We start from the raw sequence: 54,619 nt of genomic DNA, 5'->3' as shown, positions 1-54,619 counted from the left end.
CTGCCCTACCTCGGACGCGTCGGCTACACCCTCAAGGCCCCCGCGCGCTTCGGCACGTTCGCCTGGTACGGGCGTGGCCCTGTCGAGAACTACGCCGACCGCAAGGACGGCACGCGCATGGGCGTCTGGTCGTCCACGGTCGAGGAGCAATACGTCCCTTACTACCGTCCCCAGGACCACGGCAACCACGACGACGTTCGCTGGGCGGTGCTGACCGACGGTCGCGCCGGGCTCCTGGTCGGCGGTGACGTCGAGGCCGGCGTCACCCCGTACGACGACCTGGACCGCGCGCTGTACCCCTTCGCCCGCGTCCGCAACCCGGGCTGGAACACTCTGCACATCGACCACGCCGTCACAGGCGTCGGCGACACACCCAACCCCGTCCGCCCCGAGTACCAGGTCCGCCCTGACGTCACCTACAGCTACACGACCCTGCTGCGTCCGCTCACCGCGGACGAGGTGGACACCCAGCGTTTTCGACGATGACCGTGTGTAATGACGGAGGCCCTCAGTATGGTTCCCGAAGAAGGGGCGACCAGCGAACCGGATGAGACACGAAGGAGTCCCATGAGCGCAGAGCCGGTGGAGCCTCCCCTGCTGCCGGGCCAGGTCCGCCGCGTCCCGCGCACGATCAAGGGCATCAGCGACTGGCTGCCCGAGGAGCAGCGCGTCCGATTCCTCAGCGAGGTGATGGGGGCCGAGCTCGGCACCGACCTTCAGAACCTGCTGTCCGGCTGGTACGCGGAGGCCATGTTCGGTCAGCTACCCGATCGGGAGGAGCGCCGCGCCAGGGCGGTCGAGGAGATGAGGAACGGCAGGAAGGTCTCCCTGGAGGACATCAAGGCGGGGCGAGGGTTCCGAAAAGGCGAGGAGTGAACGCTCCCAAGAGGGGCTGGACGGTCTTCTGCTCGGAAGTGGCGGGGGAGGTGCTCCACTCCTTGCCGAAGCCGATCGAAAGCCGGCTGACCGACTACTTGTGCGAACTGGCCCGGCTCGGAGGCGCCCTGGTCGACTCGGGGGCGTCGCCCCCGGGGAAGCCCCTCGACGCGGTCGGAATCGAATACACCGTTTCCGTCGATGATGTCGACGCCTGCATCGAGTACATGGTGATCGCGGACATCAAGGAGTTCTACATCGCCGATATCGTCTGGGCGGGCTGAGCGAGGGCCAAGGGCTGTGGGCTAAGGGGTCAGCGGGGCACTCAACGTCCAGCCCCTCGCCAGCAGATCATCGGTCGCCCGCGCGGCCGCCGCCAGCCGCTGTTCGTGGGGGCCGGTGACGACGATGTGCGGCAGACTCCGCCGTTCGAGTTCTTCCTGGAAGCGCTCCGCCATCCACGATCTGATCGACTCGCCGTCGCGAAGGCCGTCCTGCTCGAACGGGACGCCCTCCGGGGAGCAGAGGATCCACAGGTGATGCGGCACGCGGTCGTGGACGGCCTCCACGTCCGGGGCGGGGGAACCGAGATAGCGCTCCTGCCAGAGCACGGTCGCGAACGCGTCCGTGTCGCACACCAGCAGCGGTGAGCCGGACCGGGCGGCGGCGTCCTCCAGGACCGCGTGGCGTTCGGCGATGCGGGTGAACTCCGCGGGCTCCCAGGTCAGGTCATCGAGCCACAGCGAAGGGTCACCGGTGGCGCGGCGGGCGGCGGCGAGCTTCTCCTCGGTGAAGGTGCGGCCGTACTCGGGAACCCACCGCGTCGTGGCCCAGACCCCACCCTTCTCGGCATAGTGCACGGCGTACGCCCGCAGGGCGACGTAGACCACCTGCAACCCGGAGTCGGCGTAGAGCCCGCCGTCCAGGAACACCAGGCCGAGCAGGATCACGAGCGGAACCGCGGTCCGGGACGATCCGGTCGCCACGTGGGAGTGGCTCGCCCCGCCCGTCCGGGCGTACCTGGCCCGGCGCGTCGTGGTGGTCGGCGCCGAGTCCACCGGCACGACGACGCTGGCGCGCGCACTGGCATGCGGCCGCCGGTGCGGGGCCCGGCCGGCGGTCCCGCACATCGCGGCGCCACGCCAGCAGGCCGAGCACGCACAGGGTCAGGAAGATGACGTACAAGGCGCTCGTGAGCTTCAGGTCCTTGTACCAGTAGAGCGGGATGTAGACCAGGTCGGCGGTGATCCACAGCCACCACGACTCCAGCAGTTTGCGCGACTGGCCGTAGGTCGCCAGGTGGTGGATCTGGCTGTACGGCGGGGACGGCCGCGACCGGCTGCCGGTCAGGAGCACCACGCCGCCGGAGTGGGCCTGGCTGATCGCGGCCGGGGCCGCGGGCACCGGGCTGCTGACCTGGGTGTTGTCGTCCTGGACCGACTCCACCGTGCCGTTCTGGGACGCGCTGACCACCGCGCTGTCGCTCATGTTGGCGATCCCGATCGGCCAGTTCAGGATGTTCTGCCGGACGACCAGCCACACGTTCACCGCGCCCGTCGCGAAGCCGAGCAACTCGGCCCACGTGGTGGGGACGCCGCCGAGGTGGAAGGCGGGCTCCAGCAGCAGACCCAGCGGAACGTTCACCGACATGACGGCCATGGTCACACATTGTCGAACGCGGCGGCGGGCGAGCACGCCGGCGCGCTGAAGTGCCGCGCGGTGGCTTGACGAATGAGTGAGTGCTCACTCAGAATGGTGAGTGTCCACTCAGTGAAGACGTCATCGCATGGGAGATCGTCATGTACGCAGAACTCAACGGCACGGTCGTCGTCGTCACGGGCGGCTCGCGCGGGATCGGCGCCGACACCGCGCGCGAGTTCGCCGGAGAAGGCGCCAAGGTCGCCGTCATCGGACGCGACGAGGCGGCCCTCGCGCAGGTCGCCAAGGAGATCGGCGGGATCGGTGTGCGGGCCGACGTCACCGATCTCGCCGCGATCGAGGAGGCGCGCCGGCGGGTCGAGGACGAGCTCGGGCCCGCCGGTGTCCTGTGCGCCTTCGCCGGCGGCGGCATCGCCCGTCCGGGGCCGACCGCGGCCATGAGCGAGCAGGAGTGGCGGTCGGTCCTCGACGGCAATCTCACCGCGACGTTCCTGACCCTGAAGAGCTTCCTGCCCGGCATGCAGGAACGCCGGGCCGGGGCGATCATCACGATGTCGTCCTCGGCGGGGCGACTGCCGACGAACCTGCCGGGCGGCGGCGGCCGGGAGATGGGCAACCGGTGGGGCGCCCCGGTCGCCTACGAGGCCGCGAAGGCGGGCGTCCAGGCGCTCACCCGGCACGCCGCGGCCGAGGTCGGCCGGGACGGCGTCCGGGTCAACTGCGTCGCCCCCGCGACGATCCGCACCGAGCGCACGGCCCGGTTCATGCCACCGGAGGTGCAGGACGCCGTCGCCGCCTCCCACCCGCTCGGCAGGCTGGGGGAGACGAGCGACGTCGCCGGAACCGCGCTCTTCCTGGCCTCCGAGCGGGCGGCCTGGCTGACCGGCCTCACGATCGACGTCGCCGGAGGCCGGGTCATGCTCTAGGTGTACCTGGCCATGCTCTAGGCGACGATGAGCAGGGGGTTCTGGAGCAGCTCGGCCAGCCGCGCCAGGAACCGCGCGGCGGTGGCGCCGTCGCAGGCGCGATGGTCGACCGAGAGGGTCACCGCCATGCGCTTGCCCGGTACGACCTGCCCGTCGCGGACGACCGGCTCGTCCCGGACGGCGCCGACGGCGAGGATCGCGGCCTCCGGCGGGTTGATCACCGCGGCGAACGAGCCGACGCCGAACATGCCGAGGTTGCTGACGCTGAACGTCCCACCGCTCATCTCCCGCGCGGACAGCCTGCCCTCCCGCGCCCTGCCCGCCAGCTCGCGCGTCTCCTGGCCGATCTGCGAGACGCTCTTGCCGTCGGCGTCCCGGACGACCGGGACGACCAGGCCGTCCTCGACCGCCACCGCGACACCGATATGGACGCGCTTGTGGAAGAGCAGGTTCTCCTCGGTGTAGGAGACGTTCACCGCCGGATGCTCGCGCAGCGCGGTCGCCACGGCCTTCACCACCAGGTCGTTCACGCTGACCTTGGACGGGGCGAGCGCCGCGTTGAGGGTGGCGCGGAAGTCCAGCAGCGCGTCGGCGTCCACCTCGCGGTTGAGGTAGAAGTGCGGGGCCTCGCGCTTGCTCTCGATGAGGCGGCGCGCCGCCACCTTCCGGAAGCGGTTCAGGGGGACGGCCTCGACGTCCGGGTCGTCCACAGGCGCCCTGGCGGGCGACGTGGGCGACGTGGGCGATGTGGGCGGCACGGTCGGTGCGGCGGCTGCCAGGGCAGGCGCCGGGGCCCCGGCGCGGATCGCCGCTTCGATGTCGACGCGGATGATGCGTCCGCCCGGTCCCGTGCCGTTCAGCGTGGCCAGGTCGATGCCGTGGTCGCGGGCCAGGCGCCGTGCCAGCGGAGACGAGGGCGGACGGGAGGTGGCGTTGCGGGGCGCGGGGAGCGCGGCCGCCGGGGACGGCACGGCCGGGGCCTTGACCTCGGTGGCCTGCGCGGCGGGCGGTGGAGCCGGGGCGGCGGCCGGGACCGGAGCGGGGGCGACCGTGGACGTGGCCACCGGCGCCGTGGTCGCCGGGGCCTTCGCGCCGACGGGGGTGACCACCGCGATGGGGGCGCCGATCGCGGCGGACTCGCCCTCACCCACCAGGATCTTCTCCAGCACGCCGGCCTCGTACGCCTCGTACTCCATGACCGCCTTGTCGGTCTCGATGTCGACGATCACGTCGCCCACCGCGACCTCGTCTCCCGGCTGCTTCTGCCAGGAGCTGATGACGCCCTCCTCCATCGTGTCGGAGAGCCGGGGCATGAGGATGTCGGTCATCGGGCGTTCTCCAGGACCAGACGGCCGGTTGCGCGAAGCGTGTCGCGGACGGCGGTGAGCAGCGATTCGGCGGACGGCAGTGCCGCCGTCTCCAGGGACTTGGCGTAGGGGAGGGGGACCTCGGCCATCGCGACCCGCCGGACGGGCGCGTCCAGCCAGTCGAAGGCGCCCTCCTGGATGGTGGCGGCGATCTCGGCGCCGATGCCGTAGGTCAGCCAGTCGTCCTCGGCGACCACGGCGCAGCCGGTCCGGCGGACGGAGTCCACGACGGTCCGCCGGTCGAGGGGGCGCAGGCTGCGCAGGTCCACGACCTCGGCGGAGATCCCCTCACCGGCGAGGGTGTCGGCGACCTCGGCGGCGACGCGGGCCATGCGGGAGTAGCCGATGATCGTGATGTCGGTGCCCGGGCGGGTGACGGCGGCACGGCCGATCTCGGCGGGCTCGATGGCGTCGATCTCGGCGGGCAGGTCGCCCTTGCTGTTGTAGAGGGCGAGGTTCTCCAGGAACAGCACCGGGTCGTCGTCGCGGATGGCGGCCTTCAGCATCGCGGACGCCTCGGCGGGCGTGCTCGGTGCGATGACCTTCAGCCCGGGGATGAAGGAGTAGAACAGCTCGACGTTCTGCGAGTGCGTGGCGCCGAGCTGCTGGCCGCCGCCGCCCGGCGTGCGGATCACCATCGGGACGCTCGCCTGGCCGCCGAACATCCCGTAGATCTTCGCGGCGTGGTTGACGATCTGGTCCAGCGCCAGCAGCGAGAAGTTGATCGTCATGATCTCCACGACCGGGCGGAGGCCGAGCATGGCCGCGCCGATCGCGGCGCCGACGAAACCCTCCTCGGCGATCGGGGTGTCGCGGACGCGGCGCGGCCCGAACTCCTTCAGCAGACCCTCTGTGATCTTGTAGGAACCCTCGAAGAGCCCGATTTCCTCGCCCATCAGGAAGACGTTCTCGTCCCGCAGCATCTCCGAGCGGAGCGTGTCCCGGAGGGCCTGGCGGTAGGTGACGGTTGCCATGGACGGCTCCTCAGGAACGGAAGACGGGGTCGGCGGGCAGGCGGCGCAGCTCACCCGGGACGGGGGTGGCGTAGGTGTAGTCGAACAGGGTGGACACCTCGGGCGCGGGACTCTCGTCGGCGAACGCGGCGGCGGCGTCCACCTCGGCCGTGACCTCGGCGTCCAGCCGGTCGCGGTCGTCGTGGGACAGGATCTTGGCGTCCGCCAGCTCCAGCGCCATGCGGGCGAGGGGATCGGCCGCCTTGAGGGCCTCCTTCTCCTTCTTGGACCGGTAGCGGGCCGGATCGACGACCGAGTGGCCCTTGAGGCGCGGGCTGACCGTCTCCAGCAGGTACGGCCTGCTCTCGGTGCGGGCGCGCTCGACGGCGATCCGCGCGGCGTCCCGGACGGCGACCACGTCGGTGCCGTCCGCCCGGACGCTCTCCATCCGGTACGCGGCGCCGCGCCGGTACAGTTCCGGTTCGGCCGCGGACTGCTCGACCGTGGTACCCATGCCGAGCCCGTTGTTGATCACGACGAAGACGACGGGCAGGTCCCACAGGGCGGCGATGTTGAGCGACTCGTGGAACGCGCCGATGGCGGTCGTCCCGTCGCCCATGTGGCACATCACGACCTCGTCGCCGCCCTTGTAGGAGACGGCGAGCGCGGCTCCGGTGGCGAGCGGGAGCTGCCCGCCGACGATGCCGTAGCCACCGAGCAGCCGTGCCTCGGCGTCGAACAGGTGCATCGACCCGCCCCAGCCCTTCGACACGCCGGTGGAGCGGCCGTACAACTCGGCCATGACCCGGTCCGCGCCGATGCCCTTGGCGAGGGCGTATCCGTGCTCCCGGTAGTTGGTGAACAGGTAGTCGGTGGGACGCAGCGCGGCCATCAGCCCGACGACCGTCGCCTCCTCACCGAGGTTGAGATGGCAGTAGCCGCCGATCTTGGCCTCGGTGTAGGCGCGCGCCGCGCGCTCCTCGAAGCGGCGGATCAGCAGCATCTGCCGGTAGTAACCGACCAGCTCCGCGGCATCGGCCGCGGGGACGGCCGCGCTGGGCCGCGTCGTCCTCGCGCCGCGCGCCCTGCGGGGGGCTTGCGCGGGAGCCGGAGCGGTCATGCCCGCCGACCGGGTGGTCTCAGCCATCGGCGACCTTCCTCTGTCCGGGGGAACGCCATAGGATCACCACGACGTTCACCGATCATCATTGATCAATGATCGATCATATTCTACCCGTCAAGGTTCACTTACCGTCCCGCCGTCTACTATCTACTCCGTGAACTCGCCGCTCCCTGCACAGCTGCTCCGCACCGGACTCGCCGACCAGATCCGTGAGTTCATCGTGGACGGCATCAGCTCGGGGCGGTGGGAGCCGGGGGAGCGCCTCGTCGAGCGGCGGATCGCCACGGAGCTGGGCGTGAGCCAGGGGCCCGTCCGGGAGGCGCTGCGGCAGTTGGAGGCGCAGCGGCTGATCGAGACACTGCCGAACCGGGGCGCCCGCGTCCGCGCGTTCACCGAGCAGGACCTGGCGGAGATCTTCCCCGTCCGCGCCGGGCTGGAGCGGACGGCCGCGGAGCTGGCGCTGCCGCGCCTGGCCGATCGCCTGGACGCGCTGGAGGAGCACAACCGCCGGCTGGGCGAGGCCGCGCGGGACGGTGACCTGCACGAGCAGATGCGGCTGAGCATCGTCTTCCACCGCGAGATCGTCGAGACGGCCGGCAACCGGCTGTTGGTGTCGGTCTGGGAGAGCCTCGGGATCGAGCTGTGGACGACCCTGTCCCTCCGCCTGCACCACACGGAGATCTACTCCAAGTCGGTCGAGCACGCCGAGCTGATCGAGGCGTTCCGGCGCCGCGATCCGCAGGCGCCGCGGCTGCTCCACGACCACGTCATGAACTACGCCCCGTGAACGTGGTCAGCTCGCCTCGCGGTAGGCCGTGGTGAGCTGCGCCTCGGCGTCGTCGAGGTAGGCGCGCAGTTCGCGCTCGGCGTCCTGGACGGCGCCCGCCGCGAGCAGATCGTAGATGCGCCGGTTGCGGGCAAGGTACGGCTCGTGGAACTCGCGGGGCGATCCCATCTCGTGGAAGACCAGCCGCATCTCGGCCAGCAGGTGCCGCGTCATCTCATCCACCCGTGGGCTGCCGACGAGCGCGGCGAGCGCCTGGTGGAAGCGGATGTCGGCGGTGCCCACGCCGGGCCAGTCGCCGGCGGCGGCGGCGCGTTCACCCTCGCCGACGGCCGCGCCCGCCCGCGCGATCGCCTCACGGCCGGCGGACGGAGCGCACCGCACGCCCTCGCATTCCAGGATCCGCCGCACCCGGTAGAGGTCGGCGAGCCCGTCGGCGGTGACGCGGCGGACGAACACCCCGCGGTTGAACTCGTGGACGAGCAGCCGCTCCTGGACGAGCAGCCGGAACGCCTCGCGCATCGTGTTGCGCGACACCTTCACGGCGCGGCAGAGGTCCTCCTCGGGAAGCCGCTCGCCGGGGACGAGCCGTCCGTGGGTGATCTGATCGCGGAGCAGGTCGGCGACGCGGGCCGCCGTGCTCGACCGGTCGAGACCGTGCCGGGCCGCCGCGATGTCGTCGAGCCACGACTCCTGCGCGGGCATGACCTGCCTTCCCTCCGGTCCGGACGAGTGTCACGCAAGCGTATCGCCACCGTACCGAGAATCAATCAACAGGGGGATTGATGGATTGTTGAACAATATCTACGCTGGCGGAAAGCAGACTCCCCCGGAGGGGCAGCTATGACCGACCGGACCGTCCTCGATACGTCCCCGCCTCCCGCCACCGCCGCCTCGCGCCGCGCCGCTCTCACCGGCGCCATGTTCCTGATGGCCACCAGCGCCATTGGCCCCGGGTTCATCACCCAGACCACGGTGTTCACCGCCCAACTCGGCGCGGCCTTCGCCTTCGCGATCGTGGTGTCGGTGCTGGTGGACATCGCGATCCAGCTCAACGTGTGGCGCATCGTCGGGGTGTCCGGACGGCGGGCCCAGGATCTCGGCAACAGCGTCGTTCCCGGTGGCGGCTACGCCCTCGCCGCGCTGGACCTCTTCGGCGGCCTGGTGTTCAACATCGGCAATGTCGCCGGGACGGCCCTCGGGCTGAACGCGCTCCTCGGCCTGGACGTCAAGATCGGCGGTGCGCTGTCCGCGCTCGTCGCCATCGCGATCTTCCTCAGCAGGCGCGCGGGCGTGGCGATGGACCGGATCGTCGTGGTGCTCGGCGCCGTGATGATCCTCATGACCCTGTACGTGGCGATCGTGTCCGGGCCGCCGCTCGGCGACGCGCTCCGCCAGAGCGTCGCCCCCGGCGAGGTCGACTTCCTGGTGATCACCACGCTCATCGGCGGGACGGTCGGCGGCTACATCACCTACGCCGGCGCGCACCGGATGATCGAGTCCGGGGTCACCGGGCCCGGCAGCATCCACGAGATCAACCGCAGCGCCGTCACCGGCATCCTCGTCACCGGCCTGATGCGGGTGCTGCTGTTCCTCGCCGTACTCGGCGTCGTCGCCGGCGGCGTGCGGCTGGCCGCGGACAACCCCGCGCCCTCGGCGTTCGAGCACGCGTCGGGCGAGGCCGGGCTGCGCGTCTTCGGCCTGGTCATGTGGTCGGCCGCGATCACTTCGGTGATCGGCGCGTCCTACACCTCCGTGTCGTTCCTGGTCTCGTTCGCGCCCTGGATCGACCGCAACCGCAACCGCCTGGTCGTCGCCTTCATCGCGGTGTCCACGGTGATCTACCTCGCCATCGGCGCGACTCCCACGAAGCTGCTCGTCCTCGCGGGCGCGCTGAACGGGCTGATCCTGCCCTTCGGCCTCGCCGTCCTGTTGTGGGCGGCGGGCCGCCGCCGCGACCTGCTCGGCGGCTACCGGTATCCGGTGTGGCTGCTCGGTCTCGGTGTCGCCGCCTGGCTCCTGTCCCTCTACCTGGGCTGGAACGCGCTGTCCGGCCTGGACGACCTCTGGAAGTAGGCGATCGGGATGCGGCTTTCCGCGACTGGGAACACGGCGATCATCGTCGAGTGTCCGGCGCTCGCTGCGGCCTGGGAGGCCTGGGCGGTCTCGTCCGTGGGGAACCAAGGGGTGCGGACCGGACGTTATGGAGACGGGGCCGCTGGCGACTGTCCACGACCTCGGGCGTCCGGGGAACGCGGCGTCTGGCGTGGGGGTGTCAGGCGCCGCGGTCCCGGACACAAGATGCGCTGCGCCCCGCCGACCGGCGCTCGGCGACCGGTTTTCGTGCCGGCCTCGCCATCCGGCCAGTTCCCTCGCGGCGTCCCCCTTCCCCCGGACGCTTCTGCCCGATCTCTCGCTGCCGCCCGTCCGGCTCGTCCTGCATCGCTTCCCGGTGGTGCGGGCTCGTTCCGGCGACTGCCCGTGCCCGACCTCGGAGAGGAGCGATCATGACCAATCCCATCGACCCGGGTGCCCTGTCCCCGGACCAGGCCCGCGCGCTGTTCCGTGCCGGCCTGCGCGTCCCCACCGCGGGCTGGTGCGCCGGCTGGACGCAGGCCAACCTCATCGCCGTCCCCCGCGAGCAGGCGTACGACCTGCTGCTGTTCGCGCAGCGCAACCCCAAGCCCTGCCCCGTCCTGGACGTCACCGAGCCCGGCGCGACGTCGGCCTCGCTGTTCGCCGGCGACCTGCGCACCGACCTGCCCGGCTACGTCGTCTACGAGCACGGCGAACCGGTCGCCGAGGTCACCGACGTCACCGACCGGTGGCGCGACGACCTGGTCTGCTTTCTCATCGGCTGCAGCTTCACCTTCGAGGACGCGCTCCGCGAGGCCGGCGTGCCCGTCCGCCACATCGAGCAGGGCGTCAACGTCCCGATGTACCGGACGAGCCGGACATGCCGCCGAGCGGGTGGTTTCGGTGGCCCGCTCGTCGTCTCCATGCGCCCCGTCCCCGCCGCGCAGGTCGCGGACGCGGTCCGGATCACCTCGCGGTACCCGTCCGTCCACGGCGCCCCCGTCCACGTCGGCGACCCCGTCGAACTCGGCATCACCGACCTCGGCGCCCCCGACTTCGGTGACCCGGTCGAGGTCCGCGTGGACGAGATCCCCGTTTTCTGGGCCTGCGGCGTCACCCCGCAGGCGGCGGTCATGGCGTCCCGTCCGAAACTCGCCATCGGGCACGCCCCGGGCCACATGGCCGTCACCGACGCCCGCGACACCCGCTACATCGTGCCCTGAGGGAGCCTCGCCGCGCAGCGGAGGTGATGGCTGACGTCGCCGGTGAGGTCCAGGTAGATCCGCCGCTCGGTGAAGCGCCAGCGGCCGTCGCGGCGGGCGAACCGGTCGTGGTAGCGGCCGCAGGCGATCGGCTGCAAGGTCAGGCCCGGCACCGCCTGCAGGACGGTGTAGGACGCGCGTGACGCGGCCGTACCCGCGACCTCGTCCACCTCGATGTGGAGGTTGGTGGTGACGTGCCTGGTCCGCAGGGTGCCGTCGGCGTGGACGATCACCGTGGCCCGGAACATGTCCGCGATGGCGTCCCCGCCCCACCAGGTGGCGTTGCTGCCGATGAAGGCGGCGTCCGCGAACAGGTCCCGGATGCCGTCGAAGTCGGCGCCGTCCACGAGCTCGGCGTACCTCGCGATCAGGTTCGCGATGGCCTGCTGGCTCGGTGGTTCGGTGGACATGGTCGCCTCCTGGGCCCGGGGGAAGTCCTCCGCCCATGACAGCACCCTCCCCCTGGTGCTGGGAATCCAGTCCCACAGAGTGGAACCGATAGTCTCGGCATTTCTTGCTGTTTGCCGTATTTATGTTATCGGGTGGGAATGGAACGGCGCACCTGGGGGAGTTGGTATTGTCACTCCGGTCGCCCAGAGGAGAACACCATGCTCGCCTTCGGAATGGCGTTGGTGCTTGCGATATCCGGTGCTATTTCCCGAATCGCCCCACATTCACAAATACTCGTGGAATACGAGCGGACGGGTGGTTTCGCGGGCGTCGACGTCCGGGTGACCGTGGACGAGTCGGGAACGGTCGTGCTCCGGACGGGCCGCTTCGCGCTCACCCCGGCCGAACTCCGCGACCTGCGCGGTGACCTGCACCTGATCACCACGCACAGTTCATCGAGGGCCGGATGCGACATCGCCGACCATTTCACCTACATGCTCGCTCATCACGCTCATCGTGCGACCCGCTGCCTGCTGCCGTCCGACTGGCGACCCGCGGTCACGCGCCTGGACGGACTGGCCGCGCGGGGTGGCGATAGGACGGGCTAGCCCTCGTTCACCCCTGTCTGGGCCGTGATGTCCGCCAGGCGCGTCGTCCCGAGCTCACATCAGCGAGTCTCGGCTTCCCACCACAGTGCGGTGTCCGGTGGCAGTTCGGCGCATCCGCCGTTCACCCGGTAGGGGCCGCTCGCCAGCAGCGGAGTGCCGTGCAAGGGGACGCGGACGGTGCGCGCACCCATGTTCACCGCGCACGTGAGGGTCCGGCCCTCGGGCGCCTCCCGGACGAAGAACAGCGTGCCGGGCGGGCCGACCAGCCAGCGCAGCGGGCCGTCGCCGAGCGCGGGATGCCCGCGGCGGACGCGCAGCGCCTCGCGGTACAGGACGAGCATCGAGTCCGGGTCGGCGGACTGTGCCGCGACGGTGAGGTCGCGCCAGTTCGGCGGCATCGGCAGCCAGGAGGCGGCGCCGGTACCGAAGCCGAACGGGGGCTCCTCGCCCTCCCACGGCAGCGGGACGCGGCAGCCGTCACGGCCCGAGCTGGCGCCCCGCGCGCGCTGCGGGTCCTGGAGGAACTCCTCCGGCAGGTCGAGCACCTCGGGCAGGCCCAGTTCCTCGCCCTGGTAGACGTACGCGGAGCCCGGGAGCGCGAGGGTCAGCAATGTCGCGGCGCGGGCCCGCCGCAGTCCCGTCCCGCCGCCGCCGTACCGGGTGACATGCCGCTTGACGTCGTGGTTGGACAGTACCCAGGTCGCGGGCGCGCCGACAGCCTCGGCGGTGCGGAGCGACTCCTCGATCACCTCCCGCATACCAGGCGCCGCCCACGGCGCGGTCAGGTAGTGGAAGTTGAACGCCTGGTGCAGCTCGTCCGGACGGGTGTAGAGGGCGAGCCGCTCGGGCGTCGGCGCCCACGCCTCGGCGACGGCGATCCGGTCGCCGGGGTAGGAGTCGAGCACCCGCCGCCACTCCCGGTGGACGTCGTGGACGGCATCCTGGTCGAAATAGGGCAGAACGGCTGTCCCGAGCATGTCGACCTGGTTCGCGTGGCCGACGTCGGGCAGGCCGGGTGCCTTGGCCATGCCGTGTGCGACGTCCACCCGGAAGCCGTCCACGCCGAGGTCGAGCCAGAACCTGAGGATGCTCGCGAACTCGGTGCGGACCTCGGGGTTCTCCCAGTTCAGGTCCGGCTGCTCGGAGGCGAACAGGTGCAGGTACCACTGACCGTCGGGCAGCCGCGTCCAGGCGGGGCCGCCGAACACCGATTCCCAGTCGTTCGGCGGGCGCGACCCGTCCGGGCCCTGGCCGTCCCGGAAGATGTAGCGGGCGCGTTCCGGCGAGCCGGGTGCGGACGCGAGGGCGGCCAGGAACCAGGCGTGCCGGTCGGAGGTGTGGTTCGGGACGACGTCCACGATGATCCGCAGGCCGTGGGCGTGCGCGTCGGCGATCAGGCCGCGGGCGTCGGCGAGCGTGCCGAACAGCGGGTCCACGTCGCGGTAGTCGGCGACGTCGTACCCGAAGTCGGCCATCGGGGAGACGTAGAACGGGGTCAACCACAGCGCGTCCACGCCGAGACCGGCCAGGTAGGGGAGCCGGGACCGGACGCCGGGCAGGTCGCCGACGCCGTCCCCGCCCGAGTCCGCGAAGCTGCGGACGTACACCTGGTAGATGACCGCGTCGCGCCACCAGGAGGTGGCGTCCCCGGCCGGCGTGCCGGCGGGGACGGCGAGGCTGTTCTGCGTCATGAACATCCTTCTGGTCGGGGGCTGTCAGGGACTATTTCACCCCGCCGGCGGTACGTCCGGCGACGATACGGCGCTGGAACACCGACACGACGGCGACCAGCTGTTGATCATTGTGTGGGGGCGCATCACGGCGCGGTCAGTGGTCCGAGCTCGCCCTGAAGGCCGGACAAAGCACGATCGACGGGAATCCTCCCGGTCACGGCGTCGTGTACCGAGCCCTGGATCGCGGCCGTCACGTCCCCGTACCTCGCCGCGGCCGGACGCGGCCGGGCGGACTGGATCGCCGCCCTGAGCACCGGCAGGTACGGGAACCTCCGCACCATCTCCGGGTCGTCGTACAGCGCGGCGAGGGTCGGGGCCTGCGAGGTGGCGAGCAGGGCGGCGCGCTGTGCCGCCTCGCCGGTGAGGTAGCGGATGAAGTCCAGCGAGGTCAGCTTGTTCCTGGCGAAGGCGGAGATCCCCAGGTCGTGGCCGCCGAGGCCCGCGACGCCGGGGCCGTCCGGGCCGGGCAGCGGCGCGACCGCGAACCTGCCCGCCACCTCGGACGAGCCGTCGTCCTTCTCCGCGAGCGTGTACTGGTAGGCCCACTGCCGCTGGAACAGCAACCGGCCGGACTGGAAGTGGCGGCGACCGCCCTCGGTGTCGAGCGTGTCGGCGGCCTTCGGCATCCGCCCGTCCTTGCGCGCGTCGACGAGGAACCCCAGGCCCCGCCTGGCGGCCGGGGTGTTCAGCGCGGGTCTCCCATCCGGCCCGAGGATGGCCCCACCGGCGCTGCCGATGGCCTCGACCGCGCTGACCGTGCCGCTCTCGGACCTGTCGACCCCGGTGAGGTAGCAGTCGACGCCCCTGCCCTCGGGGATCTTCCGCACCCTGTCGCAGGCGGCCCACATCTCGGCGTAGGTCCTCGGTGGCGCGGAAATCCCGGCCTTCTCCAGCAGATCCTTGCGGTAGTACAGCATCCCGGCGTCGGACGCGGACGGCACCGCGTACAGCCTCCCGCGATACCGCCCGGTCGCGATCGTCGCGGGCAGCATCGTGGACAGGTCAAGCCGCGCCCCCTTCAGGGCGGGCGACCCTTGGGAACCTCCGGGGGCGCCGGGTGGGGGAACCGTGGGGAGCGGGGCCAGCCACCGGTTCGCCGCGAACTCCGCCGTCCACGCAACGTCGAGGTTGAGGACGGAGTAGGCGTCGGACCTGTTCGTCGCGTTCTGGATCATCTGCCGGCGCTGGTCCGCGGGCTCATCCGGCAGTTCGATGACGCGGACCTTCTCGTCCTGATGGCCCTCGTTCCAGGTGTCGATCTGTTTGTGCAGGGAGCCGGAGCGGTCCTTGCCGGTCACGAACGTGATCGGCCCGCGGCCCTTGAGGCCGGCGGCCTCGGCGCGGGATGACCCGTCACCGTCACCGTCGCAGGCGGAGAGTGTGAGCGCGGCACAGGTGACGATTCCCGCGAGGACGCCGTAGGTGCGCCGCATGTGTCCTCCTTCGCGTGCCGGTGCGTCCCGTCGTCCCGCCGTTTCCGGGACGGGGTGGCTGGACCGGGACGCTAGCAACGACCTCCACGCTCGTGAACTCCTTGCTGAAATCTTCAGAAACTCCATGCTCAATCCGTAATCCCTTGCAGGCACCCCACCATCCTGGCGGTCGCGGACGGCGCCCGCGCGTGGCCCCGCCGGCCCCGGCGCGCCCGCACGCGGATTGAAGATCGTCGTTGGCGTGAACCTTCCGCGGGTCTCCCTGCGTGTCACCTGGTAACACAGCGAATCCGATTCATTCAATCTCTGAATGATTCATAGATAGAGTGATTTCGGACGCAACCGTGCGGCGGTCCGCCCCGTACCAAGGGTGATTGCCGAGCCGAGGAAGGGGAACGATGCGCGACCAGGGCATCGATCACGACGACATGGCGGAGGCCGACCTGAGGACCCGGCGCGGCGTCTTCCGTGCCGTCGCGTTCCGGGACCCGGTCGACGGGCACGAGCACATGGCCCTCGTCCGGGGGGACGTCGGGGAACGTGAGGACGTGCTCGTCCGGATGCACTCCGAGTGCATGACCGGCGACATCTTCGGGGCGACACGCTGCGAGTGCGGGGACCAGCTCGGCGCCGCGCTGGACGCCGTCGCGCGGGAGGGGGCGGGGGTGCTGGTGTACCTGCGCGGGCATGAGGGGCGGGGGATCGGGCTGGTCGCGAAGGTCCGCACCCACGTCCTGCAGGACGACCAGGGACTGGACACCGTCGACTCCGCCACCGCGATCGGGCTGCCCGTGGACGTGCGCGACTACGGGCCGGCCGCGCGGGTGCTGCGGTATCTCGGGGTCCGGTCGGTGCGGCTGATGTCGAACAACCCCGACAAGGTACGCGCACTGGAGTCGTACGGGATCGCCGTCTCGGCGCGAGTCCCGCTGCTGGTCCCGGTCAGCGACGACAACATCCGGTACCTGACCGCCAAGCGCGACCGGCTGGGCCACGACCTGCCCCAGCTCGACTCGCTGACCGCGGGTGAGGTGCGCGGATGACACGCGGGCAGGAGCTTGGAGCCGCCGTCGCGGCGCAGCTCGTCCTGCTCGCGGCGCTCCGGCCCGGGCCGGTGGGCTGGGCGGCCGGAGCCGCCTACGCGGCAGGCTCGTGGAGCGTTCTGATGTCGGCCTTCCGGGGCCGGCGGAGGCTCGGGCCGGCCGATCACGTGACCCTCGTCCGGGTCGTCCTGGCCGGCGGCGTGACGGCGCTGGTGGCCGGCCACCTGACGCGCGGCGGCGGATCCGTCGCGGTCCTGGTCGGCATCGCCGCGGTGGCGCTCGTCCTGGACGGGGTGGACGGCCGCGTCGCCCGCCGCACCGGAACGGCGTCGGAGCTCGGCGCGCGGTTCGACATGGAGGTCGACGCGTTCCTGATCCTGGTGCTGTCGGTGCAGGTCGCCGCCTCCGCCGGGCCATGGGTGCTGGCGATCGGGGCGATGCGGTACGTGTTCGCCGCCGCGTCGTGGGCGGCGCCGTGGCTGCGGGCCGCCCTGCCGCCGAGCCTGGCGCGCAAGGCCGTCGCGGTGGTCCAGGGGGTCGTGCTCGTCGTGGCCGCGGCCGGGATCGTCCCGCATGCGGAGCTGATCGTGGCGGCGGCGCTCGCGCTGCTCGCGTGGTCGTTCGGACGGGACGTCCTGTGGCTGTCCGCACGGCGGCACACGGTAAGGCCCGGCACGGGGCCGGGCATCCGGCGCGGAAGGAGGGCCCATGGAGCGCGACGCCCTCGCGTTCTGGATCCGGTCGCCAGGTGACGGGGAGATCCGCGCGGAAACGCTGCCCGAACCCGGCCCGGACGACGTCCTCGTCAGGACGGTCTGCTCCGGCGTGAGCCGCGGCACCGAGGCGCTCGTCTTCCGCGGCGGCGTGCCCGAGAGCCAGCACGAGCTGATGCGCGCGCCCTTCCAGGACGGGGAGTTCCCCGGGCCGGTCAAGTACGGGTACCTGAACGTGGGCGTCGTCGAACACGGACCGGCCGCGCTGCTCGGCCGGGCGGTGTTCTGCCTCTACCCGCACCAGACGCGGTACGTCGTCCGGGCGGCGTCGGTCACCCCCATCCCGGCGGACGTGCCGCCCGAACGCGCCGTCCTCGCCGGCACGGTCGAGACCGCGGTGAACGCGCTCTGGGACGCGGCGCCGCTGGTCGGCGACCGGATCGCGGTCGTCGGCGCCGGGATGGTCGGGTGCGCGGTCGCCGGGGTCCTCGCCGGCCTGCCCGGGGCGTCGGTCCAGCTCGTCGACACCGACCCGTCCCGCGCCGCCGTCGCGGCGGCGCTCGGCGTCGGATTCGCCGCCCCGCAGGACGCCACGGCCGGCTGCGACCTGGTGATCCACGCCAGCGCCACCGAGGAGGGCCTCACCCGCGCGCTGGAACTGCTCGCGCCCGAAGGTGAGGTCGTCGAGCTGAGCTGGTACGGGGACCGCGGCATCGGCGTCCGGCTCGGGGAGTTCTTCCATTCGCGCCGGCTGACGATCCGCAGCAGCCAGGTCGGCGCGATCCCCCTCCGACGGGGGCGCCGGAGCTTCGCCGACCGGCTCGCGCTGGCACTGCGGCTGCTCGCCGCCCCCGCGTTCGACGCGCTGATCACCGGGGAGAGTCCCTTCGCGGAGCTGCCGGAGGTCATGCCCAGGCTGGCGGACGGCGCGCTGCCCGCCCTCTGCCACCGGATCGTCTACCCCTGATCACCCACAGCCAGATCGTCCAGCCAGGAGGTCCTCGCTTGTTCGGCATCACCGTCCGCGGCCACGTCATGATCGCGCACAGCTTCCGGGGGGAGGTGTTCGGGCCCGCACAGCGGCTGCACGGCGCCACCTACGTCGTGGACGCGACGTTCCGCCGCGCCGAGCTCGACGCGGACAACATCGTCGTCGACATCGGCCTGGCCACCGGCGAGCTGGGCGATGTCCTCGCCGCGCTGAACTACCGCAACCTGGACGACGAGCCCGAGTTCGCCGGGGTCAACACCTCGACGGAGTTCCTCGCCAAGGTCATCGCCGACCGGCTCGCCGACCGGGTCCGCGCGGGCGCCCTCGGCAAGAACGCGCGCGGGCTGTCCGGGATCACCGTCACGCTGCACGAGTCCCACATCGCCTGGGCGAGCTACGAGTGCACGCTGTGAGCCACGACGGCGCCGCGACCACGGTCGCCGCGAACGAGATCTCCGTCGTCGTCCCCGGCGACGTGGACGACGCGACCGCCCCGAGTGGCGGCAACGTCTACGACCGGCAGCTGTGCCGGAGCCTCGCGTCGGCCGGGCGGCCCGTCCGCGAACTGGCGGTACCGGGCACCTGGCCCCGGCCGGCCGCGCGGGACCGCGCCGCGCTCGACCACGCCCTCGCCGGGCTGCCCGAGGGGGCCGTCGTGCTGCTCGACGGTCTCGTCGCATGCGGGGTCCCCGGCGTCGTCGTCCCCCACGCGGACCGGCTGCGGCTCGCGATCCTCGTCCACCTCCCGCTGGCGGACGAGACGGGGCTGCCCGACCACGTCGCCGCCGACCTCGACGCGCGGGAGCGCGCCGTCCTGCGGGCCGCCGCCGCGGTCGTCGCGACGAGCCCGTGGGCGCGCCGCCGCCTCGTCGACCACCACGGGCTGCACCCCGGCCGCGTCCACGCCGTCCCGCCGGGCACCGAGCCGGCGCCGCTCGCGCCCGGCACCGACGGGGCGACCCGGCTGCTGTGCGTGGCGTCGCTGACCCCCCGCAAGGGCCACGACCTGCTCGTCGAGGCTCTCGCCGCCGTCGCGCACCTGCCCTGGAACTGCGAGTTCACCGGCCCCCTCGACCGCGACCCCGGCCACGTCATGCGGCTGCGCCGGCTGATCGGGCGGCACCGTCTCGGCGACCGCGTCCGCCTGACCGGCCCGAAGGGCGGCCCGCGGCTCGCCGCCGCGTACGCCGCCGCCGACCTCACCGTCCTGCCGTCCCGCGCCGAGACCTACGGCATGGTGGTGACGGAGGCGCTCGCGCGCGGCGTGCCCGTTTTGGCCACGGCGGTGGACGGCGTCCCCGAGACCCTCGGGCACGCGTCCGGCGCCGTACCGGGCCTGCTCGTCCCGCCGGACGACCCGGGCGCGCTCGCCGCCGCGCTCCGGCACTGGCTCGTCGAACCCGAACTGCGGTCGCGGCTGCGCACCACCGCGCGGCTCCGGCGCGGCACCCTGCGCGGCTGGGACGACACGTCCCACCGCATGGCCGCCGTCCTGGACGGGCTCCGCCGGGAGGGCCGATGAGCGGATACACCCCGTCCTGGCTGGCCCTGCGCGAACCCGCCGACGCCGGCGCCCGCGCCGCCGAGCTGCTCGACCCGCTCCGTGCCGCCCTCCCGCCCGGACCCCTGCTCCTGTGGGATGTCGGCTGCGGCACCGGTTCCCTCGCGCGCTGGCTCGCCCCCCGCCTGCCCGGCCCGCAGCACTGGATCCTGTACGACAGCGACCCGGCGCTGCTCGCGGAGGCGAGCGTCTCCGCGCCGCACGAGACACGCCAGGGCAGGATCGCCGACCTGAGCGCCGCCGACCTCGCCGGCGCGTCCCTCGTCGCCGCGTCCGCGCTGCTGGACATCCTCACCCCCGCCGAGCTGGACGGCTTCGCCGCCGCGATCACCGGCGCCGGCGTCCCCGCGCTGCTGACCCTGTCCGTCGTGGGACGCGTCCGGCTGACCCCGTCCGACCCGCTCGACGCCGAGATCGGCGCCGCGTTCAACGACCACCAGCGGCGCGACGGCCTCCTCGGCCCCGACGCCGTCGCCGCCGCCGCCGAGGCCCTCGGACGACGCGGCGCCGCGTTGCGCACCCGTCCCAGCCCGTGGAAGCTCGGCCCCGCACGCGGGGAACTCGCGGCCGCATGGCTGCGCGGCTGGGTCGCCGCCGCCGTCGAGCAACGCCCCGACCTGGGCCCGGCCGCCGCCGGCTACCTGCGCCGCCGCCTCGCCGCCGGACTGCACGTCGAAGTCCACCACGCCGACCTGCTCGCGATACCGGGGGAGACACCGATATGGGGGAACACACCGACATTCGGAAACCTGTCATGACGCGCAGGCTCTGGCCATGGCTGCGCCTACTCGGCGGGCTCGGCCTCCTCGCCACGCTCCTGTGGTGGCACAGCACGGCCGCGTTCGTCGACGCGCTGCACGCGATCGACGGTCCCTCCATCGCGATCGCCCTGGGCATCGGCCTGGCGACGACCGTGCTCAGCGCCGCCCGCTGGTGCACGATCGCCCGCCGCCTCGGCCTCCGGCTCCCGCTCGGCAAGGCCGTCGCCGACTACTACCGCTCGCAGTTCCTCAACGCCGTGCTGCCCGCCGGCATCCTCGGCGACGTGCACCGCGCGGTCAGCCACGGGCACCGCTCCGGGGACGTGGCACGCGGCGTCCGCGCCGTCGTCCTGGAGAGGGCCGCAGGCCAGGCCGTCCTGCTGGCCGCCGGGCTGGTGGTCGTGCTGACCCGCCCGTCCCTGCTGTCCGCGCTGGCCCCGGCGCTGATCCCGGCGACGGTCGTGCTGAGCCTGCTGGCCGGGGTCTTCGTGCTCGTCCGCCGGTCCTTCGACGTCCGCCCGGTCCTGGACGCCTGGCCGTCCGTCACCGCCCTGTCCGCGGGGGCGCTCACCGGGCACGTGACCCTCTTCCTCGTCGCGGCCCGCGTCGCCGGCGCGACCGCCCCCCTGCTCGACCTCGTCCCGCTCGTCCTGCTCGCGCTGCTGGTCATGGCTCTGCCGGTGAACGTCGGCGGCTGGGGCCCCCGCGAAGCCGTCCTCGCCCTGGCGTTCGGCGCCGCGGGATTCGGCTCGGCCCAGGGCCTCACCGTCGCCGTCGTGTACGGGGTGCTCACCTTCATCGCCAGCCTTCCCGGCGCCGCGACACTACTGCTGAAGGACCGCCAGGCAGCCCCCGAACGCCCGGACGAGACTCGCCAGGACGTCCTCGCCCTTGCCGGCCGAAGCCAGTGACGGCCGGCCCACCACACCCGACTCGGTGTAGGGCCCCATCCCCACCGTGAGCAGATGCCGCCGGTCATCGGCCAGATGGTCGGCACCGGCATACCCCTCATGCACCAGTTCCGGACGGGCGTGCAGCAGGATCGACGTCTCCAGTTCCCCGGCGTGCATGTCGCTGAACGCCGGCGTCTCGATGCCCGCCGCGTCCCGCGCCGTGTCCCAGTCCTCCAGCGCGGGGAAGAGCGCCATGGTCCCGCCCGCCTCCTGGACGACGTTCCCCAGCACGTAGTTGCCCCCGTGCCCGTTCACCAGCACCAGCTTCGGCACCCCGGCCCGGCGCAGCGACCCGGCGACGTCCCGCACCACAGCGCTCAGCGTCGCCGCCGAGATGCTCACCGTCCCCGGCCAGTCGGCGTGCTCCTGCGAGCACGAGATCGTCACGGGCGGGAGCAGCCGTACCGGATACGACCGCGCGATCCGCTCCGCGATCGTGCACGCGATCACCGTGTCCGTCGCCAGCGGCAGGAACGGCCCGTGCTGCTCGTGACTCCCGACCGGCAGCACCGCCACGGGAACGTCCGGCTCCTCGCCACTGGTGTGCAGGGGAATCATGCAGCCATTTCACCACGAGCATGGCCCCCGCCAGCAGGCCCGCGGCCACCAGGCCATCCGTCCAGTAGTGGTTCGCCGTGACCACGACCACCAGCACCGTGACCGGTGCGTGCAGCGCGACCACCCACCGCCACCGGCTCCTCGACACCCGCACCACCGCGATGGCCACCAACAGCGCCCACCCGATGTGCAGCGACGGCATGGCCGCGTACTGGTTCGCGATCCCGTCCGCGGCCGCCGGATATGCCGACGGCCCCACCGTCAGCATCGTGTCCACGGCCCCGATCCCGGCCAGCCTCGGCGGCGCCAGCGGGAACAGCATGTGCACCGCCAGCCCCGCGGCCGTCAGCACCACCAGCTCGTTCCGCACCCGCCGGTACGAGCTCCGGTGCCGCACGTACAACCAGATCAGCAGCGCCGCCGTCCCCGGGAAGTGCACCGCCACGTAGTACACGTTCGCGAGGTAGGCCGTATGGTCCCATTCCAGCGCCCAATGCTGGAGCGACACCTCACTCGGCAGCCACGACCGCTCGAACCCCCACAACCACTGAGCGTTCGTTAGGGCCTCCCCGGGCCCGTGCTCCACGAGCGTCCGCCCCCACTTGTAGAACGCGAACAGCCCCAGCAGCAGCGCCACCTCCGTCACCAACGGCCGCGCCGCGCGCACCGTCCACCCCCCGCGAACGCGGATCACACCGTCAGCCATACCGTCCTCCGAGCCAGGTCGTCCTCGTAGCAACAACCCTGCCGCCCGAAGTCCTCCCGAACACTGGGCCCAACCACCCCCTCCCCGGAGCCCACCCCCAAGATCAAAGGTGGAGCTAACCCCACCCCCGGGACCGGCGAAGGTGATCAGCGATCGGTCAGGACCGGCCGGACGTCCTGCGGCGAAGCAGGCGGTGCAGAACGGGGGCGAGGACGAGGGCGGCGGCCGCGCAGGCGACGGGGGGCCAGGTTCGGCGGCGGCGGGCCGGAGGTTCTGGCGGGGGAGCGGGTGCGCGCCGGTACTCCTCGTCCAGAATCTGGTGGAAACGCTGAGCCCGCTTGTTGCCCGAGGTGTTCATACGGACCTGGCGAGCCTCGTCCCAGTAGGCCCGTCCAGGGCGGGCGCTGAACATCTCGTGCGCGATGGCCCGCAGGCGGATCTCGGGGAGCGCTTTCGTCTCGAAGGACATCTGCCACTCGGACACGATCATGTTGATGTACATGAGCTGCCGTCGCGCCTTGCGGTCCCCACCCGGCGGCACCGGACCCCACGCCTCGTCCAGGTCGGGGTCGTCCATGGCCATCTTGAGTAACTCGGCCACCGCGATGCGCCGAGCCTCCTCACGTGCGATCTTCGTGTCGCGCGCCTGGAAGATGAGCGTGGCGGCGATGCCGATCAATGCCAGGGCGGCCAGGAGAGCGGACGCCGCACCGTAGGTCTGGCCGATGAAGCTCAGGCGTTCCCACCGCGTGGTGGATCCGCCGAATGCGCGCAGAGCCCAGGGGGAGGCGCCGATGAGGCCGATGACCACGACCGTGGCGAGGGTGAGCGTGACCGTTCTCACCCTGTTCTGGGTCGTGCGAACCGAGGACATCTACGAACGATAGATCACACCGCCGGTGCGGGGAGCGGGGCCACTTCCCGTCCGAAGAAGTCGAGCAAGGGTTCGCCCCTATCGAAGAGGCGGGATATCTCGGATGAGGCGGTATGAATCACCTGCGGGTCACCGATGCTCCGGGCACCACAGGGCGTCCAATCCCCGGAATACTGAACCTCGTAGAGGACCCGCCTGCCGATGACCACGAGCTCGGGCAGTCGATCGTGAATCTCAAGGTCGGCCACCTCATCGGAGTGAAGGACGCTCACCTCGAAACCCTCCTCGGCGAGCATCCGCAATGCGTACAGTTCCCACTGGACATAGGGGGTCAACGGGCGCTCGACCACGCGGACGCGGCGGATCCTCAACCCCTGACGCCGGTTATGCCTCGCTTCAGTACGAACGGCATCGCGGTCCTCTTCCAACAGGTCGAGCGAACGCCGCCAGTCGCCGTCGACGAACGCCTGCCAGCTGGGGTCGTTCAACTCCTGGAAGACCTGGGAGCGTTCGAGCTTCCAGATCACGCCCCGCAGATCCTTGGTCTGCCTGGCGAAGTCCTCGTGGTAGGCGGCGTGGTCGAGCGTGACCCCCGGCAGCGCCGAGATCCGGTCAAGCATCGGGGATGTCCGGTTTGGCGGCCGAAAGCAACCGCCCAGAAATGATCACGAGCCGTTCGTCGGTGCCGATCCTGACCCCCGGCGGAAGCCGGTCGCCGTACGCGCTGGTCGCGTCACGGCCTATGACGGCGATATCTCCGTTGTCCAGTTCCCAGATCTCGGGACAGTCCTGCGTGGTGCGGCTGTCGCCCACCTCGGCGGCCGTCTTGCCTAATCTCCGATGAAATCCCGCGCCATGATCGGCTTCCCATGGTCTGGTCATGATGTCACTCACTTCCAGTCGCCGGTCCTTGCCGAAATATTCCCACCGGATCCCCGATGCGGCAAGCGCTGCCCTAATCGTCCGATCTAGTGGTAATTGATGGCGTAGAGGGTGAATTTGGGGCCGTATGGCAGGCGCCTGGGGGCTCACCAGCCGAACTTCGAGCAGGTCAAGCCCGTCATGCGGGCGCACTTGATCGGTTCTCCGGACAGCTCGGAAGGCCAGATCGAATCCACCGCACTGGGCGAGTCCTGTTTCGGCCACTTCTGGGAAGCGGACCAGGTCTAGCAAGGACAGGAATTTTGCTCGATTTTGACCTAGTGAAAGTTCTGCCTGCTCGACAGCGAAGTGCCGGGAAGAGGAGAGATGTCCCCTCTATTTTCGGGTGGCATCTAATTGGGTGATGGATGCGTCCCGAGGTTCCTGACGGGCTGTGCTGCTTGTCAGGGGGTGGTGTCGATGGTTTCTGGGGCGAGGGTGTGTGAGAGGACCATGGTGGCGCAGCCGGTGAGGCCGGCGGTCTCGCCCAGGCGGCTTGTCTCTATGCGGAGGTTGCGGGTGGCGAGGGCCGTGGAGCGCTGGTAGACGACCTCGCGCAGGCCGGCGATGAGGGGGGTGTCGGCGTCGGCGAGGTCGCCGCCGAGGACGACGACGGCGGGGTTGAGGAGGTTGACCGCGGTGGCGACGACCTCGCCGATGCGGCGGCCGGCGTCGCGGAGGAGGGCGACGGTGGGGGCGTCCCCGGAGCGGGCGAGGGCGGCGAGGGCGGACAGGTCGGCGGCGGGGGAGCGGGCGAGGAGCGCCGAGCCGCCCGCGACGGCCTCGACGCAGTCGACGTTGCCGCAGCGGCAGACGAGGCCGCCGCCGTCGGGGACCGGGACGTGGCCGATCTCGCCGGCGGCGCCGAAGGCACCGCGCTGGATACGGCCGCCGGCGATCACGCCGGCGCCGACGCCGGTGGACACCTTGACGAACAGCAGGTCGTCGACGCCGGGGTGGGCCTGGTGCTCGCCGAGGGCGGCGGCGTTGACCTCGTTGTCGAGGTAGGTGGGGACGCCGAAGCGGTCGCGGATCGGGGGAGCGACGTCGGCGCCGTGCCAGTGCCCGGGGGCGTGTTCGACGGCGTCGGGGACGGCGAGCCCCGCGCCGCGGACGGTGCCGGGGTCGATGCCCGAGGACGACAGGAGGTCGGCCCAGCGGTCGAGGAGGCGGGGGAGCGTCTGGGCGGGAGAGCCCTCGGGCGGGGGGCCGTCGGCGCGGGCGAGGATCGTCCCGGCGAGGTCGCAGACGGCGAGCTGGCCGCGGGACTGGCCCAGGTTCGCGACGAGGACGGCACCGCCGGCGGCGTTGAACGTCAGCCGGGCCGGGGGGCGTCCGCCGGTGGACGGGCCGTCCGCGCGTTCCATCACCAGGCCGCGAGTGATGAGGTCGGCGACGCGGGTGGCGACGGCGGGGCGGGACAGGCCGGTGATGCGGCCGAGATCGGCGCGGGTGGCGACGCCGTCCTCGCGGATCAGGCGGAGCACGTCCCCGGTCGTGCTGGGGCGGGAGGCGCGAGGCATCTGACCAGTCAAGCATGGGCTTGATAGACGCGTCCAGTTGGTGTAAGTGAGGGGGTTTTGTAAGCTTAAATTCATAAGTAGGGTTGTATGGGTGACTTATGTCTCGGTAGTTTTGTGAGCTGGTGTCCCCCTGGTCTGGAGCGTTCGAATGGCTGTGCATCCCGTGCTGGAACGCGTCACCCGGCGCGTCGTCGAGCGGAGCGCCGGGCGGCGCGGCGCGTATCTGGGGCGTATCCGGGAAGCCAGGACGCAGGGTCCGGTCCGGAGCGGGATGGGGTGCGCGAACCTGGCGCACGGGTTCGCGGCGTGCGGCGTCCAGGACAAGCTGTGGCTGCGCGGGAACGCCACGCCGAACATCGCGATCGTGTCGGCCTACAACGACATGCTGTCCGCGCACCAGCCGCTGAAGGACTACCCGGACCTGATCAAGGCCGCGATCCGCGCGGCGGGTGGCACGGCGCAGTTCGCCGGGGGCGTGCCCGCGATGTGCGACGGGATCACCCAGGGCCGGGCGGGCATGGAGCTGTCGCTGTTCAGCCGGGACGTGATCGCGATGGCCACGGCGGTGGCGCTGTCGCACGAGATGTTCGACGGCGCGCTGATGCTCGGGGTGTGCGACAAGATCGTCCCGGGGCTGGTGATCGGGGCGCTGTCGTTCGGGCACCTGCCGGTGATCCTGGTGCCGGCGGGGCCGATGGCGTCGGGCCTGCCGAACGGGGAGAAGGCGAAGGTCCGCAAACGGTTCGCGGCCGGGGAGATCGGGCGGGACGCGCTGCTCGCCGCCGAGGCCGCGTCCTACCACTCGCCCGGCACCTGCACCTTCTACGGGACGGCCAACTCCAACCAGCTGCTCATGGAGGTCATGGGCCTGCACCTGCCGGGCGCGAGCTTCGTCCCGCCCGGTACCAGGCTGCGGGACGCGCTCACCGAGGCCGCCGCGCGCCGGGTCCTGAAGCTGACCGATCTGGCCGAGGAGTACACGCCGATCGGCGAGCTGCTGGACGAGCGGGCGTTCGTCAACGGGGTCGTCGCGCTGCTGGCCACGGGCGGGTCCACCAACCACACGCTGCACCTGGTCGCGATGGCCTCGGCGGCGGGCATCGAGCTGACCTGGGATGATTTCGACGAGCTGTCCAAGGTCACGCCGCTGCTGACCCGGCTCTACCCGAACGGGACCGCGGACGTGAACCACTTCCACGCCGCGGGCGGCACGGCGTTCCTCATCGGCGCGCTGCTCGACGCGGGGCTCCTGCACGAGGATGCGAGGACGGTCGGCGGCGACACCCTCGCCACCTACCGCCGTGCCCCGGAGCTGGGCTCCGACGGTAGGGCCGTGTGGCGGGACGTGCCGCCGGAGTCCGGCGATCTCGGCGTCCTGCGCCCGGTGGACGAGCCGTTCGACACCCACGGCGGGCTGCACACGGTGCGCGGCAACCTGGGGCGCGCGGTGGTGAAAGTGTCGGCGGTGCGGTCCGAGCACCGGACGATCGAGGCGCCGGCCCGCGTGTTCGAGACGCAGGAGGCGCTCCAGGAGGCGTTCGCCGCCGGGGAGCTCGACCGGGATGTGGTCGCCGTCGTCCGCTACCAGGGACCGCGCGCGAACGGGATGCCGGAGCTGCACCGGCTCACCCCGCCGCTGTCGGTGCTCCAGGACCGGGGGCACCGTGTCGCGCTGGTCACCGACGGGCGGATGTCGGGCGCGTCGGGCGCGGTGCCCGCCGCGATCCACGTGTCCCCGGAGGCGGCGGCCGGCGGGGCGCTGGCGCGGGTGCGGGACGGCGACGTGGTCCGGCTCGACGCCGACAAGGGCCTGCTTGAGGTGCTCGTCCCGGACGAGGAGTTCGCCGCGCGGGAGCCCGAGGGAGCGGCGCCGGTGGAGTGGGCGGGGACCGGCCGGGAGCTGTTCGAGTCGTTCCGGAGTGCGGTGGGACCGGCGGAGCGCGGCGCGGGCGTCTTCGCGTGAGCGGCCCCTGGCTCGTCGCCGATGTCGGCGGCACCAACGCCCGGTTCGCGCTCGTGGACGGCCCGGGCGGCGAACCGTTCCGGGTGGGGTCGCTGCCCACCCGTGACCATGCGGGGCTGGCGGACGCGGCGGCGGCCTACCTGGAACGGCACGCACCCGGCGTCCGCCCGTCCGCTGCCTGCCTGGCGGTGGCCGGGCCTGTCGCGGGCGGGACGTTCCGGCTGACCAACGCGGACTGGCCGGTGGACACGCCGGAGGCCGTCCGGGCGCGCCTCGGCATCCCGCGCCTGGAGATCCTCAACGACTTCGAGGCGCTCGCGCTGTCCCTGCCGCGGCTGCGTCCCGCCGACCTCGTCCCGATCGGGGGCCCTCGGCCCGGCGCGCTCGGCGCGCCGATGGCGGTGGTCGGGCCGGGGACGGGCCTCGGCGTCGCGGGGCTCGTCCCGGTCGGCGGCGGGTGGGTGCCGGTGCCCGGTGAGGGCGGGCAGGTCGACGTGCCGGCCGCGACCGGCCGTGAGATCGAGGTCATGAAGCTGCTGCGCGCCGAGCGTGGCGCCGCGACGGCCGAGTACCTGCTGTCGGGGGACGGTCTGGCCCGCATTCACCGCTACCTCGCGGAGATCGACGATGTCGAGTCGGGCCCGCTGGGCGCCGCGGAGATTTGCGCGCGCCCGGGTGACCCGCGCTGCCGGGAGGCGCTGCACATGTTCTGCGCGCTGCTCGGCTCGCTCGCCGGGAACGTGGCGTTGACGCTGGGTGCGCGCGGGGGCGTCTATCTTGGCGGCGGGATCCTGCCGCGCATGGCCGACGTGCTGCGGGAGAGCACGTTCCGCAGCCGCTTCGAGGCGAAGCCGCCCGTCGAGGACTACCTGCGGCCCATCCCGACCGCGCTGATCGTCCATCCCGGCCCGGCTCTGGCCGGCGCCACGGCCCGGCTGGCGCAGAGCCCGCGCGGCGCCGAGGGGCGACCAGCACAGACCGTCACCCCGGCTCCCGCCGGGTCCTAGCGACAGGCACCGTCCGGGTGCTGTGAGAAGGATGTGCCCGCATGACCATCGACGTGACCGACGACAACCTCCTGGACCTCGCACCCGTCATCCCCGTCGTGGTCCTGGACGACGCGGACGCCGCCGTTCCGCTGGCGCGCGCGCTCGTCGACGGTGGCCTGCCGGCCATCGAGGTGACGCTGCGCACGCCCGCCGCGCTGGAGGCGATCACGCTGATCGCCGCCGAGGTCCCGGACGCCGTCGTCGGCGCGGGGACGGTCCTGCGCCCCGAGGACGCCGAGCGGTCCGCCGCCGCCGGGGCGCGCTTCCTCGTCAGCCCGGGCCTCACGTCCCGGCTCCAGGCGGCGATGGTCGCGACCGGCGTGCCGTTCCTGCCCGGCGTCGCCACGGCGTCGGAGGTGATCGCGTTGCTGGAGGACGGGATCACGGCGATGAAGTTCTTTCCCGCCGAAGCCGCGGGCGGCAGGGCCTACCTGAAGTCCCTCGCAGGGCCGCTGCCGCAGGCCCGGTTCTGCCCGACCGGCGGTATCGCGCTCGGCAACGCCGCCGACTACCTTGCGCTTCCCAACGTCGGCTGTGTCGGCGGGTCATGGCTCACGCCGGGAGATGCCCTCCGCGCCGGGGACTGGGAGCGGGTCCGCGGCCTCGCCGTCGAGGCCGCGGCACTGCGCCGCTGAGGCGTCCCGGGCCGTTCACGCGGGTGCGTGGCAGCGTGCGCAGGGGCCGGCGGAGATCGGCTTGCCGCCGCCGCGCGGGACGAGGTCCATCCGCAGCCGCCCGCAGGCGCAGCGGCTCCAGACGACGACGCCGTCGCTGGTCAGATGCCGGGACAGGGTCCTGCTCTGCTGTGTCATACCAGTAGTCTGCCTGTGCCGAACGTTGCCGTCTATTTCACGTTTCTATATCTGATCGTGCAGAATGAATACATGATTGATCTGCGGCGGCTGCACATGCTCCGGCTCGTCCACCAGTACGGGACGGTCACGGCCGCCGCGGAGGCGCTGCACCTCACCCCGTCCGCGGTGTCGCACCAGCTGCGCGAGCTGGCGCGGGAGCTGAAGGTGCCGCTGCTGGAGCCGCAGGGCCGCAGGGTGCGGCTCACCCCGGCCGCCCACCTGCTGATCGAGCACGCCGACGCGCTGCTGGCACGCTGGGAGGAGGCCCTCACCGACCTGGAGTCGCATCGCGCCGGCGCCGTCGGCCCGCTGCGCATGTGCGGGTTCACGACGGCGGTCGGCGGGCTGATCGCGCCGGCCGCCGGGGCCCTGCTCCGCGGCGACCCGGAGCTCACGGTCGAGATCCGCGAGTGCGACACCGACGTGGCCATGGGGCTGCTCGCCGCGGGGGAGACCGACCTCGCCGTCATCGAGCCCACCGCGGACGCGCCGCCGCCCGGCGACCCCCGGTTCGACCGGGAGCCGCTGCTGGTGGAGGCCCTCGACCTCATCGTCCCCGCCGCACACCCGCTGACGCGGCGGCCCGGGGTCCGGCTGGAGGACGCCGCGTCCGAGAACTGGATCAGCGTCCAGCCCGATGTGTGCGCCCACCACCAGCAGGTCATGACCTACTGCGCCGCCGCGGGGTTCACGCCCCGCATCGCACACAGGGCCACCACCTGGTCGGTGATCTGGGCGCTGGTCGCCAACGGCCTCGGCGTGTCCCTGGTGCCCCGGCTGGCGGACGGACCGTCCGACCAGCCGGTCGTCCGGGTGCCGCTGACCGGCGACGCCGTCCCGAAGCGGCGCGTCCTGACCTGCGTGCGCCGGGGGAGCCGGGACAGCCCGCTGATCGCCCGCGCCCTGGCCGCCCTCCAGGACGCCATTCCGCCCCGATGCGATCGCCTCCCGCAGGAGGCGGCCGCGTAGCGGCCCCGTCAGCCGGTGGCGATGGCCTGGAGGACGTCCAGGCGGGCGGCGCGGGCCGCGGGCCAGACCGCGGCGACGACGCCGATCGCCGCGGCCGCGGCCACGCACAGCGCGAGGAGGCCGTAGGGGACGGCGAGCACCTCCATGCCCGCGTCCCCATCGGCGATGGCGCGCTGCAGGACGACGCCGAGGACGGTCCCCGTGCCCACCCCGAGCACCGCGCCGAACAGCGACACCACCACGGCCTCGCAGCGGATCATCCGGCGGATCTGGCGGCGTTGCATCCCGACCGCGCGGAGCAGGCCGATCTCCCGCGTCCGCTCGGTGACCGCCAGCGCGAGGGTGTTGACGATCCCGAGCGCCGCCACCAGCACCGACAGCACCAGCAGGCCCAGCACCAGTGTGAAGAACCGGTCGATGTCCCCGGCGGCGTCGTCCTTGACCTGTGCGCGGTCCTTGAGCACCAGGTTGGGCCAGGGGGCGAGGGCCGCCTCCAGTGACGCGCGGTGGGCGTCCCCCGCCGACACCTCGATCCGCCCGATCGGCGCGTCCGGGTCGCGGACGCGGTACCCCGCCCAGTCGATGATCATCGTGGGTGCGGACGGGGTGAGGGACGGGCGGTCGGCGTAGACGCCGGCGATCCGGAACGTCCGCCTCGTCCCGTCCTGGTACTCGCCGGGGACCGTCCGGCCGACCGTCCAGCCGCGCGCTTCGGCGACGCTGCGACCGACGAGCAGCTCATCCCCGTGGACGGATGCCGTGCCCTGTCGCAGCGGGAGGCGGAAATGGGCGAGCAGTTCGCCGGGGGTCCCGGCCGTGGCGGCGCGGACGGTGCCGTCCAGCCGGAACCGGGCGGTCCGGATCGGGATCGCTGAGCGGACGCCCGGCACGGCGGCCACCGCCTCCGCCGCGCCGGCGCTGACCGGGGTGATCTGGCTGCGCCCCGTCACCTGGTAGTCGGCGGTCAGCGCGGCGTCGAGCTGCCGGTCCACCGAGGACGCCAGCGACTGGACGATGATCGACACGGTCGTGATGAGCGCCAGCCCGATCGTCAGCGCGGACGCCGTCGCCGCGGTCTGCCGGGGCTCGCGCAGCGCGTTGCGCGCGCCCATCCGTCCCGCGCTCCCGCCGAACCGCGCGAAGGGACGGCCGAGGAGACCGACGACGGGACGGCTCAGCGCCGGCGACATCAGCACGACTCCGACGAACAGGACGGCGGTGCCGGCGCCCGCGAGCCGCAGCCCGGCGTTCCCGTCGCCCGCGAGGCCGGCCGCGGCAAGGCCCGTCCCGGCCGCCAGGGCGAGGCAGCCGCCGAGCACCCGCCCACGTAGCGGACGAGGCGGCGCCGTCCCTTCGCGCAGCGCCGCGACCGGCGGGATCCGTGCCGCGCGGCGAGCCGGGACGACCGCGGCGGCCAGCGTGACCAGCGTCCCCACCGCGTAGGCGGCGACGACGGCAGGGACGGGCAGCACCAGCGTGCCGAACGGCAGTTCCTCGCCGCCGGTGACGGCCTCCATCAGCGTGGCCAGCCCGACCGCGACCCCGGCCCCCGCCGCGAGGCCGACCGTCGAGCCGGCCAGGCCGACGCCCGCGGCCTCACCGAGGACCGAGCGCGTCACCTGTCCCCGGGACGCCCCGACGGCCCGCAGCAGCGCCAGCTCCCGGACCCGACCGCCCACCAGCATCGTGAAGGTGTTGAAGATGATGAACGAGCCGACGAACACCGCGATCAGCGCGAAGACCAGCAGGAACGTCCGGATCACCTTGATGATCTCCTGCAGCGGCCCGGCCTGCTCGGCCACGGCCCGCGCGCCGGTGACAGCTTCCAGCCCCGGCGGGAGCGCCGCCGCCACCGCGTCCCGCAGCCGTTCCTGGGGCACGCCGTCCGCGGCGCGCACGACGATCCGCTCGAAGGTCCCGGGATGCTCCGACAGCAGCACCGGTGCGGTGTCCGGTGCGAACGCCGCCATCGAGATCGAGTCGCTCAGCGCCGAGTCGCCGACCGTGAACAGCCCGGTCAACCGGAACGCGCGGGTGCCCAACAGCAGCGCGACCGTGACCCGGTCACCGATCCGGTACTCGGCGTCCCGGGCCGTCGTGGCGTCCACCGCGACCTCGTCCGGCGCGCGGGGCGGCGAGCCCGCGGTGAGCCGGGTCGGTGACAGGTCGGGATCGTCGCTCCAGGCCACGCCCGTCTGCGGTTCGGCCCCGGTGATCGCGCCGCGCCGGTCGACGACGGCGGCGAACCCGGTGACGACGCCCTGCGCCCTCGCGACGCCGGGTACCCTCCGGACGGTCGCCAGCGCCGACGCCGGGACCGGCCGGGACGGGGCGCGCTCGCCCAGGCCCGCCGCGAACGACCGCTGGGACCTGACGACCGTGTCCGTGCCGCGCCCGAGGTCGTCGAAGGCGCGCTCGAACGAGCGGTCCAGCGTGGCCGAGAAGATCAGCGTGCCGGCCACGAACGCGACGCCGGCGACCACGGCCACCGTCGACAGCAGCAGGCGGGCTCGGTGGGCGGCCAGCCCCCGGAGTACGAGCTTCACCATCATGGCCACGATTCGACCCGGCGGCGGGTGCCGGCGGGCAGGGCGCATCGTCGCGTCCGTCCCCTACGAACGGGCGGGGCCGAGGCGACTTTCGTAGGGTCGCGGACGGGCCCGGGGTGCGTACGGTGTGCTTGTGCCCCTGAAATCGCCGCGTCTCGTCCCGGCGCGCGGCCGTGACCTGGCCGCGGACGCCGCCGTCGTGGCGGTCGCGCTGGTGCTCAGCCTCCAGGCGGTGGCCGGCACCGATTCGATCCTGCGCCCCTACGGCGGCGCGACGGCCGTGGTCGTGGTGCTGCCCGCGCTCGCGCTGGCGGTCCGGCGCCGCGCCCCGCTGACGGTCGCCTGGCTCACCGTCGCGCCGGCCGCGCTGCTCTGTGTCGGGGAGTGGGTCGCCCCCGGCACGCTGCTGCGGTCCGGCGGGTACGACGCGTTCAGCCCGCTGCTGTGGTGGCCGCCGGCGCTGCCGTTCGCCGCCTACGCCACCATGGCGTTCCCGGGCGAGGGGGGACGGCCCGCCTGGATCCGCGGCCTGCCGGTCGCCGCGCTCGTCGTGCTGGTCGGCCTCACTCAGGACGTGATCCCGGTCGGCGCCATCAGACGGATCTCCGGCCAGGAGACCGCCCCCGTCGAGGCGCTGATCTTCCGCAGCCAGGCCGTGCTGGTCGGCGGGGCGCTGCTCGGCATGTACGTCGCCGCGCGGCGCCGCGTCCTGCACGGGCTGACCGAGCGGGCGGAGCGCGCGGAGCGGGAACGGCACCTGCTGGCCGAGCGGGCCCGCGCGGAGGAGCGCGCCCGGCTCGCCGCCGAGATGCACGACGTCGTCGCGCACCGGGTGACGCTGATGGTGCTGCGGGCGGGGGCGCTGCGCGTCAGGGCATCGGACGAGGAGACCCGCGCCGCCGCCGAGGAACTGCGCGACGACGGCTGCCAGGCCCTCGAAGAGCTCCGCGACGTCATCGGGCTGCTGCGGCGCGACGGCGGGGACGGGCCCGGCCTGGCCGAACCGGACGCTGCGCCGCTGCCCGACCTGTCCGCGCTGGTCGCCGAGTCGGTCGCGGTGGGCGTGCCGGTGGAGCTGGTGGAGCGCGGCGAGCCGGCGCCGCTCTCGCCGGCGGTCGGGCGCACCGCCTACCGGGTCGTCCAGGAGGCGCTGACCAACGCGCGCAAGCACGCCCCGGGCGCGGCCGTCCGGGTGGAGGTCGGCTACCGCACCGACGGGGTGTGGCTGGCGGTGACCAGCGCCGCCCCCGCGATCGAGCCGGACGCGGTGCTCGCGGCCAGCGGCTCCGGGACGGGCCTGTCCGGCCTGCGGGAACGGGTCGAGACGGTCGGCGGGTCCTTCACCGCGGGGCCCTTCGGGGATGGCTTCCAGGTCGAGGCGTCCCTGCCCGCCTATGTGCCGCTGCCGTCGCCGCCAGGCCGGTGAGCGCCCCCCGCCGTCTGCTGCCGCACTCAGGTCAGGCCGTCGAGCCCGCCGTCAGGCACGGGAGGACAGCCGCGGTTCGCCGCGCCGGGACCGACGAAGTCCGAAGGCCATCAGGGCGGCCCGCACCACCCACAGCACCAGCGCGATCTGCAAGATGACCAGGAACCCCATCCCTGGTCCGACCGTGAAAGCCAGCACCAGGAACACGCCGAGCAGCAGCGGCCCCTTGGGAAACCCTCCGTGCCGGTGCCCCCGGTGTGGGTGCCAGTGCTGATGGCTCAGCTGCCGGTGGCCCGGATGCGGACCCCACGGGACTGGCCCGTAGGACGGCGCCGGGTTGCGTTCGGGCTCGGCCAGGCCGCTCGGGCCGGGCAGGTCCCGGACGAGGCCGCGCAGGTCGCCGTGCGTCTTGGCGGCCAGCGCGGTGCCGAGGCGCTCGTCGAGCTCGTCGCGGTCCAGCCGTCCGGCGGCGAAGTGGTCGTGCAGGGCGACCATGACCGCGTCGCGTTCGGTGTCGCCGATACGGATCTCGTCCTGGTGCGTCACGTCCGCTCCTCGGTGTCGTCGTCGACCGTCAGACCCGAGTCCTGCTCGATGTCCTGCTCTGCGTCCTCAGCGAGGATCTGGTACAGGCTGCGCCGCGCGTCGGTGAGGATGTCCTTGGCCTGTGCGACCTGCTGCGGCGTGCCGGAGTGGACGATCTGCATCACCGCCGCCCCGGTCTGTGCGGCCTGCTTGAACAGCTCCGGGACGCCCTCGCCGTACTCGGGCGTCATCTCCGCCCACGGTTCGGCCAGCTCGTCGGCGTGCTCCTGCACATAGGCGCGCCCCTCGTCGGTGAGGTGGTGGGTGCGGCGCCCGCCGGCCTCCTCGCCCGCGATCAGCCCCTCGTCCGCGAGTTGCTGGAGCGCCGGGTAGACCGCGCCGGGGCTCGGCTTCCACGCCCCGCCGCTGCGCTCGTGGATCTCCTGGATGATCTGGTATCCGTTGCGGGGCTCCTCGGCGAGCAGGACGAGGATCGCCGCGCGCACGTTGCCCTTGCGCGCCTTCGGTCCCCGGCCCCACGGGCCGCCGCGCCTGCCGCGCGCCCAGGGCGGGCCCGGGGCGAAGCCGCCGGGCGGCCCCCAGGGCCCCGGCCCTCCGCCGAACATCCAGCCGAAACCCGGGAAGTCGCCGCGGCCCCTCATATGGGCGGCCTTCGCGCCGAGCGCCGCGGCCGCGAACGCCCAGCGCGGATCGGGTCCGTGCGCGTGAGTCGCTCCCATGTTCTCCACCACCTTCTGAGATCCCTCTTTGATCTCTCGCGATACGACAACGATATATCGAAGACGTACGGATAGGCCAGATGGTTCCCGGGATTTCGCGTCGGTTGCGGCGCCCACGTCCATGTACACTCGGTAATTGCATGATCACACAATCCGGTCGGGGCTCGTCTGACCGGTGGAAATCCTGGGTAACCCACCGGTGTGGGGGGACGATGGGGACGCAGGAGGCGGTGACCGCGCCGGACGCGGTCGTCTCCCGGGCCGGCGCCGTCGCACGCGGGCGGCTCCGCGTCGAGGTGCTGCTCGGCCTGACGGTGTTCGGGCTGTACGCGCTGGTGATGACGCTGCCGCAGGGCGCCAGGGAGCAGGTGGCGCGCGCCCACGGCCTGATGATCTATGACGTCGAGCGCGCCCTGCACATCGACGTCGAGCGGACGTTGAACGAGTGGCTGGCCGGCCAGTCGCTCTGGCGCGTCCTGGCGAACTACGAGTACGCCATCACCTACATCGCGAGCGCACTCGGGCTGCTCGCCTGGCTCTACGTGCGCCATCCCGAGCGCTACCGGACCGCACGCAACGCGTTCCTGCTGATCAACCTCGTGGGGATCGCCTGCTTCGCGCTGTACCCGGTGATGCCGCCCCGGCTGATACCCGAACTCGGCTTCGTCGACACCGTCCGGCTCGGCCGGACCTGGGGGTCGTGGGGGTCGCCGCTGGTCGAGCACGCCGACCAGTTCGCGGCCGTCCCGTCCCTGCACATGGCCTGGACGCTGTGGGTCGGAGTCGAGCTGGCCCGGGCGTCGGCGCGGCGGTGGGTCCAGTCGCTGAACGCCGTGCACATCGTGCTGACCGGTTACGTGATCATGGCCACCGCCAACCACTACCTGCTGGACGCGGTGGCCGCCGTGCCGCTGGTGGTCCTGGCCGTGTACGTGGCCGAGCGCACCACACCGCCGTGGACGGCCGACCGGGTGCCGGCTCCGGACGCGTTCTTCCTGGCCGTGGAGACACCGTCCGCGCCGCAGCACGTCGGCGGCGTGATCATGCTGGACACCTCGCGGACCACGGTTTCCCGCGAGGACCTCGTCGACCTGGTCATCGAGCGGATGGACCGGCTGCCGCGGTTCCGGCAACGGCTCGCCGCGCCCACGCCGTGGCGCCGTCCCGTCTGGCGCGAGCACACGGAGATCGACTGGTCCTGGCACGTCCAGGAGCGGCGGGTGGACGGCATGGACGGGCTCCGCACGGTGATCGCCGGGATCCAGTCCGAGCCGCTGCCCCGCGACCGGCCGTTGTGGCGGATGATCCTCGTCACCGGCGTCGGGCCCGGCCGGTGCGCCGTCGTCTTCCTCATGCATCATGTCGTCGCCGACGGCGTCGGGGTGGTCGCCCACGCGATGTCGCTGATGGAGCCCTACCCGGCGGGTTCGGGGGACTGGAAGCGGCCCCGCCGCAGGCCGGTCCGGGAGGCCGCCGCGACCGTCGTCGGGCTCGGCCAGCTCGCCGTCGACGTCGCGCCGTCCACGCGGCTGCCCGCCGCCGGGACGTCCGAGCGCCGGTTCGGCACCCTGCTCATCCCGCTCGGCCTGACACGGGACGTGGCGCGGCGGTACGGGGCGCGGGTCACCGACGTGGTGCTGTGCGCGGTGGCCGGTGGTCTCTACCGGGTCGTCCGGGAAAAGCCCGGCGCACCTGTCCGGCACGGTGACGCGTGCCGGGTCGCGGTGCCCCTCATGATGCGCCCGCCCGGCGACGACGGACAGGAACCCCCTCAGGGCAACCACACCACCGCCGTCATGGTCGACCTGCCGATCGGGAGGATGGCCGAGACCGACCGGCTCGCCGCGATCGTGAAGCGGAGCCGGGTGCTGCGCTCCGGCACCCGCCCGCTCGCGGCGTGGTTCGTGATGCGGCAGGCCGGCCGGCTGATGCCGGCGCCACTGCACGCCCGCTTCGCCCGCGCCGTCTACAGTGCCCGGTTCCTCCAGGGCATCGTGTCGAGCCTGCCCGGCCCGGACCGTCCGATGCGCCTGGCAGGGGCCCCGCTCACGCAGGTCTATCCGGTGATCCCGCTGGCGCCCGGCGCGCCGCTCGCGGTCGGGGCGCTCGGCGTCCACCGCGAGCTGTGCTTCGGCCTCTCCGTGGACCCCGGCCTCGTGGCCGACGCCGACCGTCTCGGCGAGGCCATCCTCGACGTCATCCGGGAGCTCCGCACCGCGGAGTAGCCCGGCTCAGACGCTGTAGCCCGGCTCAGACGCTGCGGATCGCGCGGATCGACTGCGTCAGCGACCCTATGGTCGTGAACACAGCGGTGGGCTCGTACCCGCAGTGCGCCATGCAGTTGGAGCAGCGGTCGTCGCGCCCGCGGCCGTAGGCGCCCCAGTTGGTCGTCTCCACCAGCTCCTGGTAGGTGTCGGTGTACCCGTCGTCCATCAGGTAGCAGGGACGCTGCCAGCCCTTCAGCGAGTAGGACGGGATCGCCCACGCCGTGCAGGGGAAGTCGGCCTTGCCCTCCAGGAAGTCCAGGAACAGGGGCGAGTGGTTGAACCGCCAGCGCTTGCGGCGGCCGTCCGCGAAGACCTTGCGGAACAGCTCCCGGGTCTCCGTCACGCCGAGGAAATGCTCCTGGTCGGGCGCCTTCTCGTAGGCGTAGGCGGGCGAGATCATCATCTGGTCGACCCGCAGGTCGTCGTTGAGGTAGTCCAGGACGTCGATGACGGTCTGCGGGGTGTCGGTGTTGAACACGGTGGTGTTCGTCGTGACGCGGAAGCCGCGCTCACGGCACATCCGGACCGCCTCCACCGCCTGGTCGAACACCCCCTCCTTGCAGACGGACGCGTCGTGGCGCTCCTTCAGCCCGTCGATGTGCACCGCCCACGCGAAGTAGCGGGACGGCGCGAACTCATCGATCTTCTTCGGGATCAGCGCCGCGTTCGTGCACAGGAACACATACCGTTTCATCCTCACCAGCTCGGCCACCATCTCGCCGATCTGGGGATGCATGAGCGGCTCCCCGCCCGCGATCGACACCATCGGCGCGCCGCTCTCGCGGACCGCCGCGACCGCCTGCTCGACCGGCATCCGCTGCTTGAGCAGGCTCGCCGGATGCTGGATCTTCCCGCAGCCCGCGCACGCGAGATTGCACGCGTACAGCGGCTCCAGCTCGACCAGCAGCGGGAACTTGGACCGCCGAGCCAGCTTGTTGCGGAGGATGTAGCCGCCGACCCGCAGGCTCTGGCGCAGTGGCATGGCCATTACGACCCGCTTCCCTTCGTCCGGTTGACGTACCTGCCGAGCGCGCTCACGGGGAACACCAGCCGGTACAGGTGATAGTTGATGTAGAAGTAGCCGGGGAATCCGGTACCGGTGAAGTGGTCCTCGTCCCAGGTCCCGTCAGGGCGCTGGTGCGCGGTGAGCCAGGCGACGCCCCCGTCCACCGCCGGGCCGCGCTCCCCGGCCGCCAGCAGCGCCAGCAGCGCCCAAGCGGTCTGCGACGCCGTGGACGCGCCACGCCCGATCCACGCCGGGTCACGGTAGGAGCGCAGGTCCTCGCCCCAGCCTCCGTCGTCACGCTGGTGGCGCTCCAGCCACGAGACGGCCCGCCGGATCACCGGTTTCTCCGGCCGGACGCCCGCCGCGATCAGCGCGGGCACCACACTGCCGGTGCCGTACACATGGTTGGCGCCCCACCGGCCGAACCACGACCCGTCCGGCTCCTGCGCCTTCAGCAGCCAGACCACGGCCCGCCTGCACAGCGCCGAGTCGCCCATGCCCTGCTCGCACAGCGCCTCCACGACGTGCGCGGTGACATCCGCGGACGGCGGGTCGATCACCTCGCCGAAGTCGCAGAACGGGAGCTTGCGGCAGAGCGCCCGGGTGTTGTCGATGTCGAACGCGCCGAACCCGCCGTCCGAGGAGACCATCCCGGCCATCCACCGCAGCCCCCGCTCGATCGCCGGGCGCGCGTCCGGGCCCGCGGCGCGGCTCAACGCGAGGACGACCTCGGCGGTGTCGTCGACATCGGGGTAGTAGTCGTTGTCGAACTCGAACGACCAGCCGCCGGGCGGCAGGCCCGGGCGGCGCACCTGCCAGTCACCGGGGCCCTTGACCTCCTCGCCGAGCACCCAGCCCGTGGCCCTGTCCAGCGCCGGATGCCCGGCGGGCACGCCCGCGTCCGACAGCGCGATCATTGCGAGGACGGTGTCCCAGACGGGGGACTGGCACGCCTCCAGGCGCCGTCCCGTCTCGTCCCGGATGGTGAAGCGCTCGAAACCGGCGAGGCCGCGCCGCATCACCGGATGGTCGATGTCGTATCCGAGGAGGTTCAGCGCGATCAGCGAGTACACCCACGGTGGCTGGATCCCGCCCCACGATCCGTCCGGCTCCTGCCGGGCGATGATCCAATCGCCGGCGCGCCGCAGCGCGGTCTCGCGCAGCCGCTTCAGCGGACGGCGCTGGTACACATGCAGGGCCCGGTCGAGCGCGCCGAACGCCTCGTCCCAGCCGGGAACGCGCAGGCGACGCGACGGTTTCGTGGGGCCTGCCGCGTCGGGCCCAGGGGCGGCGTACAGCTCGGCGAGGTCGAACGGCAGCGGCCGGACCGGACGCAGCGCCCCCACCACCGTCAGCGGGACGATCGTCTGCCGCGCCCAGCACGCCCAGTCGTAGACGTTCAGCGGGAACCAGCGCGGCAGGAAGATCATCTCTGGTGGCAGCACCGGCAGCTCGTCCCACGACCACTGGCCGAACAACGCCAGCCAGAAGCGGGTGAAGACGCGGGTGGCCGGAATGCCGCCTTCGCCACGGATGAGGGCGGCGGCGCGGCGCATGTGCTCGGCGTCCGGGGAATCCCCGGCGAGCCGCAGCACGACGTAGGCCTCCACGGTGGTGGACAGCTCGGGCGGCCCTCCGTGGAAGTTCGCCCAGGAACCGTCCTCGGCCTGCTGGGAGCGGATCCAGCGGGCCGCCTCCCGCGTGTCCTCCTCGGTGCGGATGCCGAGGAATTCGCGGAGCAGCAGATCCTCGGCGTCCATCGTCACGTTGGTCTGCAACTCGCCCTTCCACCAGCCCTCCGGCGACTGGAGGGCGAGCAGGTGGTCACGCGCCGCACCGAGCGCGGCCGCGGCGGCGTCCAGAGGCGTCGCTGTCGCCGACGCCTCTGACTCGGCCCGTGCCTCTGCCTTTGTCCGTGCCTCTGACTCGGCCGGGGTCTTCACCTCGGGCTGCGTCTTCGTCCGTGGCTTCGCTCTCGTCTTCGTTGGCGGCTTTCCTGGTGCCTTTGCCGGCGTGGGCTGCGGTTGCTGAGTGGGTTCTGTGGTGGTCATCAGTGGTCCCGGCGGGTGATGAAGTCGGCGACGTGCAGGAACTCGGTACGGACGGCGTCGGGCAGCCCCGCGCGGGCCAGCCGATCGCGGGCCTGCCCGATCCGGCGGGCGGCCTCGGCCTCCGTCCACGCCCTCCCGCCCGCCATGTCGATGAGCCGCGCGGCCTCGGCCAGCTCGTTCTCCTCCAGCGGCTCCGGACGGGTGTACAGCTCGGCCAGCCGGGCGGACGCGGGGGTTCCGGAATTCAGTGCCGCCACCACCGGCAGCGACATCTTGCGGGAACGCAGGTCCGACAGCGCGGGCTTGCCGGTGACCGCGGGGTCGCCCCAGATGCCGAGCAGGTCGTCCACGAGCTGGAAGGCCATGCCGAGGTCGGCGCCGAACTCCTCCAGCGCGGTCGTCAGCCGCTCGGGCGCCGCGTCCAGGACCGCGCCGATCGAGCAGGAGCAGGCCAGCAGCGCGGCCGTCTTTCCCGCGACCATGTCCTGGCACTCGTCCAGCGTGATGTGGTCGCGGGCCTCGAAGGCCAGGTCGAGCGACTGCCCGGCGATCAGCCGGCGGGTGGCGACGGCCATCGCCCGCGCCGCCCGCGCCGAGCCCTGACCGGGCGCCTCCAGCAGCACCTCGACGGCAAGGGTCATCAGCGCGTCACCGGCCAGGATCGCACCGGACTCGCCGAAGACCGTCCATGCCGCCGGACGGTGCCGACGTGTCCGGTCGCCGTCCATGATGTCGTCGTGCAGGAGCGAGAACGCGTGCGTCAGCTCCACCGCGACCGCGCCGGGCAGGGCGCTCTCCGGCGGCGCCCCGGCGGCACGGGCCGACAGCAGGGCCAGTGCCGGCCGCAGGGCCTTCCCAGCCGGTCCCGGGCAAGGACGCCCTTCGCCGTCGGTCCAGCCGAGATGGTAGGCCGCCACGCGGTACGTGTGCGGATCGAGCCGTCCTACCGCGGCGCGCAAAGCACCGTCGACGAGCTCGCGGACATCGGTCAGCGAGACCGGGATCGCCGTCATCGGCCCCTCACCTCCTCCAGGTGGTGACGGACCAGGCGTGCGGCCGTGAGACCGCTGCGCACCGCGCCCTCCATCGTGTCCGGCCAGCCCGTGTCGGTCCACGCGCCGGCGAGGAAGAGCCCCGGCGCCCGCGTCGCCGCCGCCGGGCGCGCCGCGCCGCTACCGGGATGCTGCCGGAACGTCGCCCGCCGCTCCCGCGTCACGAAGAAGTCCCGGACCACCGCCGGACGGGTGCCGGGCAGCAGCCGCCGCAGCTCCGGCAGGAACCGCGCCCGCATCTCCGCGGTGGGCACGTCGATCCAGCGGTCCGCGGCCGACAGGGAGATCGCCACGTACTGGCCGCTTTCCAGGCCGCTGACCGCGGTCCGGTCGAACACCCACTGGACCGGCGAACCGACCGCCGCCGCGAACGGCAGGTCCATCACCGGACGGTCGTAGACGACGTGCACGTTCACGATCGGGCTCACGCCCAGCTCCTGCCAGCGCAGCGGATCGGGCAGCGCCTCGACGGGCAGCAGCCGCGCGGCGGTCTCGTGCGGCACGGCCATGACGACCGCGTCCGCCGCGATCGGCGTTCCGTCCACCACCACCTTGGGGTCGGCCGTCACCGCGTCCACCTTGGACTTGAGATGGACGGTGCCGCCCGCCTCCTCGATCCGGCGCAGCGCCGGCCCGCCGTGCAGTTCCTCCAGCGGGACGGACGGGACACCGATGTCGGCGGCATCCGCCCGCCCGAACAGCGCCCGGCGGCAGACCATCGCCGACAGCCCCAGCGCCGCGTCGTCCACCTCGGCGTTCAGCGCCGCCGTGATGAACAGCCCCCACAGCGCCTCGCGGGCCCACGGCCGCTGCCCCCGCGCCGCCAGCCACGCGCCCGCCGCCTCCTCGTCCAGGACGGGGTCCGCGGGATCGAGCCGACGCATCCACGCCGACGCCCACAGCGCACGCAGCCGGTCCGCGCCCGACAACGGCGTGTACCGGGCCAGAGCGGGCAGCAGATGCAGCGGGCTCGGCAGCGGCGCCCGGCGCAGCCGAGCGGGCGGTCCGTCCGGCCGCAGCACGGTGACGTCGAACCGGTCCTGGACGTCCACCAGGTGATCGGTGCGGAGCCTCCGGAGCAGCCCCTGGTACGCCGTGCAGCAGCGCAGCGACACGTGCTGCCCGTTGTCGACGCTCAACTCGCCCCGGCCGAAGGAATGGGTGGCGCCGCCGAGCCACGGGCGTGCCTCCACCACCGTGACGTCCACACCGGACTCCTGGAGCGCGATGGCCGCGCTGATGCCGGCCAGGCCGCCTCCGACGACCACCACGCTCACCGCTCCACTCCCGTCAGCGCGCGCGCCGCCACGACGGCCTTCTGCCATGTCGGAAGCGAAATCCGCGATTCCAGCGCGATGGACGGACGCTCGGCGATGCGCTCAAGCACCCGCCGGTAGATGCCCGCCATCGCCGCGGTGCACGCGGCCGACCTCCGGTCCAGCAGCGGAAGGAGCCTCAGCCCCTCCGCATACCAAGCCCGCGCGCGCTCCGCCTGGAACCCGATCAGGTCATGCAGCCGCCACGACGGATCGACGAACTCGCCCGACTCGTCCTGCTCCAACGTGCACCCGAACCGGGCGAGATCCTCGGCGGGCAGGTACACCCGGCCCGCCATCCCGTCCTCACGGATGTCCCGCAGGATGTTCGTGAGCTGGAACGCGACCCCCAGCGAGTCCGCGAGCCCCTCGGCCCGCTGGCGCCCGTCATACCCGAACACCCCGAGCGACAGCCGTCCCACCGTCCCGGCCACCTGCTGGCAGTACCGCAGCAGATCGTCGAAGGTGTCGTACGCGGCGCCCCGCACATCGCTCTCGCACCCGTCGATCAGCTCCGCGAACGCGTCCAGCGGGATCGGGTACCGGCCCGCCGCGTCCGCCAGCGCCGTCAGCACCGGATGTCCCTCCAGCGCCCGCGAGTCGGCCCGCCGCCACAGCACGTCCTGGACGGTCTCCAGCCGCTGTCGCGACCGGTCCAGCAGGTCCAGCCGCACGCACGCGGGCTCCGGCCCGTCCCCGATGTCGTCCACGCCCCGCGCGAACGCGTAGATCGCGCTCATCGCGCGCCGTTTCGGCGCGGGCATCAGCCGGATCCCGTACCCGAAGTTGCGGGCCTCGTCCCGCACGACCCGCTCGCAGTGCCGATACGCCTCGACGACCCACTCGGGCCGCTCGCACGTCTCCGAAACCGTCATCGCCCACCCCTTCTGAGAGTGCGGGTTTCTGCTTGTCCCTCTCTTCCGGGAATGCACGTCATCGCCCTTCCCCTCTGAGAGTGCGGGTTTCTGCTCGTCTCCTTCTTCCGGGAATGCACGTCATCGCCCATCCCCTCTGAGAGTGCGGGGCTCTGGTCGTCTCCCGCTTTCGGGAGCCCACGTCATCGCCCTTCCCTTCTGAGAGAGCGCGCCCAACCGGCCAGCAACACGGTCCGGCGCGGGCTCGGCGGGCACGCGAGCACGTCATAACGGCCCCGCGCGAGGGCGGCCAACGTTGCCCGCCCCCCGGCGACGTATCCCGCCACCGCGAGGCGTGCCCAGCCGTGCAGGCCCGAGAGCAGCGGTGCCGCACCGCGGTCGAGCAACTCCCGCGCCCGTCCGGCCTCCAGGGCCAGCACACCCCGCAGACGCGTCGGGGTCACCGCCCGCGCCAGGTCGTCCTCGGCACAGCCGAACCGCTTCAGGTCCTCGCCCGGCAGGTAGATCCGACCGGCCCGATAGTCCTGGCCGACGTCCTGGCAGTGCTCGATGACCTGCAACGCCGCACAGACCCGGTCGGACGCCTCCTCAAGCCCCCGCCCCTGCGCGCCGAACACGTGCAGTACGATCCGCCCGACCGGATTGGCCGACAGGCTGCAATAGCCCAGCAGTTCCTCGAATGTTCCATACCGGTTCACGACCTGGTCTTGGCGATTCGCCTGCACCAGCAGCCGGAAAGGCTCCTCAGGAATTCCCCTGGCGCGGACGGTGCCGGCCAGGCTTCGTAACTGCGGAAGACCGGGCGTCCTGCCCTTGAAGACGAGGTCCAGATCGTCGTCCACCGAATCGAGCAGCGCCGCCCGCTGCGCGCGCGGTGCCTCGTCCCCGATGTCGTCGACGAGCCGGGCGAAACCGTAGACGGCCCGCAGGTCGGCGCGGTGCCGCCGTGGCAGCAGCCGCGTCGCGATCGGGAAGTTCTCCCGCCTCGCGAGCCCGTCCAGCGCGCGCTCGTGCTCCTCGGCGCTCCAGGGTGGTTCAGTGGTCACCACTGAGAGATTCGCCGGTCCGGCACCAGAAAAACTCTGATCAAGGTATGGAGTTATTGAACTGCCGCGCGTTTCCGCGACGGAAAGGGCGCAACAGGAAAATCGCCCTTATGGCAATCGGTCGACCAGGCTCAGGGCGACGTCCAGGGCGCGGCTCCCCGGTCGGTCACCGCCCTGGACCGTCCACACCTCCGACAGCACGGCCTTGACGAACGCCCACGCCACCACCCGATCCACCGGCATGCCGAGACCGTCCGCGACCTGCTCGATCCGCGCGGGCACCTGACTGAGCAGGGCCGGATCCCGATCGTCGATGTCGGGGTTGTAGAACAGCGCGCCGACCTCGTAGCCGGAATCACCGATGTAACCATGCGGGTCGATCGCCAGCCATGGCTCACGCCCGGCGCTGAGAATGTTGTCATGGTGCAGGTCACCGTGCAGCACGACCCGTTCCGGCGCGCCCGCGCACAACCCGTCGAAGAGCCGCCCGGCCCGCTCGACCAGGAACCGGGGGAGCGGATCGTCCCCCGGGTGTTCGAGCAAGTGGTCGGAAAAGGAGGCGCTTTCCCTCTCCAGCGGAGGCAACGGGGAATCCTCAGGCGCGGCCCTGCGCAGTCCTCGCGCCACACTGACGAACGCGGCCGTGGCTTCCTCGTCCTTTTCCGGCACAAGCGAACTCAAGGGCACGCCAGGTTCGGCCCGCTCCAGCAGCAACACGCCCCTGACATCGTCGTATGCCAGCAGCCGTACGGCCCCCTCGCCACCGTAGAACTCCAAGGCCGCCGCCTCCACGGCCAGGTGACCGGGACCGGGCGGGCCCACCTGTGGCGGTGCTCCCTGCGGCGGCGCTCAGATCACCCGATTCTCGGTGTGCCTCTCGTCGCGTTCGTGTCTTACCGCTTCTCACCATGCGGACTCGACGCTGAGGCCCTTCTCTCGCAGGGTTGGCAGCGACTCCCCGCCCATTATCGTGCCAAGTCGCTCACCCGAACAGTCCCCGCCTGCCCGCACGGCCAGCAGGATCATGACGTTGTCGTCCGGGTAGGTATTGGCAGCAGACTGGATGGGAAACGGTGGCTTCTGGCATGAGCGACCCGGGCTGAACCTCGTCATCTCCCCGGCGAACTCAGGCTCCGACCAGCCGCACAATGCGTTCTCAGGGCAGTTTCCAAGGCCGCTCGTGGTCACCGCGGACGCGAGCGACGTCGGCAACGCAATGGCCGAAACCAGCGCCGCCACCGTCAACGGGACACGACCCAAGGTCCGCCGCATGATGGACTCCATTCCGATAGAACCTCTGTGCTCTTCGCTGCTCTGGATTGCGTCGGGTTCACTGCGCGGACCGCTTCACCACACGGACCGCTTCACCACACGGACCAGACGCTGAGACCTTCCTCGCGAAGGGTCGGCAGTGACTGTCCGCTCGACACCGAGCCGAGATCGCCGCCCGAGCAGTCCTTGCCCGTCAGCACACCAAGAACGATCGGGATGCCTCTTGCTCCCCCGTAGGTGTTGGCGACCGACCGCAGGGGAAACGGAGGGTTCAAGCACCCTGCACCCACGCCGAAGGTCGTCATCTTTCCGGTGAACTCGGGCCCTGACCAGCCACAGAGTGATCTGGGCGGACACTTTTCGAGACTGCTGATACTCTTCGGCGCCGCAGACGCCAGCGACGACGGCAACACGACCGCCGCCGCGACCGTCGCCACGGTGAGCGACACATGACCCAAGGTCCGCCGCATGAATGAACTCCGTTCTGGTGTGGTGTTGTGGCTTCACATGATCACCTTAGATTCCCGTGCCGTCCACTGGCGAAGAGAGATTTCCTGAAAGGGACAGCACTTCTGGTCATTTTGTGTTGGCCGTCCGCTGTGTCGTCTCCCGATGTGTTCGTGTCGTTCGGATGCTGTCATTCACTGCCCTTGCGCCAACGTTGCCGACGCCGCCGACGGGACGCATGGATTGGATGCGCTGGGGTTGTGAATGCATCGGTCCCCTCTTGTACGGCGTCCCGTCCCGTTGGCCGTCTGGCCTGGGTGGGTGGGGTGTCGCGCTCTCAGTGCTGCCGTCGGCGTCGGCGTCGCGTCGTCCGCACTGCCGGTCGGTGGTGGGGTGTTGTGGTGTGAGTTGCGCCTGGGCTGGTGATGTCCAGGTCGGGTTGGTTCGGTGGTCGGTTGGTGTTGATGGCCGTGTGGAGGTGGTCTCGGGAATCTGTCTGCGCGCGCTGCGCGCGAAAAGCCGTCGCCTAGGAAAGGTGGTGGCCGCGGGTTTCTGTCATGGGTGCGGTGTTGTGGATGCAGGTTAGGGATTTAGCTTCGCGCTTCAACTTTTGTGTTCGTCTGCCCTGCGGGCTCTGGAGTGGAGTTGCTCTTAGGTTGTGTAGTTGTTGGGTGTGGTGACATTGATATGGCGTGTCTGAATTGTGGTGTGATCGAGTGGCGATCTTGCTTTACAATAGGAGTGAGATGGCGGGCTTAATGGGGGGTGATCTCTTGTCGGTGGCCGTCGAAATTGGGTCTGGAACACGTGAGTGGAGCGGCCCGGAGTGGTTTCCGCCCGGCCCTCAGCTCGCGGTCTGTCTGGCTGGCCGAAACGAACGCCTGGCCGATCTGTCCGACGACGGGCTCTTGCAGGTCGCCGCGGCCGCGCGCCGCCAGACGTCTTGGGCGCAGGCCCGCGAGTTGGCCGCGATCGCCGAACTCGCGCGCCGCCGCGAGGATGCCGAGACTGCGGGGGAGTCTGACTACCGGATTCTGTCCGCGTACGAGTCGACCATTGAAGAGGTCGCCGCCGCGCTGACGGTCACCAGCAACACGGCCGCCACCCTCGTCCACATCGCCGGTCGGCTCACCGGTCCTCTGGCCGCCACAGGAGAGGCTTTGGAGACCGGGCAGATCGATCTGGCGAAGGCCCGCGTCATCTGCGACGCGCCGAAGCCCTTCCCGACGACGTGCCGGACGGCTCGAAGCCGCCATCCTCGATACGGCCCCGACCCAGACCACCGGCCAACTGCGCCGCCGGATCAAGCGCATCGTCCGCCGGTTGGCCCCCGAAACGATCGAGGAACGCGCGCGTGAGGCGGTGGCCAGGCGCCGCCTGGAGTTGTGGGAGACACCGTCCGGGACCGCTGACCTGCCTCTGCGCGACCTCCGCCCCGAGGAGGCCCGGGCCCTCTTCAACAAGATCACCGCGGCCGCGCAGGGCCTGCGCAAGGACGGCGACCGCCGCCCACTCGATCTCATCCGCGCCGATCTGGCCACGCGACTCCTTCACGGCGAACCAATGCCTGATGCCGTTCGCACCCTTCTGATCAGCGCTGACGGTGACCGCGAGGAACTCGCCACCGCCGATGCCGTCGGAGGGACCGCGAGCCCGCCGTGATCCCGGTACTGGCCGCCACGGTCCACCGGCATCTGACTCGCGTCCGCCGACGGTGCCCGTCCGACGACCTACCCGCCGCGATCGTCAGCGCCGTTCAGCACCCTTGACCACGGGTTCGAGTTGCAGGAGCGGGTCGGCTGGTCGACGGTGATCAAGCGAGCTCGGCGGGCTCTGGAAGAGCTGCCGGACGAGACCATCCTCGCCGGACTCTCCATGGGCGGCGGTGTCCTCTCCGAGGTGTGGGCCGAGCGACCTGTCACCGTCGGTGTCCTGCTCCTGCACGCCACGGCCGAGATCCCCGCGTCCGTGCGGCCAGGACTCCGGATCTAGATGCACGCCGCCGAATCCGACCAGTTCGCCCCGCCGGAGCGCGTTGCGCGCATGATCCAGGCGGCGGGGGAGACCGGGGCCGACCCGGAGATCTTCCGCTATCTGGACGCCGGTCATTTCTACACCGGCCATCACTCTTCCGATTACACCCCTTCGGCGGCGGAGCTGACCTGGGGTCGCGTGCTGGACTTTCTCGGCCAGATTCATTGACCTGGCTACCCTCGCCTGGGGAATGGGTGGGGTACAGGACGTTGGGTCGGTATCCAGACGCGCTGTCCTTCCTTTCCGCATCGTCGGACTCCGGTGCGGCTACGCCCCCGCGGTGCCGCCTCCGCCACGGTCGCTGAGATAGGGGCGGGACCACCAGAGGCGCGTGTCACTGAGTGACCCGGCCGGTGGCATTTCGTCCGCGCAGACCCGAACATGTGGGGTATGGACGACCACACCGTCGCCGGACGTGTCGTTGCCGTGCTCGACGCGGTCGCCGTCCGCGGCCAGCCGGTGACGCTGGCCGATCTGACCCGCGAGGTCGGCATTCCCAAGCCCACGGTCCGCCGCATCGCCGCCGACCTGGTCGCCCGGAAGATGCTGCAACGGTGCGCCGACGGCCGTTACCGGCTGGGGACGCACTTACTGGATCTCGGGACCCGCGCGGCGGTGCAGCATGGTCTGCTTCAAGCCGTCACCCCGTACGTGCAGGACTTGTTCGCACGCACCGGGGAGATCGTATGGGTCTGCCTGACGGACGGCTCCGCGGTCACCTTCATGGCCAGTGCCTTCGGCGCCAACCGAGCCCCTGACATGCAGCGTACTTGCTGGCCGCAGGACTTTCGCAGTGCCGCGCTGCAAAGCTCGGCCTTGGGGCGCGTGCTGCTGGCCGACCGGCCCGACCTGCTGGAAGAACTGCGTGGACGTCCGCCGGTTCCGCAGACCCCGCACGCCACTACGTCCTGGCCCCGTTTCCTCGCCGGAGTCCAAGCCGTGCGCGACACCGCGATCGCGGTCGAGCATCAGCAGTGCCTGCTCGGGTTCAGTTGCGTCGCGACCGGGCTGCGGGGCCCGGACGGATCGTTGATCGGCTGTATCGGCATCACCGGACACACTGGCAGTTTGTCCACCCAGCGCCTGACCCGCCCTCTGCTGGCCGCGGCACACAACATCAGTCGATGCGCCCGAGCCCTGCACGAGGAGCCCGAGTCCTTGGGCCATCGCGCTCCAGTTCGGGCAAAGGGGGCATTCGGTGTGGTTGATGAGGACGACAGGTTCTGACTGGACCAGCGATGTTCTCGCGGAGCCCCGCGCGGTCTGTCTGGGGGCCGCTGTGCTAGTTGTGGGACAAGTGATCTCGATCTCACGTGGAGACTTCGATGGTGGTTCGCCGCGTCGTACCCAACGCCCAGGCCGCGCCGGGCAGCCAGGAGTTCTATGGGCTGTTGGGGCTTGAGGAGGTCATGAATCACGGCTGGATCGTGACGCTTGCCTCCCCGTCGAGTCCGGCGGCTCAGATCAGCTTCATGACCAGTGACAAGACCGCACCGGTCAACCCCGATCTGAGCATCGAGGTGGACGATGTGGACGCCGTCTATGCGGCTCTGCAAGAGACCGGGGCGGAGATCGTGCACCCCCTGCAGGACGAGGAATGGGGAGTGCGCCGTTTCTTCGTGCGTGACCCCAACGGACAGGTGGTCAACGTGCTGGGCCACCGGGGATAGTCAGCGCTTCAGCCCTGTGATCAGGGTCGCGAAGTCGTCGCGGCTGACGACGAGCCGGGGGCCGTTCGGGTCCTTGCTGTCGCGGACGCCGACGCTGCCGTGGAGGCTCGCGACTTCCACACAGTCGGACTGTCCGGTGGTGCCGCTGCACGTCGATCTGCGCCACTCGGTCATGGGTACTTCTCCGATTCGGCTTTCAGAAGAGCCCGAGATGGACCAACCGGGAGGGCAATGTCGCTGATCCAGTCGTACCTTACTGCGATCTCTTGGACGTCGAAGGGGTCCATCAGGAACCGACCGTGGGTCGCCGCCTCGGTGTAGGCGAGGTCGCGGTCGCCGACCGTCAGGAGCTTGAAAGAACCGTTCAACCCGGGATGCGCGCCGGCCTGGTTCTCCACGATCCGGATGCTGACGTGCTGTAGTTCGCTCAACTCGACCAGATGGGCGAACTGCCCGCGCATGGTGTCCGGCCCGCCGACCAGTTGAGTGACGGCCACCCAGCTGAGGAACGCGGACACTCGTGGTGGCCTGGGTTTGCCGAACACCGCTGCCTGCCGTGCGATTCGCTGTTCGAGTGCGATGTCTGGATTGTTCTCGGTGCCCGCCGTCAGGGCGGCGCGCGCGTAGTCGGGCGTCTGGAGTAGGCCGGGGATGACGGACGCCTCCCACATCCGTATCCGCGTCGCGCGGGCCTCGTACTCCGACAGTTCCACGAGCCAGTCGCCCTCGTCGGCCCGTTCGGCGAAGCCGATCAAGTTCGTGAACATGCCGTTGGTGTTCCAGCGGCGGTCGATGATCTCCGCGTGCCCTCGCTTGAGGCGGAGCCGGTTCGATTCGTACCGGGAGACCGTCGAACGGTCGCAGCCGAGGACGTCGGCCAGCGCCTGGCCCGACATGTGGTGCGCCTCGCGGTAGCGGCGCAGATGGACGGCGATGAAGTGCCACATCGATCGTGCTGGGTCGAGCGACTCCCGCGCGTGCATGGGGGCTCCCGTCTGTAGCGAATAGTGACGGAACGTAGCGACCTTAGCCCGGAGCGTGCACGCTTGGCAGTCAATCGACTTGACGCGCACGGCTCGCGCGGGCGGGACGGCTCGATCGTGGTGCGTGTCTGCGCAACGAAGGAGGCATGGTCACATGGGTGAGGCTTCATTGACGCGCTGCCGGATCCGGCGGAAGATCCGTCTTCGCTACCTGAGGTGGCGGACGGAACGGAACCGTGACGTGGTGCTGCGGTGCCTGGACTCCCTCGCTCTCGCGTTGGAGGCGGGCGGGTGGCGGTGCGTGAAGACCTACCACGCCGAGACGGCTCCCGTTCGTGTCCCGTTGCTGCGGGTGTACGGCACCGCCGTCACGGCCACGCTGTGCGTCATGGCGTTGCCCGGCGGACAGTGGGGCTTCCACGAGGCGCCGCGCGGGCATGGGGGATTCCTGTGTCACTGCGAGGGAGACGTCCAGCACGCCGCGCAGGTCATCGACGGATTCCTGCGGGAGCGGTCGGTGCGGTGAGCCGGTGGCGCGGCCAAAGTAGCTTGATGTCGAGATAAATTCCAGGTAGCTTGACATCAAGAGAAAACCTGCGGAAGTTAGGCGGACCTGATTCCCGGTCGGAAGCCTGACTAGGGCAGGATCAAGGGAGATGAGCATCCGCCCCGCCGCCTCATGAGCGCCCGGGGCGGTCATGAGGATCGAGTTGACAAGCGCCGCGCGATCATGTCCCGGACCGGACGCGCGGCGGCGACGGAGGAGGAGTCCGTGTCCGCGAACAGCTTCGGCAGCTTGAGCAAGCTGCAGGTGGGCGGCAAGTCGTACGACATCTACCGGCTGGACGCGGTCGAGGGCTCGGCCCGCCTCCCGTACAGCCTCAAGGTGTTGCTCGAGAACCTGCTGCGCACCGAGGACGGCGCGAATGTCACCGCGGAGCACATCCGCGCGCTCGCCGGGTGGGACGCGCAGGCGCAGCCGAGCAAGGAGATCCAGTTCACGCCCGCCCGCGTGATCATGCAGGACTTCACCGGCGTGCCGTGCGTGGTGGACCTGGCGACGATGCGGGAGGCGGTCCGCGAGCTGGGCGGGGACGCCAAGCGGATCAACCCGCTGGCGCCTGCCGAGATGGTCATCGACCATTCGGTCATCGTCGACTACTTCGGCTCGCCGGACGCCTTCGAGCGCAACGTGCAGGTCGAGTACCAGCGCAACAAGGAGCGTTACCAGTTCCTGCGCTGGGGGCAGACCGCCTTCGACGAGTTCAAGGTCGTCCCCCCGGGGACGGGCATCGTCCACCAGGTGAACATCGAGCACCTGGCCCGCGTTGTGTTCGACCGTAACGGCGTCGCCTACCCCGACACCTGCGTCGGAACCGACTCGCACACGACGATGGAGAACGGCATCGGCGTGCTGGGCTGGGGCGTCGGCGGCATCGAGGCGGAGGCCGCGATGCTCGGCCAGCCGATCTCGATGCTCATCCCGCGCGTGGTCGGCTTCAAGCTGACCGGTGAGCTTCCCGCGGGGACGACGGCCACCGACCTGGTGCTGACCATCACCGAGATGCTGCGGGGGCACGGCGTCGTCGGCAAGTTCGTGGAGTTCTACGGCGAGGGCGTGCAGGCGCTGCCGCTGGCGAACCGCGCGACGATCGGGAACATGAGCCCCGAGTTCGGGTCCACCTGCGCGATCTTCCCGATCGACGACGAGACGCTGAAGTACCTGCGGCTGACCGGGCGGAGCGACGAGCAGATCGCGCTGGTCGAGTCCTACGCCAAGGAGCAGGGGATGTGGCTCGACCCGTCGGTCGAGCCGGAGTTCTCCGAGTACCTGGAGCTGGACCTGACGACGGTCGTGCCGTCCCTGGCCGGCCCGAAACGCCCACAGGACCGCATCTCCCTTTCGGTCGCCAAGGACACCTGGCGCCGGGACGTGCAGAACTACGTCACGAGCATCCTGGGCCCGGCGGACGAGGCGTCCGCCGAGAGCTTCCCCGCCTCGGACTCCCCGGCGATCAGCCACGACGGCAACGGCGACAAGCCGCGCGAGGTGTCGCCCGACGGGTCCAGCCGGCCGCACAAGCGGGTCCCGGTGACCCTGGACGACGGGACGAGCTTCGAGCTGGACCACGGGCATGTGGCGGTCGCGGCCATCACGTCCTGTACCAACACCTCCAACCCGTACGTGATGATCGCCGCCGCGCTGCTGGCGAAGAACGCCGTCGAGAGGGGCCTGACCCGCAAGCCCTGGGTGAAGACGTCGCTGGCGCCCGGGTCACAGGTCGTCACCGACTACTACGAGCGCGCGGGCCTCACCCCGTACCTCGACAAGATCGGTTTCAACCTGGTCGGGTACGGCTGCACGACGTGCATCGGCAACACCGGGCCGCTGCAGCCGGAGATCTCCAAGGCCGTCAACGACAAAGACTTGGCGGTCACCGCGGTCCTGTCGGGCAACCGCAACTTCGAGGGCCGCATCAGCCCGGACGTGAAAATGAACTACCTGGCCTCGCCGCCGCTGGTCATCGCCTACGCGCTGGCCGGGACGATGGACATCGACATCCTCAACGACCCCATCGCCGAGGGCACCGACGGCCCGGTCTACCTGCGCGACCTCTGGCCCGCGCCCGAGGAGGTCGCCTCGATCGTCGAGTCGTCCATCGGCCAGGAGATGTTCGTCAAGGACTACGCGGACGTGTTCAAGGGCGACGACCGCTGGCGCGGCCTCGAC

The 54,619-nt window shown here is 71.6% G+C and carries 58 protein-coding genes and 2 pseudogenes (2 of these 60 cut by a window edge); 30 read left to right on the top strand and 30 right to left on the bottom strand.

The genetic code is table 11. From position 1 onward, the window contains the following. The 3 genes from AMA02S_RS15140 to AMA02S_RS15130 all read left to right on the top strand — a co-directional run. On the top strand, positions 1-486 hold the end of the coding sequence (locus AMA02S_RS15140; RefSeq protein ID WP_067458128.1) for a glycoside hydrolase family 2 TIM barrel-domain containing protein. It extends 3,270 nt beyond the left edge of the window; the window shows 486 of its 3,756 coding nt (coding positions 3,271-3,756); its start codon lies off the left edge, out of view; the stop codon is at positions 484-486. Between the two features lie 81 nt (positions 487-567). Then, positions 568-876, top strand: a complete 309-nt coding sequence (locus AMA02S_RS15135; RefSeq protein ID WP_067458126.1) for a hypothetical protein — start codon at positions 568-570, stop codon at positions 874-876. 62 nt (positions 877-938) lie between these two features. Next, positions 939-1,160: a hypothetical protein gene (locus tag AMA02S_RS15130; RefSeq protein ID WP_157430589.1), complete on the top strand. Its 222-nt coding sequence runs from the start codon at positions 939-941 to the stop codon at positions 1,158-1,160. 21 nt (positions 1,161-1,181) lie between these two features. Here the strand turns inward: AMA02S_RS15130 and AMA02S_RS15125 are convergent, their stop codons facing one another. Both AMA02S_RS15125 and AMA02S_RS44150 read right to left on the bottom strand, forming a co-directional pair. Next, positions 1,182-1,736 (bottom strand): AAA family ATPase, encoded by a 555-nt coding sequence (locus AMA02S_RS15125; RefSeq protein WP_169806821.1) that lies wholly within the window; start codon positions 1,734-1,736, stop codon positions 1,182-1,184. After that, positions 1,627-2,349 carry a nicotinamide mononucleotide transporter family protein gene (locus tag AMA02S_RS44150; protein WP_501162061.1) on the bottom strand — a complete coding sequence of 241 codons (723 nt, stop codon included), beginning with the start codon at positions 2,347-2,349 and terminating at the stop codon, positions 1,627-1,629. Before AMA02S_RS44150 ends, AMA02S_RS15125 begins: the two co-directional genes overlap by 110 nt. Between AMA02S_RS44150 and AMA02S_RS42880 the strand changes: the two are divergent. Continuing rightward, positions 2,237-2,584 (top strand): annotated as a pseudogene (locus tag AMA02S_RS42880) (nicotinamide mononucleotide transporter); the annotation flags it as partial. The gene AMA02S_RS44150 and the pseudogene AMA02S_RS42880 overlap by 113 nt on opposite strands. A gap of 91 nt (positions 2,585-2,675) precedes the next feature. Further along, a complete protein-coding gene (locus AMA02S_RS15115; protein WP_067459011.1) occupies positions 2,676-3,461 on the top strand; it encodes an SDR family NAD(P)-dependent oxidoreductase in 786 nt (261 codons plus the stop codon). A gap of 17 nt (positions 3,462-3,478) precedes the next feature. Here AMA02S_RS15115 and AMA02S_RS15110 read toward each other — a convergent pair whose 3' ends face one another. The 3 genes from AMA02S_RS15110 to pdhA are packed head-to-tail and all read right to left on the bottom strand — an operon-like array spanning position 3,479 to position 6,928. Beyond that, complete coding sequence (locus AMA02S_RS15110) at positions 3,479-4,789, bottom strand: dihydrolipoamide acetyltransferase family protein (protein ID WP_067458115.1); 1,311 nt, start codon at positions 4,787-4,789, stop codon at positions 3,479-3,481. Then, entirely contained in the window at positions 4,786-5,802 is a 1,017-nt protein-coding gene (locus AMA02S_RS15105) for an alpha-ketoacid dehydrogenase subunit beta (protein WP_067458113.1), read from the bottom strand. Before AMA02S_RS15105 ends, AMA02S_RS15110 begins: the two co-directional genes overlap by 4 nt. Before the next feature lie 10 nt (positions 5,803-5,812). Beyond that, positions 5,813-6,928, bottom strand: coding sequence for a pyruvate dehydrogenase (acetyl-transferring) E1 component subunit alpha (gene pdhA, locus AMA02S_RS15100; RefSeq protein WP_067458110.1), 1,116 nt, complete (start codon positions 6,926-6,928; stop codon positions 5,813-5,815). Positions 6,929-7,058: 130 nt separating this feature from the next. Here pdhA and AMA02S_RS15095 point away from each other — a divergent pair, with 130 nt between their 5' ends. Continuing rightward, complete coding sequence (locus AMA02S_RS15095) at positions 7,059-7,691, top strand: GntR family transcriptional regulator (RefSeq protein WP_245667551.1); 633 nt, start codon at positions 7,059-7,061, stop codon at positions 7,689-7,691. A gap of 6 nt (positions 7,692-7,697) precedes the next feature. Here the strand turns inward: AMA02S_RS15095 and AMA02S_RS15090 are convergent, their stop codons facing one another. Beyond that, positions 7,698-8,393, bottom strand: a complete 696-nt coding sequence (locus tag AMA02S_RS15090; RefSeq protein WP_067458106.1) for a GntR family transcriptional regulator — start codon at positions 8,391-8,393, stop codon at positions 7,698-7,700. A gap of 138 nt (positions 8,394-8,531) precedes the next feature. On the opposite strand from AMA02S_RS15090, the gene AMA02S_RS15085 reads away from it, so the two are divergent. Further along, positions 8,532-9,764 (top strand): NRAMP family divalent metal transporter, encoded by a 1,233-nt coding sequence (locus AMA02S_RS15085; protein ID WP_067458103.1) that lies wholly within the window; start codon positions 8,532-8,534, stop codon positions 9,762-9,764. Between the two features lie 431 nt (positions 9,765-10,195). Continuing rightward, entirely contained in the window at positions 10,196-10,987 is a 792-nt protein-coding gene (locus AMA02S_RS15080) for a putative hydro-lyase (protein ID WP_067458100.1), read from the top strand. On the opposite strand, the gene AMA02S_RS15075 is transcribed toward AMA02S_RS15080, so the two are convergent. Continuing rightward, the gene (locus AMA02S_RS15075; RefSeq protein ID WP_067459005.1) at positions 10,972-11,436 is read right to left on the bottom strand and encodes a nuclear transport factor 2 family protein; all 465 of its coding nucleotides are present in this window, start codon (positions 11,434-11,436) and stop codon (positions 10,972-10,974) included. The two genes, AMA02S_RS15080 and AMA02S_RS15075, sit on opposite strands and share 16 nt — an antisense overlap. A gap of 276 nt (positions 11,437-11,712) precedes the next feature. On the opposite strand from AMA02S_RS15075, the gene AMA02S_RS15070 reads away from it, so the two are divergent. Continuing rightward, positions 11,713-12,024, top strand: coding sequence for a hypothetical protein (locus tag AMA02S_RS15070; RefSeq protein WP_067458097.1), 312 nt, complete (start codon positions 11,713-11,715; stop codon positions 12,022-12,024). A 59-nt stretch (positions 12,025-12,083) separates the two neighbouring features. On the opposite strand, the gene AMA02S_RS15065 is transcribed toward AMA02S_RS15070, so the two are convergent. Together AMA02S_RS15065 and AMA02S_RS15060 are read right to left on the bottom strand one after the other, a co-directional pair. Then, positions 12,084-13,715 (bottom strand): glycoside hydrolase family 13 protein, encoded by a 1,632-nt coding sequence (locus AMA02S_RS15065; protein WP_067458094.1) that lies wholly within the window; start codon positions 13,713-13,715, stop codon positions 12,084-12,086. Between the two features lie 125 nt (positions 13,716-13,840). Further along, positions 13,841-15,190 (bottom strand): ABC transporter substrate-binding protein, encoded by a 1,350-nt coding sequence (locus AMA02S_RS15060; RefSeq protein WP_067458091.1) that lies wholly within the window; start codon positions 15,188-15,190, stop codon positions 13,841-13,843. A gap of 398 nt (positions 15,191-15,588) precedes the next feature. On the opposite strand from AMA02S_RS15060, the gene ribA reads away from it, so the two are divergent. The 7 genes from ribA to AMA02S_RS15025 are packed head-to-tail and all read left to right on the top strand — an operon-like array spanning position 15,589 to position 21,170. Continuing rightward, the gene (ribA, locus tag AMA02S_RS15055) at positions 15,589-16,233 is read left to right on the top strand and encodes a GTP cyclohydrolase II (protein ID WP_067458089.1); all 645 of its coding nucleotides are present in this window, start codon (positions 15,589-15,591) and stop codon (positions 16,231-16,233) included. Beyond that, complete coding sequence (locus tag AMA02S_RS15050; protein ID WP_067458086.1) at positions 16,230-16,985, top strand: CDP-alcohol phosphatidyltransferase family protein; 756 nt, start codon at positions 16,230-16,232, stop codon at positions 16,983-16,985. Before ribA ends, AMA02S_RS15050 begins: the two co-directional genes overlap by 4 nt. Beyond that, entirely contained in the window at positions 16,942-17,913 is a 972-nt protein-coding gene (locus AMA02S_RS15045; protein ID WP_067458083.1) for a zinc-dependent alcohol dehydrogenase, read from the top strand. Before AMA02S_RS15050 ends, AMA02S_RS15045 begins: the two co-directional genes overlap by 44 nt. Before the next feature lie 38 nt (positions 17,914-17,951). Then, complete coding sequence (locus AMA02S_RS15040) at positions 17,952-18,350, top strand: 6-pyruvoyl trahydropterin synthase family protein (RefSeq protein ID WP_067458081.1); 399 nt, start codon at positions 17,952-17,954, stop codon at positions 18,348-18,350. Then, positions 18,347-19,459 (top strand): glycosyltransferase family 4 protein, encoded by a 1,113-nt coding sequence (locus AMA02S_RS15035; RefSeq protein ID WP_067458079.1) that lies wholly within the window; start codon positions 18,347-18,349, stop codon positions 19,457-19,459. The genes AMA02S_RS15040 and AMA02S_RS15035 overlap by 4 nt, the downstream gene beginning before the upstream one ends. Further along, complete coding sequence (locus AMA02S_RS15030; RefSeq protein WP_067458077.1) at positions 19,456-20,256, top strand: class I SAM-dependent methyltransferase; 801 nt, start codon at positions 19,456-19,458, stop codon at positions 20,254-20,256. Before AMA02S_RS15035 ends, AMA02S_RS15030 begins: the two co-directional genes overlap by 4 nt. After that, on the top strand, positions 20,253-21,170 hold the full coding sequence (locus tag AMA02S_RS15025) for a lysylphosphatidylglycerol synthase transmembrane domain-containing protein (protein WP_067458075.1): 918 nt from the start codon (positions 20,253-20,255) through the stop codon (positions 21,168-21,170). Before AMA02S_RS15030 ends, AMA02S_RS15025 begins: the two co-directional genes overlap by 4 nt. Here AMA02S_RS15025 and AMA02S_RS15020 read toward each other — a convergent pair. The 6 genes and pseudogenes from AMA02S_RS15020 to AMA02S_RS14995 form a co-directional block, all read right to left on the bottom strand. Then, positions 21,084-21,770: a creatininase family protein gene (locus tag AMA02S_RS15020; protein ID WP_067458073.1), complete on the bottom strand. Its 687-nt coding sequence runs from the start codon at positions 21,768-21,770 to the stop codon at positions 21,084-21,086. The genes AMA02S_RS15025 and AMA02S_RS15020 overlap by 87 nt on opposite strands. 79 nt (positions 21,771-21,849) lie before the next feature. Continuing rightward, a pseudogene (locus tag AMA02S_RS45010) lies at positions 21,850-22,476 on the bottom strand (phosphatase PAP2 family protein); the annotation flags it as partial. 157 nt (positions 22,477-22,633) lie between these two features. Then, a complete protein-coding gene (locus AMA02S_RS15010; RefSeq protein WP_157430586.1) occupies positions 22,634-23,350 on the bottom strand; it encodes a DUF6082 family protein in 717 nt (238 codons plus the stop codon). A 14-nt stretch (positions 23,351-23,364) separates the two neighbouring features. Further along, a complete protein-coding gene (locus AMA02S_RS15005) occupies positions 23,365-23,970 on the bottom strand; it encodes a DUF6879 family protein (RefSeq protein WP_067458064.1) in 606 nt (201 codons plus the stop codon). Continuing rightward, complete coding sequence (locus tag AMA02S_RS15000; protein WP_067459002.1) at positions 23,963-24,232, bottom strand: hypothetical protein; 270 nt, start codon at positions 24,230-24,232, stop codon at positions 23,963-23,965. The genes AMA02S_RS15005 and AMA02S_RS15000 overlap by 8 nt, the downstream gene beginning before the upstream one ends. Positions 24,233-24,675: 443 nt before the next feature. Next, entirely contained in the window at positions 24,676-25,794 is a 1,119-nt protein-coding gene (locus AMA02S_RS14995; RefSeq protein ID WP_067458061.1) for an ROK family transcriptional regulator, read from the bottom strand. 148 nt (positions 25,795-25,942) lie between these two features. On the opposite strand from AMA02S_RS14995, the gene edd reads away from it, so the two are divergent. The 3 genes from edd to eda are packed head-to-tail and all read left to right on the top strand — an operon-like array spanning position 25,943 to position 29,441. Continuing rightward, positions 25,943-27,757, top strand: a complete 1,815-nt coding sequence (gene edd / locus AMA02S_RS14990) for a phosphogluconate dehydratase (RefSeq protein WP_067458059.1) — start codon at positions 25,943-25,945, stop codon at positions 27,755-27,757. Then, positions 27,754-28,764: a glucokinase gene (glk, locus tag AMA02S_RS14985; RefSeq protein ID WP_067458056.1), complete on the top strand. Its 1,011-nt coding sequence runs from the start codon at positions 27,754-27,756 to the stop codon at positions 28,762-28,764. The genes edd and glk overlap by 4 nt, the downstream gene beginning before the upstream one ends. A 41-nt stretch (positions 28,765-28,805) precedes the next feature. Beyond that, the gene (gene eda, locus AMA02S_RS14980; protein WP_067458053.1) at positions 28,806-29,441 is read left to right on the top strand and encodes a bifunctional 4-hydroxy-2-oxoglutarate aldolase/2-dehydro-3-deoxy-phosphogluconate aldolase; all 636 of its coding nucleotides are present in this window, start codon (positions 28,806-28,808) and stop codon (positions 29,439-29,441) included. Between the two features lie 15 nt (positions 29,442-29,456). Here the strand turns inward: eda and AMA02S_RS42875 are convergent, their stop codons facing one another. Next, a complete protein-coding gene (locus tag AMA02S_RS42875; protein WP_169806830.1) occupies positions 29,457-29,618 on the bottom strand; it encodes a hypothetical protein in 162 nt (53 codons plus the stop codon). A 72-nt stretch (positions 29,619-29,690) separates the two neighbouring features. Between AMA02S_RS42875 and AMA02S_RS14975 the strand changes: the two genes are divergently transcribed. Continuing rightward, entirely contained in the window at positions 29,691-30,629 is a 939-nt protein-coding gene (locus tag AMA02S_RS14975) for a LysR family transcriptional regulator (protein WP_218004971.1), read from the top strand. Between the two features lie 8 nt (positions 30,630-30,637). Here the strand turns inward: AMA02S_RS14975 and AMA02S_RS14970 are convergent, their stop codons facing one another. After that, on the bottom strand, positions 30,638-33,181 hold the full coding sequence (locus AMA02S_RS14970) for an ABC transporter permease (RefSeq protein WP_169806829.1): 2,544 nt from the start codon (positions 33,179-33,181) through the stop codon (positions 30,638-30,640). Between the two features lie 130 nt (positions 33,182-33,311). Here AMA02S_RS14970 and AMA02S_RS14965 point away from each other — a divergent pair, with 130 nt between their 5' ends. Further along, positions 33,312-34,604: a sensor histidine kinase gene (locus AMA02S_RS14965; protein WP_218004970.1), complete on the top strand. Its 1,293-nt coding sequence runs from the start codon at positions 33,312-33,314 to the stop codon at positions 34,602-34,604. A 51-nt stretch (positions 34,605-34,655) separates the two neighbouring features. Here AMA02S_RS14965 and AMA02S_RS14960 read toward each other — a convergent pair whose 3' ends face one another. Next, on the bottom strand, positions 34,656-35,150 hold the full coding sequence (locus tag AMA02S_RS14960) for a DUF1707 SHOCT-like domain-containing protein (RefSeq protein WP_067458050.1): 495 nt from the start codon (positions 35,148-35,150) through the stop codon (positions 34,656-34,658). Further along, on the bottom strand, positions 35,147-35,869 hold the full coding sequence (locus AMA02S_RS14955) for a PadR family transcriptional regulator (RefSeq protein WP_067458990.1): 723 nt from the start codon (positions 35,867-35,869) through the stop codon (positions 35,147-35,149). The genes AMA02S_RS14960 and AMA02S_RS14955 overlap by 4 nt, the downstream gene beginning before the upstream one ends. Positions 35,870-36,081: 212 nt before the next feature. Between AMA02S_RS14955 and AMA02S_RS14950 the strand changes: the two genes are divergently transcribed. After that, entirely contained in the window at positions 36,082-38,094 is a 2,013-nt protein-coding gene (locus tag AMA02S_RS14950; RefSeq protein WP_067458047.1) for a bifunctional phosphatase PAP2/O-acyltransferase family protein, read from the top strand. Between the two features lie 25 nt (positions 38,095-38,119). On the opposite strand, the gene hpnH is transcribed toward AMA02S_RS14950, so the two are convergent. The 9 genes from hpnH to AMA02S_RS41730 all read right to left on the bottom strand — a co-directional run bounded on the left by hpnH (position 38,120) and on the right by AMA02S_RS41730 (position 47,224). Next, positions 38,120-39,124 carry an adenosyl-hopene transferase HpnH gene (gene hpnH, locus AMA02S_RS14945; protein WP_067458044.1) on the bottom strand — a complete coding sequence of 335 codons (1,005 nt, stop codon included), beginning with the start codon at positions 39,122-39,124 and terminating at the stop codon, positions 38,120-38,122. Continuing rightward, a complete protein-coding gene (gene shc / locus AMA02S_RS14940) occupies positions 39,124-41,085 on the bottom strand; it encodes a squalene--hopene cyclase (protein WP_218004969.1) in 1,962 nt (653 codons plus the stop codon). Before shc ends, hpnH begins: the two co-directional genes overlap by 1 nt. Before the next feature lie 107 nt (positions 41,086-41,192). After that, positions 41,193-42,206: a polyprenyl synthetase family protein gene (locus tag AMA02S_RS14935; protein ID WP_067458042.1), complete on the bottom strand. Its 1,014-nt coding sequence runs from the start codon at positions 42,204-42,206 to the stop codon at positions 41,193-41,195. Beyond that, the gene (hpnE, locus tag AMA02S_RS14930; RefSeq protein WP_245667549.1) at positions 42,203-43,522 is read right to left on the bottom strand and encodes a hydroxysqualene dehydroxylase HpnE; all 1,320 of its coding nucleotides are present in this window, start codon (positions 43,520-43,522) and stop codon (positions 42,203-42,205) included. Before hpnE ends, AMA02S_RS14935 begins: the two co-directional genes overlap by 4 nt. Then, positions 43,519-44,436 (bottom strand): presqualene diphosphate synthase HpnD, encoded by a 918-nt coding sequence (gene hpnD / locus AMA02S_RS14925; protein WP_067458984.1) that lies wholly within the window; start codon positions 44,434-44,436, stop codon positions 43,519-43,521. Before hpnD ends, hpnE begins: the two co-directional genes overlap by 4 nt. 182 nt (positions 44,437-44,618) lie before the next feature. Next, the gene (gene hpnC, locus AMA02S_RS14920; protein WP_245667547.1) at positions 44,619-45,482 is read right to left on the bottom strand and encodes a squalene synthase HpnC; all 864 of its coding nucleotides are present in this window, start codon (positions 45,480-45,482) and stop codon (positions 44,619-44,621) included. Between the two features lie 108 nt (positions 45,483-45,590). Continuing rightward, positions 45,591-46,304 carry an aminoglycoside phosphotransferase family protein gene (locus AMA02S_RS14915; protein WP_067458032.1) on the bottom strand — a complete coding sequence of 238 codons (714 nt, stop codon included), beginning with the start codon at positions 46,302-46,304 and terminating at the stop codon, positions 45,591-45,593. 81 nt (positions 46,305-46,385) lie between these two features. After that, positions 46,386-46,766: a hypothetical protein gene (locus AMA02S_RS14910; RefSeq protein WP_067458029.1), complete on the bottom strand. Its 381-nt coding sequence runs from the start codon at positions 46,764-46,766 to the stop codon at positions 46,386-46,388. 80 nt (positions 46,767-46,846) lie between these two features. After that, positions 46,847-47,224: a hypothetical protein gene (locus tag AMA02S_RS41730; RefSeq protein ID WP_157430585.1), complete on the bottom strand. Its 378-nt coding sequence runs from the start codon at positions 47,222-47,224 to the stop codon at positions 46,847-46,849. A 693-nt stretch (positions 47,225-47,917) separates the two neighbouring features. On the opposite strand from AMA02S_RS41730, the gene AMA02S_RS14900 reads away from it, so the two are divergent. The 6 genes from AMA02S_RS14900 to AMA02S_RS14875 all read left to right on the top strand — a co-directional run bounded on the left by AMA02S_RS14900 (position 47,918) and on the right by AMA02S_RS14875 (position 50,905). After that, complete coding sequence (locus AMA02S_RS14900; protein ID WP_067458023.1) at positions 47,918-48,559, top strand: DUF222 domain-containing protein; 642 nt, start codon at positions 47,918-47,920, stop codon at positions 48,557-48,559. Beyond that, positions 48,525-48,863: a hypothetical protein gene (locus tag AMA02S_RS14895; protein WP_157430584.1), complete on the top strand. Its 339-nt coding sequence runs from the start codon at positions 48,525-48,527 to the stop codon at positions 48,861-48,863. The genes AMA02S_RS14900 and AMA02S_RS14895 overlap by 35 nt, the downstream gene beginning before the upstream one ends. Before the next feature lie 147 nt (positions 48,864-49,010). After that, entirely contained in the window at positions 49,011-49,193 is a 183-nt protein-coding gene (locus AMA02S_RS43500; protein ID WP_218004968.1) for a hypothetical protein, read from the top strand. Then, on the top strand, positions 49,194-49,403 hold the full coding sequence (locus AMA02S_RS43495) for a dienelactone hydrolase family protein (protein WP_067458014.1): 210 nt from the start codon (positions 49,194-49,196) through the stop codon (positions 49,401-49,403). A gap of 222 nt (positions 49,404-49,625) precedes the next feature. Then, the gene (locus tag AMA02S_RS14880) at positions 49,626-50,462 is read left to right on the top strand and encodes an IclR family transcriptional regulator (protein ID WP_067458011.1); all 837 of its coding nucleotides are present in this window, start codon (positions 49,626-49,628) and stop codon (positions 50,460-50,462) included. A gap of 98 nt (positions 50,463-50,560) precedes the next feature. Continuing rightward, positions 50,561-50,905: a VOC family protein gene (locus tag AMA02S_RS14875; RefSeq protein ID WP_067458009.1), complete on the top strand. Its 345-nt coding sequence runs from the start codon at positions 50,561-50,563 to the stop codon at positions 50,903-50,905. Here AMA02S_RS14875 and AMA02S_RS40280 read toward each other — a convergent pair whose 3' ends face one another. Beyond that, entirely contained in the window at positions 50,906-51,079 is a 174-nt protein-coding gene (locus AMA02S_RS40280) for a DUF397 domain-containing protein (RefSeq protein ID WP_084265163.1), read from the bottom strand. Continuing rightward, positions 51,076-51,888, bottom strand: a complete 813-nt coding sequence (locus AMA02S_RS14870) for a helix-turn-helix domain-containing protein (protein ID WP_067458006.1) — start codon at positions 51,886-51,888, stop codon at positions 51,076-51,078. Before AMA02S_RS14870 ends, AMA02S_RS40280 begins: the two co-directional genes overlap by 4 nt. Positions 51,889-52,042: 154 nt before the next feature. Here AMA02S_RS14870 and AMA02S_RS14865 point away from each other — a divergent pair, with 154 nt between their 5' ends. Further along, a complete protein-coding gene (locus tag AMA02S_RS14865; protein WP_157430583.1) occupies positions 52,043-52,414 on the top strand; it encodes a hypothetical protein in 372 nt (123 codons plus the stop codon). Between the two features lie 204 nt (positions 52,415-52,618). Next, on the top strand, positions 52,619-54,619 hold the 5' portion of the coding sequence (locus AMA02S_RS14860) for an aconitate hydratase (protein WP_174550959.1). Its footprint extends 828 nt past the window's final position; 2,001 of the gene's 2,829 nt are visible here — the first part of the coding sequence; its start codon is at positions 52,619-52,621; its stop codon lies off the right edge, out of view.

Origin of the sequence: Actinomadura macra NBRC 14102 (genome assembly GCF_001552215.1) — a bacterium.
Classification (GTDB): Bacteria; Actinomycetota; Actinomycetes; order Streptosporangiales; family Streptosporangiaceae; genus Spirillospora; species Spirillospora macra.
The sequence above is the reverse complement of the archived record's forward strand: the minus strand, read 5'-3'. Positions and strand labels throughout refer to the sequence as shown.

Bases quoted from the DNA above. Each gene is read 5' to 3' on its own strand.
- AMA02S_RS15135 (WP_067458126.1), top strand. From the start codon at position 568: ATGAGCGCAGAGCCGGTGGAGCCTCCCCTGCTGCCGGGCCAGGTCCGC.
- AMA02S_RS15115 (WP_067459011.1), top strand. From the start codon at position 2,676: ATGTACGCAGAACTCAACGGCACGGTCGTCGTCGTCACGGGCGGCTCG.
- AMA02S_RS15110 (WP_067458115.1), bottom strand. From the start codon at position 4,789: ATGACCGACATCCTCATGCCCCGGCTCTCCGACACGATGGAGGAGGGC.
- AMA02S_RS15105 (WP_067458113.1), bottom strand. From the start codon at position 5,802: ATGGCAACCGTCACCTACCGCCAGGCCCTCCGGGACACGCTCCGCTCG.
- pdhA (WP_067458110.1), bottom strand. From the start codon at position 6,928: ATGGCTGAGACCACCCGGTCGGCGGGCATGACCGCTCCGGCTCCCGCG.
- AMA02S_RS15090 (WP_067458106.1), bottom strand. From the start codon at position 8,393: ATGCCCGCGCAGGAGTCGTGGCTCGACGACATCGCGGCGGCCCGGCAC.
- AMA02S_RS15085 (WP_067458103.1), top strand. From the start codon at position 8,532: ATGACCGACCGGACCGTCCTCGATACGTCCCCGCCTCCCGCCACCGCC.
- AMA02S_RS15080 (WP_067458100.1), top strand. From the start codon at position 10,196: ATGACCAATCCCATCGACCCGGGTGCCCTGTCCCCGGACCAGGCCCGC.
- AMA02S_RS15075 (WP_067459005.1), bottom strand. From the start codon at position 11,436: ATGTCCACCGAACCACCGAGCCAGCAGGCCATCGCGAACCTGATCGCG.
- AMA02S_RS15065 (WP_067458094.1), bottom strand. From the start codon at position 13,715: ATGACGCAGAACAGCCTCGCCGTCCCCGCCGGCACGCCGGCCGGGGAC.
- AMA02S_RS15060 (WP_067458091.1), bottom strand. From the start codon at position 15,190: ATGCGGCGCACCTACGGCGTCCTCGCGGGAATCGTCACCTGTGCCGCG.
- ribA (WP_067458089.1), top strand. From the start codon at position 15,589: ATGCGCGACCAGGGCATCGATCACGACGACATGGCGGAGGCCGACCTG.
- AMA02S_RS15050 (WP_067458086.1), top strand. From the start codon at position 16,230: ATGACACGCGGGCAGGAGCTTGGAGCCGCCGTCGCGGCGCAGCTCGTC.
- AMA02S_RS15045 (WP_067458083.1), top strand. From the start codon at position 16,942: ATGGAGCGCGACGCCCTCGCGTTCTGGATCCGGTCGCCAGGTGACGGG.
- AMA02S_RS15030 (WP_067458077.1), top strand. From the start codon at position 19,456: ATGAGCGGATACACCCCGTCCTGGCTGGCCCTGCGCGAACCCGCCGAC.
- AMA02S_RS15025 (WP_067458075.1), top strand. From the start codon at position 20,253: ATGACGCGCAGGCTCTGGCCATGGCTGCGCCTACTCGGCGGGCTCGGC.
- AMA02S_RS15020 (WP_067458073.1), bottom strand. From the start codon at position 21,770: ATGATTCCCCTGCACACCAGTGGCGAGGAGCCGGACGTTCCCGTGGCG.
- AMA02S_RS15010 (WP_157430586.1), bottom strand. From the start codon at position 23,350: ATGTCCTCGGTTCGCACGACCCAGAACAGGGTGAGAACGGTCACGCTC.
- AMA02S_RS15005 (WP_067458064.1), bottom strand. From the start codon at position 23,970: ATGCTTGACCGGATCTCGGCGCTGCCGGGGGTCACGCTCGACCACGCC.
- AMA02S_RS15000 (WP_067459002.1), bottom strand. From the start codon at position 24,232: ATGACCAGACCATGGGAAGCCGATCATGGCGCGGGATTTCATCGGAGA.
- AMA02S_RS14995 (WP_067458061.1), bottom strand. From the start codon at position 25,794: ATGCCTCGCGCCTCCCGCCCCAGCACGACCGGGGACGTGCTCCGCCTG.
- edd (WP_067458059.1), top strand. From the start codon at position 25,943: ATGGCTGTGCATCCCGTGCTGGAACGCGTCACCCGGCGCGTCGTCGAG.
- eda (WP_067458053.1), top strand. From the start codon at position 28,806: ATGACCATCGACGTGACCGACGACAACCTCCTGGACCTCGCACCCGTC.
- AMA02S_RS42875 (WP_169806830.1), bottom strand. From the start codon at position 29,618: ATGACACAGCAGAGCAGGACCCTGTCCCGGCATCTGACCAGCGACGGC.
- AMA02S_RS14975 (WP_218004971.1), top strand. From the start codon at position 29,691: ATGATTGATCTGCGGCGGCTGCACATGCTCCGGCTCGTCCACCAGTAC.
- AMA02S_RS14970 (WP_169806829.1), bottom strand. From the start codon at position 33,181: ATGATGGTGAAGCTCGTACTCCGGGGGCTGGCCGCCCACCGAGCCCGC.
- AMA02S_RS14955 (WP_067458990.1), bottom strand. From the start codon at position 35,869: ATGGGAGCGACTCACGCGCACGGACCCGATCCGCGCTGGGCGTTCGCG.
- AMA02S_RS14950 (WP_067458047.1), top strand. From the start codon at position 36,082: ATGGGGACGCAGGAGGCGGTGACCGCGCCGGACGCGGTCGTCTCCCGG.
- hpnH (WP_067458044.1), bottom strand. From the start codon at position 39,124: ATGGCCATGCCACTGCGCCAGAGCCTGCGGGTCGGCGGCTACATCCTC.
- AMA02S_RS14935 (WP_067458042.1), bottom strand. From the start codon at position 42,206: ATGACGGCGATCCCGGTCTCGCTGACCGATGTCCGCGAGCTCGTCGAC.
- hpnD (WP_067458984.1), bottom strand. From the start codon at position 44,436: ATGACGGTTTCGGAGACGTGCGAGCGGCCCGAGTGGGTCGTCGAGGCG.
- AMA02S_RS14910 (WP_067458029.1), bottom strand. From the start codon at position 46,766: ATGGAGTCCATCATGCGGCGGACCTTGGGTCGTGTCCCGTTGACGGTG.
- AMA02S_RS41730 (WP_157430585.1), bottom strand. From the start codon at position 47,224: ATGCGGCGGACCTTGGGTCATGTGTCGCTCACCGTGGCGACGGTCGCG.
- AMA02S_RS43495 (WP_067458014.1), top strand. From the start codon at position 49,194: ATGCACGCCGCCGAATCCGACCAGTTCGCCCCGCCGGAGCGCGTTGCG.
- AMA02S_RS14880 (WP_067458011.1), top strand. From the start codon at position 49,626: ATGGACGACCACACCGTCGCCGGACGTGTCGTTGCCGTGCTCGACGCG.
- AMA02S_RS14875 (WP_067458009.1), top strand. From the start codon at position 50,561: ATGGTGGTTCGCCGCGTCGTACCCAACGCCCAGGCCGCGCCGGGCAGC.
- AMA02S_RS40280 (WP_084265163.1), bottom strand. From the start codon at position 51,079: ATGACCGAGTGGCGCAGATCGACGTGCAGCGGCACCACCGGACAGTCC.
- AMA02S_RS14870 (WP_067458006.1), bottom strand. From the start codon at position 51,888: ATGCACGCGCGGGAGTCGCTCGACCCAGCACGATCGATGTGGCACTTC.
- AMA02S_RS14865 (WP_157430583.1), top strand. From the start codon at position 52,043: ATGGGTGAGGCTTCATTGACGCGCTGCCGGATCCGGCGGAAGATCCGT.